The following is a 57671-nucleotide window of genomic DNA, read 5'->3' as shown; positions in this document are numbered from 1 at the left end:
TTGAATTTCCATATTTTCTATACCTCATCTTTACATGAATGTTTATTTTATTCTACCATGCTCCTCATAAAACTAACAATAAAAGAACTAATAATTCTTGATTATCTTTCGCCACTGGTTTTTTTAAAAATTATTATATGGTATTATAATTTTAACTTAAGGAGGATGCCCATCAATGAACAATGCACAACAACTTCCCATTAGTATAAAAAAAGCTTGGCTATTAGATCGATGTTTTAATATCCTGATTACCTTACTATTAATGCTTATTAGTTCCCTTCTCGTTAGTAAATTTATCCCTACTTATTTATGGCTTACTTGGCTTGTTTTTGGGCTAGGTTTCCTTTATGAGAGCCTAACCATTCTTTTAATTCCCTATCATTACAAATTTTGGCGCTATCAGATTACTGCTAACTATGTATATTTACAATCTGGTTTCTTTTTTCGTAAACATACGACAATTCCAATTAATCGTGTGCAAAATGTTAATTTAAATCAAGGACCTATTTTACGTATTTTTAAATTACAAGCAGTCGCAATCGTGACAGCCGCCACTGATTTTACCATTGATGGCATTACCGAAGTAGAAGCTAATGCATTGAGTCAACAAATTATTACAACTGCTAGAAAGGCTAGGGAAGAAAATGTATATTCGTCAACATCCACTTAACATTTTTAAACAAACAATATCAACCATCTTTTCAACGGCCCTTTTTTTAATTGTTTTACCTAGTTTTTTATTTAAAATAAACTGGCTATCTAACCTAGTTATCATCGCTAGTATTTGCATATTAATTTTTAGCTTTTATTGCTTACAGTACTATTTTGAATATTTCATAATTGAAGATGAACAATTAGTTTTTTATAGTGGTATTATTTCTAAAAAAATTACTAAGATTCCCTTTAAAAATATTCAAGCAATCCAAAAATCACAGGCTTGGTATTTGAAACCATTCCAACTCGTAACGCTATCAATTGAAAATAATACCCAACATGCCAATAACGTTATCTTACCTCTTATTAAACAAAAATATGCCTTGCAAATTGATGCTGCTCGACACCAAGAGTTGTCCAATCAAGTCCTAAAACCCATTGTTTTATATCCTAATACCATTCATCATGATTCAACTCCTTTTAGATTTCATTATCAAATTTCAAATAATGAATTATTAATTTATGGCTTGACCTCATTAGGGATTTTCCCATTATTAGGAGTAGTTGGCTCCTTTTATAATCATATTAGTTCCTTTTTACCAAACCAACTGTTTAAAACGCCCTCAGCGAAACTATCTCTTTTAGGGATAATTGCTACGCTTTTATTCATTCTTTTCTTTGCTAGTGGTTTATTTCTTTTCAAAACCTTTAGCCGTTATTATCACTTTACAATCAAGCGACAAAAGCACGTAATTACAATTGAACAAGGGTTATTTAATCGTAATATTACCCATTTTAATTTGAAAAATGTTCAAGCCATTAACCTCGAACAATCTCTATTACGCCGTTTTTTTCATTTATACACCATCAATATTCTCTTAGCAACTAATACTAATGATGATGTTAATAACGCTGATAATTTAGTCCTAATGCCAATAATTAGTGAGTATAAACTAGCAAAATTTTTTGCTGATGTTTTGCCAGAATTTGATTATCAAGCACTAAAGCACCAAAAAAATCAAGTTTATTGGCGCTACTTAACGTTATCTTTATGGTTTTTAGTATGGTTACCAAGTTTATTATTGTTATGGCAGTTTGGTTTGCATAAACTAACTATTTTCATTATCTTACTTGATGTTATTTTTATTTTAATTCATGCTTATCTTTCAAATAAAGATCTTGCTGTTGCAATTAAGCCGCAGCAATTGCATATTCGCACAACCAAACTGCTCACTAAGCATATTTATTTAATTCCCTATCGCCATATTCAAGAATTAGGTCAATCTGAGTCGATTTTCCTATTAAATAGTTTATATGGTAATCTTTGGCTTGATGTGCGTAACCAAGCTAATTTTACCCGCATTAATTTACGCTATCTTCAGCGATCAACTGTAGCCAAAATTTATCAACAATTTAAAGCAACCACACAAACTGAATAACCACTGTTGGATCCCTCCTTAATACCAATCGTTATTTTTAACATGATGATTGGTATTTTTTATTGCTAAAAAAATGCTAGCCTTACCTGTAACAGCAAGAACTAGCTTTATTGAATATTTTTTAAGTTAACAACTTTGTTTAGTATATAACTAATGTTCTACCCCTGAACTATTATCAGTCACATAGACTTCACGTGGCTTAGAACCATTGTTTGGTCCAATAAATCCTTGTTCTTCTAACTGATCAATAATTCGTGCAGCTCGATTATAACCAAATCCAAATCGTCTTTGTAATAATGAGGTGGATGCTTTTTGTTCTCTAATGATAAATTGAATCACCTCATCCCACTGTGCATCATGACTTTGATTATTTACCTCTTCTACATTTTCATCAACTTCAGTTTCAATTTCTTCTGTCAGTTGCGCATCATATTCTGCGGTAGCTTGTTTTTTAATAAAATCAACTAAACTAGTGACATCTTGATCGGAAATAAACGCTCCTTGTACCCGTTCTGATGGTTTACCACTTGGCTCAAACAGCATATCACCATGCCCCAGAAGCTGTTCAGCACCATTTTTATCCAAAATAGTTCTTGAATCCATCCCTGAAGCAACCGCAAAAGCAATTCGTGAAGGGACATTCGCTTTAATTAAGCCAGTAATAACGTCAACTGTTGGTCGTTGCGTTGCTAAAATCATATGAATACCAGCTGCTCGTCCTAGTTGCGCAATTCTAATAATTGGCTGTTCTACTTCATTTTTAACTTGAATCATTAAATCAGCCATTTCGTCAACAATTACCACAATAAATGGCATTTTAACGTAATTAGTACCATTCTGCTGATTGTAGCCATCAATCATTTTATTATATTCTGCAATTTTTCGAACGCCAACTGTTGCTAATAGTTTATACCGATCATCCATGATTTTAGCAACTTTTTGTAAAGCCCGCGCTGCTTTTTTAGGTTCAGATACCACCGGTGTTAATAAATGCGGAATATCGTTATATACTGATAGTTCAACTTGTTTGGGATCAACCATCACCATTTTTAATTCACTAGGTTTATTTTTCATTAATAACCCGGCGATAATACCATTGATTGACACAGATTTACCCGAACCCGTTTGACCGGCAATTAATAGATGTGGCATTTTACCAATGTCAGCTACCACCACTTGGCCCGTAATACCACGACCAATTGGTACTGCTAAATTATTTGTAGCTTCTTGTGGCATGTTTTCCATAATATCACGAAAGCCAACGACGGCCTGTTGTTGATTTGGTACCTCAATTCCTACAAGAGATTTCCCTGGAATTGGCGCTTCAATACGCACACTTGTTGCTGCTAATGCTAATGCTAAATCGGGAGCTAACCCTGTAATTTTAGATAGGCGTGTCCCAATTGCCGGTTTAATTTCATATTGTGTAACGGTCGGTCCAAGCGCAACTGATTCAACAGTCACATCGATATTAAATGATTTCAAGGTCTGTTGTAAAATTACCGATTTTTCTTTAATCATTTCATAGTCTTTTGATTGATCTGTTTTATCAACCTGATTAAGTAAATCAGTAGTTGGTATTTGATAATTTTGATCATCAAATTTAACTGTGTCAGTCATGGTTGGAATATTATCACTCACGCTAACTTCAGGCACTATTTTAGTGTCATCTTGCGACACTTTTACTACTGGGGTTATCCGCTTCTCTGCGCTTGTCGTTTTGTTTTTTTCAGTATTTGCTGTAACTGTTTCTTTACCAGACCACATAATTTTAGGTGTCACTGGCACACTACTAGCTTGTTCTGATGCTTGGCTAGTCATTGCTTTCGTTTGTGGTTGTAAATCAGTTATTTTTTGTAATTCATCAATTTCAACTTCTGGAATTTCTTTTGCCTGGTCAACTGTAGGTTGAACATCTTGCTTAAAGGGATCGCTGTTTAAGACATTATTCATACGAGCTTGACGTTCTGCTTCACGTGCTTGTGCTAATTCACTTCGCATTTTTTCAGACTTCTCTTGCATAACTTCAGTTACCTTTTGAGCAGATTGGGCCGTTTTATGTCCAAAAATTCCTAAACTATTAAAAATAATGCCCATCACATTTTGAAATGGTAAATTAAATAAAATAATAATTCCACATATAATTGTGATTACCGCAATGATAACGGTCCCCCAATTAGCGAATAAGGCATATGACGCAGCATATATACCACTTCCAATAATACCGCCACCTAATTGGGTTGTTGTTGCTTGGTTGATAAAATCAGAGCGGCTTAAATTCTTAAACGTCGTTATTATATTAGTATGGTTTCCTAAATGATTAAATAAATTCATTGTCGTCCATAAAAGGCACCCCATATAGGTTAATCCTAATCCCAAATATACCCGCTTTTTTAACCTTGGCAATTTACTATAGACAGCTCCATATAACGTAATTACTACGATAAAACTTGCAGCGATTTGATATAAATCACCAAAAAAGTAACGTAAGCCATTTGCCAAAAAAACCCCTACAAAACCAGCTTTAAAAATAGCTAACAATAAAGCAAATACCAAGACTAATGCCGCAATATTGCCTGTATAATCTTTATTCTTTTTACTATTTTGGGGTCTTCTAGTTGTTTTCCTTTTTGTTGGCCGTGCAGTTGTCGAGCGGCGTGCCGTTTTTTGCTTTGTTCCTGCCATTAATCATTCCTTTATTTATATTTTATTTCACTAATTAAAAACGTCCGCAAGTACTTTACGGACGCTCCTGGTAATTAGATTGGTCCTAATCCTTTAATTTATCATCTGCATATAAATGAGTTGTTTCGAGATTAGGGAAACTTTGTTGGCGCAATGCCTCATAAATAACAATTGCTGCTGAATTAGCCAAATTTAAACTCCGAATATGTTGATCATCTTGGGGAATCCGAATTGCTTTTTCCTGATTGGCACGCATAAATGGTTCCGGTAATCCTGTTGTTTCCTTACCAAATAAGAAATAGTAGTCTAAATCTTGATCTGTATAATCGAGTTCATGGTAACTTTTTTCAGCAAATTTTGAGACTAAATATAATCGATCTGTTGCACCTAATGTCTCCATAAAGGCAACAAGATTTGGGTGATAAACAATTTCAACTTTATCCCAATAATCTAAGCCAGCTCTTTTCATCATTTTATCATCAGTTGAAAAACCTAGTGGTTCAATTAAATGTAAAACGGTATCCGTTCCAGCTGCGGTCCGTGCGATATTACCAGTATTTGCTGGCATTAGCGGTTCAAATAACACAATATGATTTTTCATTAATTCAATTCCTCAATCATTTAAGCTTAATCAATACTTATAGCATATCATACTTATCCTAGCTTTTTTAGTCCTAACCCTGAACAATTAGTAGTTCAACGGCGACAGTGATTGTTTGGAACGACTGTTTAATTGCGGCTGCTTGTGCTTCTGGGCGTGCCCCCCAATGTAGTGGCGTCATATGTAATAAATCTTGATAATTTTCTTGGGGAATTTTCCATTCATATTTTACTGGTACCCTTTTAGCATTTGGATAATGTTCCATAAACAAATCAACAACTTTTTCATTACTATATGTGCGTTTTGGTGAATCTACTGGATAAAGGATTTCTCTTAACTCTTTAAGATATTCACTAGCAGGCACAACTTTAATTAAAATTCCATTTGGTTTTAACACACGATTAAATTCTTCATAAGCGCTTGGTGAGAAAAATTCAATTATACTGGAAAAACTCTTATCGGCAAAGGGTAATTCAGCTAAATCAGCTACTGCAAAAAACACATCACTTTCTAATTGCGTTGCTAGATTGATACCTGCTTTACTTATGTCAAAACCTACCGCAATGTCTTTTGCTGATCGATTAGCCAACAATTTCACTAACGGGGTCCCTTCACCAGTTCCAACATCGAGAATTGTTTGTGCCGTGTCTGGTAATTGAGCACCTACTGCATCAATAATGCCATCAAAAAGACCTGCTTGTAAAATACGCCGACGTGCTGATAGCATTTGATCATCATATTCTGTGTTTACTCCATGCTTGATAAAATACAAGGTTCCTTTTTTCGATAAATCTAAACTATGCCCATTTTCACAAACCAAGCTATTATTATGCAATACCAAATTTTGGTTTTGACAAATATTACAGCTGAATAAATTATTATTTTTCGTTAAAAAAATACGACTTTTATCAATTTTTTTCATTTTCTTTCCTACTTTTTAAATATCAGCACTTCATTAAGTATACCTAATTATTCCGCTGACTCGTCACTATTTTTTTCTGGCTCAATTACCCCATTATTTTGAGCAAATTCACTTGATGCAGTATCAATTTTAGCTAATTGCTTTAATCTTACTGCTTGGCGTTCTTCTTTTGAAAATAACATGGAATTGCTTTTCCAATAATCATATATATGCACAATTAATACTTTTAGCACTGCGTAACCCGGAATCCCAAAAATAACCCCGGCTAAGCCAAAAATATTGCCAGCTGATAGTAATACAACAATAACTGTTAATGGATGAATTTTTAGACTATCGCCTAAAACTTTCGGCGAAATCACCTTGCCTTCTAATGTTTGTTCAATCATAAAGACAATTAATACTTTTAATAGCATAATTGGCGAAATAAATATTGCGACCACAACAGCTGGTACCATAGCTAAAAATGAACCTAAAAATGGAATTAAGTTCAAAAAGCCAGCGGCAACTCCAATTCCAATTCCGTAAGGCATGCCAATAATCATGTATCCAACAGAAAACATTACTGCAACCGCAAATGCCACAATCAATTGACCACGCACATAATTTGAGACTTGGCCATTAATTTCACGCAAAACAAACACAAATGGTTTCTTTTTGCTATTAGGAACAAATTGGGCCAGATAGTGAGGTAATTTTTCACCGTCTTTTAGTAGATAAAACAAAACAAATGGAAATGTAATTAAGGTAATAAAAAATGAACTAATATGACTAAATACACCTGAAACCGAACCAACAGCTCCACTTAGATGATTTTTTGAAAAATCTTTCAAGTTATTAGCTAAAGCTTGGCTTTGATCATCAATCCAACTTTGAACTGGTCGAATATTAGGATCATTTAAAATTTTGTCAACAATTTGATTAATATTGTGCCAATATGTAGGCCAATTATCTATTAATTCTGATAATTGTTTTGTTAAAATTGGAATTAATATTGCTAAGCCACCAGCTACAATGCTTAATAAAAGAACAAATAAAACTGTAATCATAATCCATCGTGGCCAATGCCATCTTTTTTGAGCACGATCAACAAGCGGATTTAATAAGTAATAAAAAATTCCACCAACAATAATTGGTGCCCCTACGGCACTAAATAATTTAACTACCGGATCAAAAATAAATTGAACTTTATTTACCATGTAAATAACAATTAATATCAATAGTAATCCTAATAGAAAATTGATAAAGCGGTTGTCGATTAACCAATGATATAACCAAGTTTTTCTTTTAGTTGTTTGCTCTTCCATTAAATCCCCTCCTTTAAAAATCCTATTAATTTATTTTAGCATGTTATTACATTTATTGTTTGAGCTTTACTTGATATAATTTTTTATTTATTTAATACAACGATACTTAATTCTGCTATACTGAAAGCGGTAACAAATTATTATGCGGAGGCGTGTTATATCATGCAAGAAAAGATTCTTTTTGGAACTTATACTAAACGTGTATCTGAAGGTGTATATGAAGCTATTTTAGATACTACACAAGAAAAATTAGTTGATGCTCAATTGATTGCTACAGTAGGCAATCCAACTTATTTAACAACTTCAAAGGCTAACCGCCTTTATGCCGTTGATAAACATGATGGTCAAGGCGGCCTTTTCGTTTTTGATAATACGCAACGACCAGCTAAAAAAGTTGCTGAACATCTAATCGATTCATCCCCAGCTTATGTTGCCGTGGATGAACAACGGCAGTTAGTTTACGCTGGCTACTACCATGCCGGTTTAACTGAAGTTCTTAAAATTGATGGTGTTAACTTAGTATTAACTGATCAAGTTAAAAATGAAGGTAGTGGTCCACGCCCTGAACAAGGTAGCGCACATGTTCACTTTACCGGTTTAACTCCTGATCAACGACTAGTTGTCGTTGATTTAGGGACAGATAAAGTTGATATTTATGATGTTAGTGCGGCTGGCAAACTATCATTAGTTTCAACTTATCAAGCTGAAGCTGGTTTTGGTCCTCGGCATATTCGCTTTAGTCCCGATGGCCAATACGCATATCTTCTCGGTGAACTTTCTTCACAACTTTCAGTTCTTAAATACGATGCAACTACTGGAAGCTTAACACATCTTCAAACTACTACTACTATTCCAAATAATTGGACTGAACACAATGGAGCAGCTGCTATCCGCGTTACTAATGATGGTCAATATATCTATACTTCTAATCGTGGTAATAACTCAATTGCTGTTTTTAAAACTAGTGATGCCGGTGCCCATATTGAATTAATTCAATTAATTGCTTCAGAAGGTGATTTCCCACGGGATTTTGCTTTAAATAGTGATGAAACATTTGTTGTGGTTGCTAATCAAAATACTGATAATGTTTCATTATTTAAGCGTGATGCTCAAGCTGGAACCCTAAGCTTAATTCAAAAAGATTTCCTAATTCCTGAAGGTGTGCGCGTTCACTTTGAATAGTTTAAACCTTAATTTAATTCATTTAGGCTTTTATTTTGCATCAGTCTTATTTTTTGTTACAATTAAATGCATCGAATAAAGAATAGGAGCACACTTATGCAAATCATTCGCGAGGTGGCTGTTACTGATTATCAACATTTAGTAACGCTTGAAAAAGAACATACACAACGCATTGCTATTGGTACAAATTTTGAGAACGGCGGTTTGACCCCTTCGCGCGGTTTTATGGCCGAAGCAAAAAAATATTTAGCCGATCAACCAGTAAGTTTATCAACGATTATTCGGCCCCATCTTCAAGACCATACTTATAATGATGCTGAAATAAAAATCATGGAAGCTGATATCTTTGATGCCCAGCAATTAGGTCTTGACGGCATCATTATTGATGCTTTAACTGATGATGCTCAGCAATTAGATTTTGAAGCTCTTGAAAATCTAATTGCGGCTGCAGGTGGCATGATGGTTACTTTTGGTACCGCTTTTGATCTACTTCCTCAAGCAAAGCAACAGGCAGCTCTTGACTGGTTAATTGAGCATAACGTTGATCGAGTTTTAGTTCATGGTTCAGCAGATGCTACACAATCTGTCCTTACTAACGTTGATTGGCTTTTAGAACTAATTAAGCATGCTAAGCAACAAATTGATATCATTCCAGCTAATGTTTTACCTAATGAAGTTGATGAAGTACTTACTAAGTTATCAATTAAGCAAGTGCATGTTGCTACCCATTAATCAAATACAGTCCTATTAAATTGATTAATAAACAGATATTAGGTTGAATTATATAAAGACGTAATAGTCAAATTATTCTGTTAATCCACTAAAAAACGCATGCTAATTGTCAATTAGCATGCGTTTTTGTGTAGTTAATCAATTGCCATTAAAAATATGCCCCCTAACTGGAACTTATTTTCAATCATGTTTTACACTAGTCAATAAAAATTTATTTAAGCCAACTTGTTCAATTACTTCTTCTAAGAGTTGCCAATCAGTTGCCGCAAACCTTAGTTGCTTAGCTTGATTGTTTTCAATAAATATTCTTATTTCGTTACTCAAACCCATTAATTGGCGCACATCTGCTGTCCAAGTAGCACTAAATGATTCTGTTTTTAATACCTCCACAAACATAGCTAAATCCCAATTGCTAGTGGTTTTGTCCACAAATGGTAATAATGCCAACAGTATTTGTTGCCCTTGTACTGAATTAACTGCCTTAATTTTCCTAGTAGTTTCGTCCGTTAGTATCTTTGGCGTAATATCTTTTAGTCCTTTAATTTGGCCAAGCACTTCAATTCCCCGGTATAGTTCATTAACTAATTGCCAATTAATGTGCTTTTCTGTCCATATTAAATCATAGTATTGCTGACCTAGAGCACCAGATTTCCCTTGTGCTGTACTTAAATTATTAGCCACTCCGTGTGCAATTAATTTGTTATGCTCATCAAGTGTTGGTAACTGAGTCACTATAAATTGTTTATTAGCTTGCAACTCTTTAGCTAGAAATTTTTGGAGTTGCGGTAATATTTTTAATAAGCATTGGTAATACTGCCAAGTTAACTGACCATTTATTGGCATAGCTGCAGTGAAAATATCGATCAGCTTAATTGGTGTTTGAGCTGTTTGTTGCTTTTTTAATAGAACTTGGATTACATGCATTAAGTAATGCTCACCGACTGCCCATGCTATCCCTGATAATTTTGCTTGTTGTGTTAAATACCACCTAACTCGCATAAAATCACTAAATTCACTAGGTATAAATTTACTCTTGCTAGTATGTTGCTTAACTTTACCTAACCGTTGTTTTTGTTTAATTGTTTGTTTTACGCTACCAACACTGCCAACTCGCATAACGCCACCTTCTTTTTATTTAAAATAAAAGAGCCATAGCAAAAGCTATGGCTCAGTTTGGCATGCTTGAATTGACCGGCTCAAGCTCCGGGGAATTATTTCTAATTCCGTCACGGTAGTATTTCATTAATACCATAGCATTAATGTTAGTCATAAATAGTTAAGTAAAATTCCACAATTCACTTAACAAGCACCCACATCCGGTGGTAATGTGCCCCTACCTTCGAAAACCACTAGGCAATTACTTGCACCATATAAATATGGTTGGTCGTTCTCGACTCATCGCATAAGATAATATTACCAAATTATTAACAACTATGCAAGATTTTTTATAGTAATTCAGCAAAAACCGCTTCTTCAGGGTTCATATAATCTTCCCCTGGGCGAATTGTACTAATTTCAACAGCAGCCAAAGCACGCTCAATTAAGCCATCAACATCAATTAATTTTTCAAATTGACGGGTTTTTTCTAAATTAGGCCGCGTTTTTGGTGATGGTGGTGCAAAAATTGTACAACAATCTTCAAAGGGCATGATTGATAAATCAAAAGTCCCAATTTCTTCAGCAACTTTGATAATTTCAGTTTTATCCATTGAAACCACCGGTCGAATAATTGGCATGGTTGTCACATCATTAATTGCCATCATCGATTCCATAGTCTGCGAGGCCACTTGACCAAGCGCTTCACCATTAAAAATTGCTAAGCCATTTCGTTTTTGTGCCATTAAAACACTTAGCCGTAACATCATCCGGCGTTGAATAGTCATTAAATAGCCTTCAGGGACTTTTTCTTTAATCGTTTCTTGGATTTCTGTAAATGGAATTTGGATGAACTTAATTGCTCCAACTGATTGGGCTAATACAGCAGTTAATTGTTTAGCTTTCGCTAAAGCCTGTTGCGTTGTGTATGGTGGACTGAAGAAATGAATCATCTCCATATCTACCCCACGCTTCATTCCAAGATAGGCTGCAACTGGTGAGTCAATCCCACCCGACAACATCATTATTCCTTTACCAGCTGTTCCAACTGGAAAGCCACCTGCGCCTTTAATCGTTAGTGATGATAAGAAAATTCCATTATTACGAACATCAACTAATAATTCAATATCTGGATTTTTAACATCAACTTTAATATCAGGTAAAGCCGTAATAACAGCTCCCCCAACTTCACGATTTATCGCATTAGTGTCCATTGGAAATTCTTTATCAGCCCGCTTAGTTTGAACTTTAAAAGTCATGCCCGCTTGATAAATTTCTTGCATCATTTCAACTGCAGCTGCATAAACCGCTTCGATATCTTTTGGTAATTGAACAACTGGTGAAAATGATTGAATTCCAAAAACTAATTTTAAACGTTCTAAAACTGGCTTTGGTTCTGTACCATTTAATGTAATATGCATCCGATCACGCTTAGGATGAACTCGAACATCTGGAAAATCATGTAAAGCTTTAGTTGTATTACCACCTAATTGGTTAATAAAATCTTTAATATTTTTTCCTTTTGTTGAAAGCTCACCATAGCGTACCATAATTTCTGTATATTGCATGGGTTACCTCTTTTTTAATTTTTTACAAATATTTTTTCAAAACCAACATAGAGTTTATCAAAAACTTGGTTAAACTGTTGGGCTTCAGCGATAGTATTCGTGGCATCTAAAGACACGCGCACGGCTGATGTTGCAATATGTTCAGGGACTTTCATTGCAACTAATGTTCCAGATACTTGCTCTTTTTTTGAAGAACAAGCTGAAGTCGTTGAAATATAAATTCCTTGCTCTTCGAACGCATGAACAATTGTTTCACCACGAACGCCTTCAATCGCAAAAGTTAAAATATGTGGTGCAAAATCACTGGTCGTTTCAGAAAAAACCGTAATGTTGGGCTGATTACTAATATGTTCAATAATCGTTTGGCGAACAACTTGTTCTTGTGCAATTTTAGCTTGTTCATCTTCATGAACTAATCGTAGCGCTTTTGCCATCGCTGCAATCGCAGGTAAGTTTTCTGTTCCTGATCGTAAGTTTTTTTCTTGTCCACCACCACTCATTAGTGGTGCAATCCGCCGACCCTCTTTCATATAGATAAAGCCGACCCCACGGGGAGCATGAAATTTATGTCCCGAGAAAGTTGCAAAGTCAACACGTGAATTAAATACTAATTCTTGTAAACCTTTGCCGACTGCTTGAACAGCATCAACATGAAAATGAATTTTGGGATAATCAGCTAAAACCTCCGCAATTTCTGCAATTGGTTGGATTGCACCGACTTCATTATTAACTACCATCACTGATACTAAGATTGTATCTGGTCGAATTGCTGCCGCAACATCATTAGCACTTACCCGGCCACGTTTATCTACCGGTAAGTAGGTCACTTCAAACCCTAGGCTTTCAAGTTGTTGCATCGTATTAATAACAGCTGGATGCTCAATTTGGGTTGTAATTAAATGTTTACCAAAGGCACGTTTTTCAATTGCGGTTCCTTTAATAATCCAGTTATCACCTTCTGTCCCACCTGATGTAAAAAAAACTTCATGTGGTTTTATCTCAAAAATATCAGCGATTTGCTTCCGTGATTGATTTAAAAGACTAAATGCTTGTTCACCAAAGTTGTGTAATGAACTGGGATTGCCCCAAATATTATTTGAGACTTTACTATATGTGTCAACAACGGTCGGATCTGCTTGCGTTGTTGCTGAATTATCAAAATAAATCATGATCATTTTCACTTTCTTTTATTTTTCACTAACTAATAATAAGCCTTTTTCGCTCACTTGTGAAGAGCTATAACTAAATAACAATAGCAAAAGCACACATCGATTGCAAGTTTTGCAACTAAGTCAATTAATATTTTAGATAGTAAATTAAAGATTATTGCTAACTAATTTCTTGAATTAGTCTTGAATCTAATAAGTATGCAATTTGATATTTAATTGTGAGCTGCTTTAAATACGGTCCTAGTTCATCATTATCTTCAGTTAAATTAGCTAGTAATGTTAAATAATGTTGTTTTTCTGCTGGTGTGCACTTTTTTTTAAAATAACCCCAGACATGTTGATAAGCTGTAGTTAAAGTTTTTACGGTCGGCACTTTATTTTGGGTATCTGCTAAAATTCGTGCTAATTCTTGTTCCTTAGCTAAAGACCAAGTATTATTTTTGAATAATTGTCTAATTTCATTATAGCTTTGTTGGGAATGAGCCATTACCCAATATTTTTGATAAGCCCATCTTAATTGCTGTTCTTTAAGCATATTTACTCATCTCCTTTAGCGAACTATTCAGTATTGATGATATATAAAAAAGATTATCACTAATTTAAATCAATGATAACCTTATTCAAACCGTATACGTTCATCGCCCTCGCACTCCTTTCGTTAAAAGATAGAAGATTTTTCTTCTTCAACTTCCTAAGGGGATTTGTGATGGCGAATTCCGGGAGATTCTGAAAAAAAGAATAAAAAATAACAGTCACCTCTTTCGAAGTAACTGTTATGAGTCTTTTTTTAATACTAATCTGAACTATCTGCTTTTTTCTTCAGGTTCAGTATTTTCTCTTTGTAACGTTCATGTTCTTCCACCTTTTTATTATAAAGAACAATTCTTTCTTCCTTGCAGGATGGGCATAACGTACTAATCCATCTGAAAACCGGGGGCTCGTTGCATAATTCTGCATTATCAGCGCCACAGTGTTCACAAATGGTACGGGACTTTGCTTCATATTTTTTGACACATTCTGCTATCATGCTTTCTAACGAATCCTTCTCACCCTCAGGGAACATTCTAATGCTTCTTGAGCCCAAGAAATCAAAAGCATGAATTCCAAGCTCTTTTCCTGGAAGATCATAATACCACCTGAGCTTACCGAATTTTGATTTCACCTGATCCAGTTTCATTGTAACTGGCTGGTCATATTCCTTATATATTTCTTCAATCTCAGTGCAAAGCTCATAAATTAACTGGTACCAGCCATCACTGACTTCATCGAAACATAGTTTTCGTAATGGTTGTATCCCTCAACAAACTCATATGGCTTTTCCTTATGAAGCTCAGGTTGCTTCAACCAAGGAAAAGCATTCTGCAGCTTCTCGTCTAATTTCTTCTTCAAATATTCATCCTTTCATTAAGAAAATTCTAATAACATATCTCTTTTAATTAAATAAACGGCCTCATCAACAGTTATTTCCTTCATCAGTAAAAAGAAAAAGATAGGTGATAACTTTGACATGAGCTCCGGGATCGTGGCGGTACAGTAATCTTCTATTTCCAGTGGCGTCATATCATAGTGGTCGTAATCAATAACAGTAGTTGCTGTAATATCATAATTTTCATCTTCTGTTATATAGATACGTGGTGTCTGTAAATGGTGTGCCTTATATAATTCACCGCCAAGGCCATCTTGTGAAAAAGGCCAGACTCTTGCATTTATGAAATTTAACAATCTATAAATATCAGATAAATCACCGGCTCTCGCTTTGATCCAGCCAGATCCGTTCTCTGTATAATAGACGCGATTTTCCATGCATGTATCAAAAAATTTAATACTACATTCCAATACACTGTCTGGGCAAGTTGTATATCCTGTAAGAACCATTACTATACTGCTTTCTCCACTGTGCAAATGCTCAAAATAGTGAACATTTTTTTCCTTAAGATAATACAAAAATTTACGTTTTGCAGCATGCTTATTCATATAAACCTCCTATTTCATGGGTTGCTTATATCCGTTGTAATAGCTCAGCGTGTATTTAGTCTGCTTTACTAGATAAGATGCGATAGAGCGAAGCTCTATTCCCTAAAGATTTTTTCGGACGTCCGTTTTCAATAAAAACTTGTTCTACATTTGCAAATTTTCCTTCACCAATTTCTTTAGCAAATCTTCTGCCAATTCGTGCTTTAACAATACTGGGTTTACCTACATAGGTCATATCAATTTGAGAATACGTAGTTGACGCCGCATTAAGATCGAACTCGGTTCCAGTATTGAATGGGGCTGCAACATACGCTGCCACCTCATTTAATACTTCTGTTTCAAGCTGGGCCTCCGTTTTAGTATTAGGGCCAACCAATCCGTAGTACTTATTAAGTGCATCTACAACTAAAATACTAACATTGACTCCTTGCTTGGTGGCTTCAGCATTTAATTTTGCTTCAAGTTCTGTTCCTGGATAAAACTGAATCCTCATAATAAAATCCCCTTTCTTTATTGTGAGCGGTAACTACTTCGCTCACTCATGATTAATATATCATATATTAATCATGAGTGCAATACCCTCCGTTCACTTTTTTAGAACCGGAATTACACCTCTGCTTTTCCCTTAGGAAGTTAGGAAGGAACGAAGGGTTCAAAAGCAAAATAAAAAACTTTTTAGAAAACTCGGAGTTCACTTCTTGGAATCCCCTTAGGAAGTTAGAAAGACAAAAGCCAATCGGAAAGCGAGGTTGAGACTATGGTAACCACAAGAGAAAAAGCCAGTCCTGTTGATGCCACTGATGAAGAGCTTATTGATACGCTCATCGCCATCAGCGTCGTAGCAAAAAGACTGGCTGCCAATCTAAGACAAAATTCGACAAAAGAAAGTGAGGATGTGTCAAATGACAAAGAAGAATGAAGTAAGTGAAGCGTTAGATAACGTAATCACAAAGAGAGACGACTTCCTTGGTAAAGCAAAAGACTTTATTGCTGCTGTAGAAATTCTACTTGTTGCAGCTACCGGTCTTAAAGCCCTTCTTGATAAGAACGGAGGTGCTCAGCATGAGTAAGCTGTCAAACCTGGACCTGGTATTAGATGAAATGATCACTGCTGGTCAAAAAATGATTGAAGCTGTTACTGCTTTAAGAGAAATGTTCTCGGAAACCGCTACACCAGAAAAAGTGACAGAGGCCCCTACAAAAGAAGTAGCGCCAGAACCTGAAGTTAAAAAGTACACCTTCCAAGAGGTACGCGGCATTATGGCCAGCATCTCCGGTAAAGGCAAAAAGGCTGAAGCAAAAGCTCTCTTAACCAAATATGGTGCTTCACGTTTAAGTGAAGTAAAGGAAGCTGACTATGCTGCTTTGGTGACTGAGGCCGAGGTGATACTCAATGGCTAAGCATGCATTCCTTTCTGCATCTGCTTCGCACCGCTGGATTAACTGTCACCTTCCGCAAAGCTCTGCGAAAGTATCAGAGATGAATCTTCACCTTACGCGCATTACGCGCAGAAAGGCACCGACTGTCACGAGTTATGTGCTTACCTTGTAGAAAAGTCCTTAGGAAAAGAAGTCACTGATCCAACTGAAAACCTTACCTACTACAAAGGTGAAATGCAAAACTGTGCTGAAGAATACTGTAGCTTCGTACTTGAGCAATATGAAAAGGCTAAAGAATACTGCAGCGATCCAATGATATTCATTGAGCAGTATTTGGATTTCTCCCGCTGGGTAGAGAATGGCTTTGGAACCGGTGACTGCGTCATTATCGCTGATGAAGTACTTCACATTATCGATTACAAGCATTGCCTTGGTGTCCTGGTAGAAAGTGAAGGCAATACACAAATGATGTGTTATGCCCTCGGCGCCTTAGAAGCCTTCGAAGATTTATATGACATCAACGGTATTGAAATGACAATCTTTCAGCTGCATCGTGAGAACGTCTCCACTAGCACTATCAGTAAGGACGAGCTTCTCACCTGGGCTACAGAAGTTTTAATGCCAACTGCTGCACTTGCCTATGAAGGCAAAGGTGAATTCAAAGCCGGCGACCACTGCCAGTTCTGCAAGGTAAAAGCCACTTGTAGAAAACGCACTGAGACAAATCTTGAGCTTGCAAAGTACGATTTCGAGATGCCTGCTACCTTATCTCTAACACCAAACACCGGAACAGCAAGTATTAAATCAAACTACTCTGATGAAAACTCATATTCATAGATACTTGTCTGTTTTACATCGACCATATCATTGTCGCTGAACATTTCTGAAAGAACCTTATAATAAAACGGATCCATAGAAGTCTAGGTAAAATGAAAGTCGCTATGTGCATTCACCAGGCGTTCCAAACAAAACGAGAATTTTTCCGCTTCTGGAATAAGAACTTCCTGGAAGCCATCAATAAAATTCTTTTCCATTTCATCAACCAGCGCCTCTGGAACCCTGAACTTAGCTCGTCTATCACCATATTCAATAATGTCAGCCCAAGTAACAGTCTCAAATCCTCTAAGCGTTCTATAAACATCAAAAAATTTCTTTTCGTCAGGGAATGGGTTGATTACGCCAAAATCAGCTGCAACCCGTCTCATAATATGGTACAAATCATTTTCGCTAAGCTCATCGACGGATTGCTCATGTATATCTATTACTTTTTTTAAAACAGCTAATGTGCCTTCATATTCGTTTGGGGTATTGGCCCCTCTGATAGCGTTAAAAAAGGAATATAATCTATCAATTCTATCTTTGTCCCTCTTCATGCAATACACCTCCTTAAAAGATAGACTCATGTACTTTCTAACTATAGTAGATCACCGACTTTATTTCTTGTCAATACTTTTTGGTACGCTCATACCAGAATGATGTTTCAATCAAAATTATTGTGCTATAGTAGGGTTCAGAGGGTTCCTTTTTGCCGTTATCAAAACATTAGTGTCAACCTTAATCAGTGGACCTGTTCCCACCAAGACATTTTACAGCATAAAAATAAAGGCTTATCCAGAGCCAAAACTACCGTTTAACGATAGTCCCTGAATAAGCCTTATAATTCAATACTCTTTATTCTATTTAGGGTTCACCCTTGATATTAAACAAACCGTCTCCACATGTGGCGTCCGCCTTATCCTAATCACACATCACCTCAAACGTTGTGGTCGTGCAGTTTGTTGCAGTATTCTAGGGATTAATTTCTACAGCAATTTAACTAAGCTGAGTGCTTGCTTATCGTACCCAGTCTCACTATTTTAGTATTTCATTAACTAACAGGAACTCAATGAACGCTACTATGTTATAGCGTACTTAGTGCCTGTTGAGTGCGCTATAACAATGATTCAAAAAATCAATGTTATAATTTAGCTAGTAAATACTACAAGGAGTGAAATAGCAATGGGTAAGTACAATCCAATCAACCTCATCAGCAAATGAAACAGATCTTCCGAACTCTTTCGCACTGAATACTTTATTTCTAACTTTGCTAAAGAGGAAGATTTAGTCAAAATTGAGGAAGTCATCAAGAAGCGTCAAGAAGAGTTAGCTAAAAAGGCGCCCCAAAAGTAGCGGAAATGCCACCCTATTGTCCACATTCTGCACATACTAAAAGACCGTCCCGTTAACTTTGGCCAGTTGCGGACGATCTTTTAGTAGCCTAAGTAGCTAAGCAGCTATCTTTAAGGCTGCTTAGTTTTCTTTGAACATTGATATTCTAACCATCAGTGCCAAATACAAGTAACCTACCTTGATTTTTGCTACGTAATCTAAAAACAATCAGCAAAAATTACTACACACTCAATATGGCTCTTCTTTACCATCAGCTGCTAAATTAGCTTTTATAGTAGCATAGGTTTGTTTATTCTTTTCATTTACAGCTGTTGTATCCAAAATTAGCACTGCGTTAACAATATCATATATTTTTTCCGGATCATTATTGAAATCATTGGTGGTTATCAAAATGTTCTTTCTAGCCTTTGAGTTTGCCAATACTTTTCTAAATTTATCTCGTTCTGAAATATCACTTATCGCTGTTTGGACTGGATGAAAGATTGCAAAATCCTTATTGTCATTAAATCGAAAGTCCCTATTCTTTTCCCATTGTGTAAATTGAATATTCAATCCGTAAATTTTAAAAATATCTCTTAAATTAAAACGAGGTAATGTCTTACGAAGTCCACGTTCCAAAAAAATTTTTTCATCTTGAACTCGCGTATTGCCTATTACTAATGTTCCATTTTTATAATGTGGCAAATCATTTAAAATTCCGAAAGTTAATAATACTTTATCATCATCAAAGTATCCCCTCACCAAAATATTATGGACTCTTTGATCCATCATCAACTCACTAAATCTATCAGCAAATTTTTCTGGTGTCATTTTTTCAATAATCTCAGCCATATACCTAAGCACCTCACTTAATCGTATATGATACTTTATCGGCGATATCACAGATTTCAGCTATCTTAGAAATCAAAGCTAAAACCACATTAGCTGAGAAGTTGGTTTCAATACTGGTTCCATTATCCAATATTTCTGGCGACCGTTGACTAGCAAACAGCATCTTATTCAAAGAACTGTCACCTTTAATCTTCTCATAGTTACGACTATCTAATCGCCAAATATACTCCATGAAACTAATCAACATCTTACGCCAAGAGTCTAACGGAATATCTTCATCGTTAATGGTTAATCTAGTTGGCTTTTTACCAGTAATATCAATCGATTCCGTGATTGCATGTTCGCCAGTCATACTTTCAACTTGAAGTGTATCAACTGGTTTTGGGAAGATTGCAATCAATTCTTGGGTAAGCTGTTCCGTCCGTTTAACAATGCTATCCTTATTCCAAACTGAATAATCAGTGGCAATTTCTCTGGTTAGGCTGACATTGGATGTTTGATAAACCTCTCGTTTCTCACTGAATACCTTATTTCCCATTTCCTGATTATATTTAGTTAACGTTAGGTTCCCAATTACCCCACCTAATTCTTCATTAATCCGGTTAGCATTAGGGAGTTCAATTCGCCAGTCATTGTTTAGCCGTTGTGGCATAATGTGTTCAACCTGAGCATCATCAAAGTCGATGGTTTCCTTAGTCCGCGATTCTTCTAGAACCACTAATGCCAATTTAGCTAGATTATTTCGTAGACTGTACAAGTTAACATTCATCAAGCTGTCTGCAAATTTTTTATCATCCGGGAAGGAAGTATTCAGTAATGAAACTAACCTTGTCCGATAATCGCCAGCTGCCTTTGTCTTATCACATAAGGCAATTACCATGCGATTTAACCCATTAGTAGGGAGTTGACATGCCTTCAGTCGGAAAAGATAGCTTTCCATGATCCGAGCAACTTCAACCACATCATCCTGACTAACTTCACCCGTTGAAGCCATCTCCAGCATCATGAAAAAGTAAGGATAAACCACTCGACTGTCCATGGCATTAATATGACGCAAAATTGAATTTAACTCCTGAATTCCGGTCTCAGCATGGATCAATTGATCATAAAAAATGGCAAACCGATACAGATCAGCTAGGGCTTCTTCAGAGTCCAACCCCTGTCCATAGTAAAACTCTTTATAAAGCGGATAGATTTTAGCTTTATTAATCATCTTGTGCATCTTCATCGTTAAGTAAAATCTGATGAAATCTGCAAAGGTATTGGTTGTGAAAATTCTCTCCATTTTAACCCAGTATTCTTGGTATAGGCGAGATTGTTTATCTGAATCTAGCTTCATTAATAGAAAGTTACGCACCAAGTCGGATGCAGACAAGGATACACCTGTCGAGTTCAAACTTTCAAAAATCACCTGCGGATTCTCATCTTGCACATCATTGGTCAGCTCTATATAAACCATATTGAAATGGTTCAAGGCCTCATAGAGTTCCGTACTTGAGAATTCGGATTGTTGGATCCGCTTTTTGAAATATTGATAGTTTTTGACTACCTTAGAAGGATCATTATACTGATCGAGTCGGTCATTCATCACGGCCTCAAAGGCTTCCATATCATGAGCAACGGGTTTCAACTTGAGATGATTATTTTCTTCCAGATATTTGTTGGTCAAATACTGCTCTTGAATCTCTGCCCGCACTTGGTCATTTACATCAGCTAAGGACTTCAAAAGAAGCATTAAACTCATTAACCGTTGTTGACCATCAATGATTCGGTAAATATGACTCAGCTTCCGACCCGTTTCGGCAACATAGACAATTGCCCCAATAAAATGATCTTGATCATCCTCAGCGGCAATGGTCAGATCCTTAAACAGCTGGCTACATTGCTGCTCATCCCATTCGTAGTTTCGTTGAAAAACAGGAATTTCAAAGATGGTCTTTCCATTTTCAAGGAAGTCAAACAAATGAATACTGTCTGCTTTCACCCTATTTCTCACCTCCAAATTCTTTTTGAATTACCTCTTCTAGCGTTCCATTCTTCGCATATTCGGCAGCATCAATTTGCTTGAAATATTTACCAAGCACTGAATTCTTTAAGCTTTCGTCAAAACCAAAAATATAATTAGTTGCAATCAAGTAAATGATCCGAGTTGGAGCCAGACCATAAACTTGATGCTTCATAATATGCTCGATGCGTTCCTGGTCATCCGGGAATAATTCCTTCATCTTCTCGTTTTGGAAGAGGCGCTTGACGATTTCTGTAATGTAGAGCCCAGACTTCATGTAAAGGTCCGCAAAAGTCTTATTAGGATCAGCAAAAATTCCCGGGTTATTAGCTTCTAAATCATCGACCATGTGCTTAACTACCGCTTTTGGTGTATAAATCTGATTGGTCTTTTGCGGCGGAATATAATCAAAAATATCTTCATCGTTATCTTCATTAAAGTAGTCGCTTAGCTTTTCCTTTAATTCCAAGAATTGTTGAATGGAATCGTTGAAGACTACTTCATCAAAGAGGTGCCCATCAAAGTGCTTCTTCTCACCACTAGCTTCGTCAACATAGTCGCCACCATCACGAAGGAAACGAAATTGATCTTCACTAATCCCTGTTACTTCTTTAAAGACATCGTCTTCCGTGTAATCATCAAAGTTCTGCAAGGTTAAGTTTTCATCACCATAAGCCATAATGAAGCTTGGAATGGTCCGTGAAAAGCCACGTAAGTGAGCCCGCGTATCCTCTTCGACATTCTTCATCTTTTGCTCTTCTTGATGCTTTTCCACTCGTTCGATTACATTAGCAGGCGTATCAGCAACAGTCTTTTGAACTTGCTGGCGAGCTTTCTCAGTAAACTCTTGTAAGATAGCTTCCGACCTTGCTTCATATTCCTGATCTGCCTCATGCAGTTCATCTTCGCTCCGTGCAGCCGCTTGTTTCTGCTTGTAGTCAACTTCAGCTAACTTCTTCTTATCATTTAGTTCGTCAGCAAGTTGATGGAAGGCTTGCTCGGTATCCTTTTCTACTTGCTTTTGATAACGTTTAGCTTCAGACTTGCTCAAACCATAATCGTCACTAACCCGATTAACGACTTCTTTACCAACAGAATCATTCAACTGCTTAGCAATCTCCTTAGCTGCAGACTTAAAATCTGTTTGATCTGTATTAGTAACGGCATCAGCAACCTGCTGTCCCATATCACTATAAACCTTATCGCCAAAAAGATCCTTAGACTTGCCAATCACACGTTCCTTAGGAATCTCAACTTCGCCTTGATCATTAACAGCAACGTCTTCTGCACCTTCAATTGCTGACTGACTCTTTTTGCTTTTTTCTTCCTTAGCAGTCACTAAGCCATCCAGAATCTCACGCACTTCAGTTGGAGCACTAAAGATTCGGCTGATATTAGTAAAGAGGAAGTTACTCATGAAACCACGCTTAACAACTTCTTGAGACTTTAGATGGCGTGGAATTGACATAACTTGTTTGGCATCTAATTCCACCATCTTACCATCTTCATCTTCACCAATTACCGGGAAGAAATTCAATAATTGCCGAATGTTGGCCTCATGCTCTTCTGCAGTGCCCTTACCATTAGCCGTCTTTTCTAGTAAATTGTTGGCAAATTCATCAAAAATAGTCAAGGTTCTAGTTGGGTCAAAGTCGAAAACATAAGCATTTTGCTTTTGAACCAGCTCACCATCTCGATCGAAAATATAAGGATTTTGCGCCCGGAAAGCTGCCTGCATGTATTCCGAAGGACTCTTCATGCTGGAAAGCATTAGTACCCCTGACCAAGGCTTGATAGTCACCCCAGTTGTTAGTTGCCTCACACTGAGCGTAATCGTCTTGTCGTGAGTTGCAATCGCACGCTGGACCTTATCAAAGGACTTTTCATTAGCCTGTTCCAACTGATCTTCATTCAACTGATCATCATCGAGCTTGCCATCGCCGGCAGCTAAGACAATTTCATATTCACCAAAAACATCGTGATCCTTTAGCTTTTTAGCTAGGGCCTTGGCACTATCGACCCGATTTAACAGCCAGAAAGTATGCGCCAGCTCTTGTCGTAACTCTGGTGTTGAGAAGGGATACTTCTCTTGCTTGGTCAGAGCATCCAAGAAACGGTCGACGGCTTCATCGTAAACAAATTTACCATTTTCCTTTGTTTTGAAGAACTCGTTAAGATCAAAGGCTGGGTCGACCTGATCACCATCATCAAGTTTAACCTTGCCCTTTAACTCGTCAGCCATCATTGCTGATACCTGGTAGGTGTACATGTTCAATTGGGGCATCACTTCGTAAGGATTGCTACTACCTTCTTGATTTTCATCCCAGTCCAGTTTAGCTTGCTGTTCATCCGCATACGACCAGTTATAGATTTGATCTGAGGCAAACTTACCCTTTGCCAAAGCTTTAAATGGTGTCCCTGTTAAGTGTAAGGTATACTTCCGCTTAATTTTGTCGAAAGCCTTATCCGTCTTATAAGTATCAACCCCTTCATGGGCTTCGTCGATTACCAACAAATCCCACTCAAGGTCACTAATCCATTTCAACTTATCGTAATTACCGCCAAAGTAAACCGAGCCTTTTAGGCCTTGCAAACTCTCAAAGGAAATTTGTCCATATTCTTTGCCCTCAGAGATCGTGTCGATGAATTCATCTCTGGAAAGTACAGGTCGATTCTTGAGGGCATCAGTTTCACTCACAAACTTGAAGTTAGTCTGCCATGCAATAAACTTATCAAAGTCATCGAACCAAGAATTAGCAATGCTTGGTCGGTTAGTTACTACCAAGACATTTTGCATGTTCATCTGACGAACTAAATCATAAGTGGTTAAGGTCTTCCCAAAGCGGGGCTTGGCATTCCACAAGAACTCATTGCCGTGATTAAGGAAGTAATCGATGGTTTGATCTACCGCTCGTTGCTGTTCCTTACGCAATTCATACTGGGTGCCATCGGTGCCTTGAACATCACTAAAGTCCCGTTCCGTAAATTTATAAAAATACTGGTGGGAAGTATAGCCGTCGACGTGGAACCACTCCGTCTTTGGTTTGCGTTCAACATGGCGTTTACTGGTTAAGTAATAGTGAAAATCATGATCGGTAAAAGTCTCATCTGAGCCATCTTGATAGCGGGCGTTACCTTTCCAGAGAATTTCAGCTTTGACATCCGCAGTATGGGTTTGTTGCCTAATTCGGTCTTCGACAGATTGGTGGTCGGTATAGCCAATCTTCGTCCAACCCAGATGAGAAATATCATTAGGCGTGTTATAGGCATAAATCATGGGGATGATCTTTTTGAATGATTTAATTGTTGGTGCATTCATATTAGCCCATCTCCTTTACATGTGTTTCAATGAAGTCAATCTCCTCCGGAGAAAGGTTGTACTTCTTGTATAGTTGTTGATCGATTTCTGGGATGGATTTAGTCCAGTCAATATCGGAGTTTGCGGTGAAATCTTGGAGAGGGACATATTTCCATTTTCCTGGATTATTATCTTGCGTAACCTTTAGTACTCCTAACATAACTCTGGCAAACTTACTTTTTACATACTTCAGGGCGGCATTTGCCTCAAACTTGGTTTTAAAAGATCCAACACCTATAAATGTTCTTGTGTAGCCGATGAGCGGCGTGCCGATGAGCGGCGTGCTCACTGCTTCTCCCAAAGTCCCACTACCGTTTGACTTTGGGAGAAGCACTTTATAGTCGTATAGATTTGCTTTATCAATATCTATATATGATTTATCTACAAATTTGTAAACACGCTTATTTTTAATAACCCCCAATATTTTCAAGTCATCAGAACTCTTTTTCTCATTGGTGAAAATATCCAAATTAAAGATATTGCTCTCTAGCCTCTTATCTGTTCTTTTCAACTCAGGATAATGAGCATTCAACTTATCAAGATTGAATTTATTTTGAGAGAAAATTATGTCCGTTAATGAGCCATTTTTCTTAATACTAGGCATCGCCTTTTTTAGAATTGAATTCAACTCAGAAAATATAGTAAACGTTCCTATTTCTCCAAAATCTTGATTTCTATCAAAAATAGTTACTGCTACTCCACCCTTAATATCTGTGTTTTGAAAGACTTTACTGCTATCTGTTTCATAATATAGAACCTTAACATTTTTATTAGATAGCATTTTTCTATTCCAGGCTTTAGGTGTGGCACCCGCATTAAACAGAAAGCGTCCTGGAGTTATCAGTTCGACAGTATCCCCTATTTTATATGCTTCATCCATAAAATAATTATAAATAGGTTTGTCACTAGAACTCGTACCTCCCGCTTCTTCCTGATACGGCGGATTTCCAATCACCACATCAAACTTGAATTTCTTATCTTCTCCGCTCATTCTTCCGTTCCTCCTTGTAAACTTTCAACACATCACACATTTCGTATTCTTTTTTGATTTCTGTATCTAACTCACCAAACAAACTAAGTTGTCCTTCCGTAGCTCCCATATCATTAATATCACTATTGTTAAATAACGACTTGTAGGTAAAAACTTCACGTTGAACCTTTCCATCACTTGGCCACCAATGGCTAAACTCAATCAGCTGGCCCTCGTTTGTAGTGTACTCAAGCGTATTTCCTTGGACTATATTAGTTGCAATCACAAACTTAGCTGCCTTATAGAATTCCGTCTTGACGCTCAGGTGCTTTTGCAGCTTTGCTTGGTAGTGATTAATCACCACTTCTAGCATTGCATCCCTAGCTTTAAGAAGGTTGTCTTGCAAAAGTTCAATACCATAAATACTCATCAACGCCCAGATTGCCTGCTTTGGCCAGTTAGCCTTACTAACCTGCTGATCAAGATAAGTTAACCGCTGATGCAAAATCTCGACCAAGAACGCCCCTTCCCCCGCGCTGGGTTCCAGAAAGGTCGCGTGAATATCTTTAATTTTCTCTTGAATCGCCGGTTCGGATAGCATTTTTTGCACCATCCATTTGGGGGTAAAGACCTCACCATGATTTTGGACTCGTTCTTTTGATTTAATCAGTTCAGCCGATTCGATTGTTTCTTGTAATTCAAATGGTTTTGCTGCTACCGTGAATTCTTGCTCATCAAACAATGAGATTTCATTTTCTTCTGCTATGAGAATTCACCCCTTACTTTCTTTCTACTTCACAAATATCACTGATATCGCAATCAAGTGCGATACAGATTTTCAATAATACCTCAGTCGTAATATTGACATTGCGACCTAATTTAGCAATTGAAGCAGCACTAACACCACTGGCTTCTTGCAGTTTTTTTCTTCATGCCACGGTCAATTAATAGCTTCCATAACTTGTTATAGCTAATTTGCATTTGAACCTCCTAGATTTCCTTTAAAAATCCTTCTTCATTTTCGTAGCTAATCACATTGATATCTTCGTGTTTAAAATCTATATCACTTGGTAAATGATCCGGATTTTCAACAACAATCGTCTGGTAACTCTTGCATCTATCCATGAAAAGCTCAAAGATGCCATGTCTCATGCTTTCATCAGGATTATCAGTATACTTCTCTGATAGCCCTTCAAGTGGCGTATCGATAATTAAAAACTCCGGCTTATATAGAGCATTCTTATTTATATATTCGCTCAAGGCCATAACTGTAACAGAATTCAAATATGATCTGAAACCTTTACCATGACTAACCTTTTTCTTATTACCGTTAATCATAATATCAAATGAAGTTTGACCAAAAGTTGCGACATGATGTTCAGGGTAGTTTCCCTTCTCTAACAGACAATTTAAAATATCGCTCATATCACTCTGCCCCTTTAGTAATAAGTTGATAGGCAATTATACATCTAACTGTAGGAAACTGTCACTTCCTTTGTGGAAATTGATCAACTCAATCTGCGGGAACATATCAACACTAACTGCGGGAATTGGTCGCCCCGAAATTAAGCCAATTTTGCAGGTAGTCTGTGGAAACTGATCACCACTAAGGACAAAGCCTATTAAATCAACGTTTCTGATTGAGCAACAAAAAAGTGTATCTATCTGTGGGAACTGGTCACAAAAAGATACACATTTTTTGATTTTATAAATGCCTTAACAGCGCTGTTTCTGGCACCCTACTTTTGGCGCTCAAGGACCGTTACGCTCTCAACATGCGTTGTTTGTGGGAATTGATCAACCGGTTGGATAGCTCCATCAATTTGGTAGCCAGTGTTAATAAATTCATCTAAATCGCGAACTAAAGTTGCTGGGTTACAACTTACGTACACAATTTTCTTTGGTTTCATAATCCCTACTGCTTCAATTAATTCAGGTGTTAGGCCCTTACGTGGTGGATCAAGGAAGATTACATCTGGCTTTAAGCCTTCTGCTGCCCATTTGATCATTTGTTCTTCAGCCTTACCTAAAACAAATTTAGCATTCTTAATACCATTGATGTCAGCATTACGCTTAGCATCATCAACTGCCCCAGGGACGATTTCAACCCCATATACTTGGGCCACATGCTTAGCGATTGTAAGTGAAATTGTTCCGATACCTGAATAAGCATCAATAACCGTTTCAGTACCTGTCAATTCAGCCTTTTCTGCCGCCAATGTGTACAACTTTTCAGTTGTTTGTGGATTAACTTGGTAGAAAGAATTTGGGCCAATTGCAAACTTCAAACCCAGTAAATTATCAAAGATAACTTTGTTACCCCACAATAAATTATTCTTTTCACCCATAATAACATTGGTTTTATCAGGATTTACATTTTGCATAATTGAAGTTACTTCTGGCAAGGCTTGGCGAATTTCATCAACAAGCACTTCTTGCATTGGTAACTTCTTAGACTTAGTTACAATAACAATCATCATTTCATGTGAGTAGTAACCACGACGTACCATTACAGTTCTAACCACACCACGGTGATTTACTTCATCATAAGCTGATAAGTGATATTTACGTAATAAATCACGCACAATTAATACAGCTTCATCAATTTTTGGATCTTGAATAAAGTAATCTTCAATTGGCACTAAGTTATGTGAATTGCGCCGATAAAAACCTGTTTCAATTTGACCTTTAATTTCACGGACTGGAATTTGGGCTTTATTTCGGTAGCCAAATGGATTTTCCATACCAAGCGTTGCTGCAACTTCAGCTTCAATGTGTTGCTTTTTAAGTAACTCTTGAATTTGCTTTTGCTTAAACGTTAATTGCGCTGGATATTTCAAATTAGCTAATGGGGCAATTCCTGTAGTTACAAGCGCGTTATCAATATCGTGGTTACGATCTTCTGATTCTTGTAATACCTTCACTACTCGTCCAAAAGCATATGAACTAGCAACTTTAGTAATACCAACTACTACGCGTTCACCTGGAATTGAATTAGCAACAAACACTGGAAAATCGCCTAATTTAGCAACGCCCATTCCTTGATAAGTTAAATCAATAATATCCGCTTCGAACTGATCATTCTTTTTTACTGGTGCAATTTTTTTACTCATTAAAATTTCCTTTATATCTATGACAACTATTTATCAATATTTTCTGACTCGGCAATAAATTTTTCTTCATATTCCCGAATTTTCTTTTCTTGATGGCTTGTTAGGGCATCATCTGGAATATCATCAACATTAGCAACAACTTCAATATGTTGCTTTAAATTAATAAATTCCATTGGTGCATCCCCACCATACTCACCATCCAGATTAATCATGAGACGTCCATCAGTTAATGGTTTAGCAATAACCTTTTTAGTCTTCTTGTAAATAACCCGTGGATCATCAACATGCTTACCACCATTTAAAATTTCAGCACCAATTTGTAACAAGTCAGCAATGCCAGCTGCTTTTACAATTAATAAGGTAAATTTTCCATCATCTAGCCGTGCATCAGGGACAATTTGTTCAAAGCCCCCAACTGAATTAGTTAATGCTAGAAAAAACATCGACGCCTTTCCTTCATATTTACCACCATCATACTCAATGCTCATATCAATTGGGCGAATTTGCGGAATTAATTCCGCCCCCTTTGCCAAATAGGCAAAGTACCCATACAGTGTTTTTAGTTTTGATGGTACTGAATAAGTTAATTCTGTAAGCAAGCCCCCCGCAGCAATATTAGCAAAATAAGTATTTCCTGCTTTACCAATATCCATTTTGATAGTCTTGTGCTTTAAAATAACTTCAGCAGCTTCGAGTGGATCTTCTCGTGGAATACGAAGAGCTCGCGCGTAATCATTTGTAGTCCCCGCCGGAATAATTGCTAATTTAGGGCGCCTTTTTAAGGGCGCTAAACCATTCACAACCTCGTTAATTGTCCCATCACCACCTGCGGCAACAATTAAATCAAAGCCAGCTAACGCGGCTCGTTTAGCTTCATTTTGTGCCGAATTTAACTCTGGTGTTGTGGCAAATGCACTTGTTTCATAGCCCGCTTTTTCATAAACTTGTAAAATATCAACTAATTCTCTTTTAACTAGTTCACGGCCTGCTGTTGGATTATAAATAATTCGCGCCCGTTTCATTTCAGTATACCTCGATTGTCCAATATTATTTCTAATTATGTATCAAAAGGCTAGGAGATACCCTAGCCCTTTGAAGCGTACTTAGTATTAAGCATGCTAGCGACTCAATTACTGTAATATTAGTCTTTTCTACCAAGCAACAGTGACAAGAGCTAGCTTTAAAAGCCTAACATCTTTGTACTATATCTACTATGTTTAAAGTCCAAGTAATATCATATCAATTATCGTGCATTTAAGCTAGTCATCAATAGCTGATTTACAACTATTGGGTTTGCTTGGCCTTTGGTTTGTTTCATAATTGCACCTATTAAGAAGCCTACTGCTCGATCTTTACCATTTTTAAAATCTTCAATCGATTGTGGATTATTATCCAAAATTTCATTAATAATTGGTTGCAAGACAGCAGGATCAGATAATTGTTTTAAGCCATTGGCTTCAACATAAGCAACAGGTTCTTGACCTTCCATAATTGCTTTAAATACTTTTTTAGCTTGTTTAGTTGAAATAGTACCATCTTCAATTAATTTAATCATCCCAGCTAAGTGGGCTGGTGTTAATTTTGTTTCCAATAACTCAAGCTTTTTATCATTCATGTATGCATTAACATCACCCATTAAATAGTTAGCGGTCCGCTTAGCATCCGCCCCTTCTTTAACAGTTGCATCAAAGAAGTCCGACATTTCTAACGTTTGGGTAATAACTTTCGCATCATATTCTTCGATTCCTAGTTCATTAACATATCGCTTACGACGTGCGGGCGCACCTTCGGGTAACGTTGCTTGAACTTCCTTAACCCATTCATCTGAAATGACTAATGGTGCTAAATCAGGTTCTGGGAAATAGCGATAATCCTCCGCGCCTTCTTTTACACGCATTAAAATGGTCGTCCCCGTTGCTTCATCATAACGCCGCGTTTCTTGTTGAATTGCACCACCTGCCATTAATACTTGAACCTGTCGTTTTGCTTCAAACTCAAGTCCTTTACGCACATAATTAAATGAGTTTAAGTTTTTTAATTCAGTTTTGACACCAAATTCTTTTTGACCAATTGGGCGTACTGATAAGTTAGCATCTACCCGCATTGAACCTTCTTCCATTTTCACATCTGAAATACCTGTAAATTGAATTGTTTGGCGTAAGGCTTCCAAATAAGCATACGCTTCATCAGGCGATGTAATATCTGCTTCGGAAACAATTTCAATCAATGGGGTTCCTTGCCGATTTAAATCAACATACGAATAGCCATTAGGATTATGCGTGTTTTTACCAGCATCTTCTTCCACGTGTAATTCGCGAATTCCAATCCGTTTGGTTTGTCCATCAACCTCGATTTCTAGATAACCATTTTGACCAATTGGTTGTTGATTTTCAGTAATTTGATATGCTTTAGGATTATCTGGATAAAAGTAGTTTTTCCGATCCCAATGTGTACTTGGTGCCACTGTTGCATGTAAAGCTAACGCTGCGCGCATCCCAAATTCAATGGCTCCTTTATTAGCTTGTGGTAAAACCCCAGGATACCCCCAATCAATTACATTCGTATTTGCATTTGGTGCAGCCCCATACTCGACTGGAGATGGTGAAAAGGCTTTAGAATTTGTCTTCATTTCTACGTGAACTTCAAGTCCAATCGTTGTTTCAAAATTCATTATTTTTGGCCTCCCACTTGTGGTATTTGTTTAAATAATTGTGTTGCTTGCTCAAAGGCATAAGCTGCTTTATAAATAGATGCTTCATCAAAATGTTTAGCAATCAAATGCATCCCGACTGGTAAGCCTTCTGAGAAACCAGCATTAATTGACATTCCTGGTAAACCAGCAAAGTTTACGGGAATAGTTAAGACATCATTCATATACATTTCAGCTGGATCTTCAACTTTGGCACCTAGGTTAAAGGCAACTGTTGGTGTAGTAGGTCCCATAATTAAATCATATTTTTCAAACACACGTTGAAAATCTTGAACAATCAGCGTTCTTACTTGGGCAGCTTTTTTGAAAAAGGCATCGTACGAACCAGCTGATAAAGAAAAAGTTCCTAACATAATCCGTCGTTTAACTTCATCACCAAAACCTTCTGTTCGTGATTTAACGTATAAATCGTTTAAATTTTTAGCATCTTTAGCTCGATAGCCATAACGAATACCATCAAATCTTTGTAAGTTTGATGATGCTTCAGAAGAAGCAATAATATAATATGCAGCAACCCCATATTTTGAGTGCGGTAAACTTACTTCTTCAACCGTAGCTCCCATTGCCTCGAATTGCTTAGCAGCATTCAAAATGGTTTCTTTAACTTCTTTTGAAATCCCTTCACCAAGATATTCTTTTGGTAGCGCAATCTTCATCCCTTTAATATCACCGGTTAAATTTGCTGTATAATCGGGAACTTCACGCTGTGATGAAGTTTGATCACGTTGATCATGGCCCGCAATGATATTTAAAACAGCTGCGTTATCGCGAACAGTCCGTGTAAATTGACCAATTTGATCCAATGATGAGCCAAACGCAATTAACCCCCATCGTGATACACGCCCATAGGTTGGCTTTAAGCCGACAATTCCATTAAAAGCAGCTGGCTGCCGAATTGAGCCACCTGTATCAGTTCCCAAAGCAGCTAGAACCTCTCCTGAAGCGACAGCTGATGCTGATCCCCCTGAAGACCCCCCTGGAACCTTCGTGTAGTCCCAAGCATTTTTAGTTGCATTAAAGTAAGATGTTTCAGTCGTTGAACCCATGGCAAATTCATCCATGTTAGTTTTACCAATCATGATGGCATCTTGACCATAAAGTTTTTCGGTAGCAGTGGCATCAAAGACTGGTTTAAAATTACTCAACATCTTTGAACCAGCAGTTGTTAAAATATCTTTAGTGAGAATATTATCCTTTATTGCAATGGGAATACCACTAAATAAATTAGTAGCATCAATACCTTTGTCATCAACCGCTTTTGCTTGTGCCAATGCTGCATCATCATTTACAGTAATAAAAGCGTTAACATTTGTTTCTGTTTTTTTGATATTAGCTAGCGTTGCTTGGGTAAGTTCAACAGAACTAATCTCTTTATTAACTAACTGGTCATGTAACTGGGTTAAATCAGTTTCAAAGTAATTCATAAATTTACGCTTCCTCACTTTCATCAATAATTGCTGGAACTTTAATCAAACCATTCTCTGCTTCTGGTGCATTAGCTAATAATTCACTACCTTGATGAGTATTATTAGCTGTATCCGTTCTTAAAACATTTACATTTTCAGTAACCGTAAAAGTTGCTGGTACATCAGTCGTATCAACTTCATTAAGTGTTTCAACTAAGTTCAAAATATCGTCTAACTGCGTTGTGAAATGTTCCAATTTCTGTTCTTCAAACGTCAGCATTGCAAGTTGTGCAACGTGTTTGACATCATCTTGTGTCAATTCTGTTTCTGCCATAATGCCCCACCTATTCTTAATTATTTTACATTGCTTAATTTTATCACAGTTATTTGAAAGATAGGCAGCTATCAGAATAAATAACCAATTTTTACCAGCTTTTTTACTTATTTAGACAAAAAAGACTAATTCTTATCGAATCAGTCTTTTTTAGCTTATCCTTTATTGAGGTTACTTAACAGCGTCCTTCAATGCTTTACCAGGTTTAAATGCTGGCACAACAGATGCTGGAATTTCAATTTCGGCACCAGTTTGTGGATTACGACCCTTACGAGCAGCACGTTCACGTACTTCAAAGTTACCAAAGCCAATTAATTGTACTTTTTCACCCTTTGCCAATAAGTCTTGAATTGAACTGAAAACAGCTTCAACAGCTGCTGAAGAATCCTTTTTCGTCAAACCAGTTGATAATGCGACTTGGTCAATTAAATCTTGTTTGTTAGCCATGTAAAGACTCCTTAATAAAATTGATTTATTTATACTGAACTATCAGTATATAAAATGTTAGCACAAACGTTGATATTATGCCACTTTTACCCCACATTATTCTAATTTTTTTTAAATTAGCCCCTTAAATGTGAAAATACCAATCGTTAACATTCTTTTTTATTTAAATTCAAATATCGTTTTTGGTAATTTTATGAATTTATTAATAATTATTATTTATTGAAAACATACTTAACAGTTACTTCATAAGTTTCATCTGCTAATTTTCTTTGTCGAATTGCCCCTTGTCCGTACAAAGATGCATGGTTTAGTTCCAACCATTCATCCATTTCAACAACCAATTCTTCCAAATATTTACCATTAAAAATTTTAACACCTGTATCAACCATTTTTTGCCCCCCTATTTACAATACATTTAACCATTTACAATTTCCTCAACTCATTAATTAGTATAAAAAATATTTAAGTAAGCTATAAGTCATCATACTAATTGAAAGTTAAGCGAATATAAAAATTAAATTACAACTTTTTTTGGATTCAACTCTTAAAGTTTCGTTATATACAATCAACGCATACCATAATTTTACCGCAATTTCACTTTTTTTAAAATATAAATGACTTATACTATAATTATTTTTCCTCAACAACAAAAAACTTGTGGCAAAAGTTCTATTTCACCACAAGTTCTTAAAAATAAATATACTTCAACACAGCATTAAACAATATCCTTTTATACTAATTGCGCATACTGGATTCGAACCAGTGCATTATGGATTCAGAGTCCACTGCCTTACCACCTTGGCGAATGCGCAATAACAACACTAATTATTCTAGCGCGCTCTCTAGCAAGTTGCAAGCCTTATTATCATTTTTTTTCACGAAAAATTAATACTTTACTAAGGACATAATTAATTAGCACTACAATTATATTGTCAATAATTTTCCAACCAATTGCATTTCCATGTAAAAGTCCTACACCAACTTGCATGATTCCCAAATCTAAGATGAATGTAAGCCCTCTAAAAAAGAAAAAAGAACAGGTTTCTAAAAATATCGCTTTAAACCCACGAGCTTTAGATCCAAAAACCCATACTCGGTTAGTTAGATAAGCAAATAAAACAGATAGTACCCAGGCAATAGCTGTAGCAAGGCTTAGGTTCACCAGCCACATATCATACATGATGGCAAAGGAACCCACATTAATAACTGTTGTTAATCCACCAAAAATCAGATATAAAAGTTGTGATTGATATTGATTAACGTATAATTTTACTTTTTGCATTGCTATTTCCTCTCACTATATATTAATGGCCCTACCCAGACTCGAACTGGGAGCATCCGCTTAGGAGGCAGGTGTTTTATCCAGTTAAACTATAAGGCCCTAAATAGCTTAGTCATAACTAACCTATTTATTTTACCATAAACTATTTTTAAAAAACATCTAAGTTTCGTTAAACTTTGTCTTTTGAACGGCGCATTCCCTTATTTTTAACGTTTCCCTTCCGTTTACGTGCTTTTTTTTGATTAGCTATTTTTTGCTTTCGGGTCAATGGTTGTGCTGTTTTAGCATCAACCGTAGCTACTTGTTTTTTGCTATTATTTTCACTAATTTTTGCTTTTTGTTCCAAGTTAGTATGTGCTGCGTGATCAGTGTGTGCTCCGCGTTGCGTATTTTTGTTGGTAATTGTTGTAGCAGTTGTTTTAACTGGTGTATTAACAATTTTATTGTTTGCAAAAAACACTTTCTCTAACTGATATGCTGTTCCTAAGTGTTTTTTTAAATTTCTAAAATCATGCTCATTCCCAAAATTAATAACTAAGCCATCTTTTCCCATTCGGCCAGTTCGCCCAACCCGATGCGTATATACTAACTTTTCACTTGGCAATTCAAAATTTATAACTGCTGGTAAATCAGGAATATCCAATCCGCGAGCAGCAACATCAGTTGTTAAAAGAAATTGAATTTCCCCTTTTCTAAACATTCTTAATGCTTTCGCCCGATCTAAACCACGTTGTTTACCACCTAGAGCGGCAGCTGGAACATGTGCATGGCGCAAACTACTGTTTAAAAAATTCAAAGTGTCGGTTTGGTTTACAAAAACCAATGCTTTAAAATCCTTTATATGACTAAAATTTTGCAGCATTTTCACCTTTTGCTTATTTGCTAGTTGCATATTACCATGTAAAACATGCCCTTGAGTGGTATCAATCGCCCTTACATCAATTGTTTTAATGGATTGGCCAAATAATTCGTCCAAATTTTCCAAGGTGGCAGTAGTAGTTGCTGAAAAAAGTGCCAATTGGACATCATTACTGGTTTGAAATTCAATATCTTTAATATCTTTTAACGTTTCATCGGTTAATAATTCATCAGCTTCATCAATCACTAAACTTTGGATTAAATGTAATTTTAACTTACGTTCATTAACTAAATTTAAAACTCTTCCCGGCGTACCAATTATAATTTCTGGATTAGTTTTTAATTTTTCAATTTGGCGTTTAACATTCGCCCCTCCAGTAATTGCCGTAACCGTTAATTGCAACAGTTGTGCCCATTCCCGGACAACTTCAGTAGTCTGCATCGCCAATTCTTGTGAAGGTGAAAGAATTAGTAACTGCGTCCCTTCGCCAGGCATTATTTTACTAAGTAATGGCAAAGTAAACGCAATGGTTTTCCCCGAGCCCGTTGGTGCTAACCCTACAACTGATTCACCTTGTGTTAAGGGCTGCCAAACCGCTTCTTGAATCGGTGTTAATGTTTGATAACCAATTTTTTCAAAATGCTCACGCAACTTTGGTAACATAATTTTTCTCTCTTTTTCTTTATTTGTCTGCTAATTCATTGGGGAACACTAAATTGGCTGATTTACGCAAAGCATCCAAGACACTATTAACTTGCTTACTAAGTGTTAATAATGCTTCATAACGACTAGCCTGTTTATTTGGATTATTTAAAATACTAGCAAATTCAGCCACCTCAGCACTCATTGGATTACTAGGTGCTTTACTACTAATCATATACGCATGTTTAGGATCAGTATGGTAAATTGCACTGGTTAATTCAGCAATATTGTCAATAACAATACTATCCTTCAAACCATAAATTTCAGATGCTAAATAAGAATTTGAATTTTTTCCAAAAATTAAAGTAACATCAAAATTTTGGTATCTTAAAATTGCCGTTCCACGTCCATCAGCACCATTCGCTAACTTAGAGGCAAAATACATGACATCTTGTGGCATTCCAAACCATGTAATTGCCGAGTACACTGGATAAACCCCTAGGTCTTCCAAGGCCCCACCAGCAAATTCTGGATTTAAAACATTTGGATTCTCACCAGCCAAGTATGCATCAAAGCGTGACGAATACTTATTATACACGAAAGTTGCCCCTTGAATCACTTTCATTTTTTCTATTTGTGCTTGAATCGCTTTAAAATTAACCTGATGGATGTGTCTAGCAGCTTCAAATAATTTTACATGAGGATGTTTAGCCAATGTTTCCTCAATTATTTTGAATTCATACGGGGTAATTACCGCTGGTTTTTCCACAATAACATTTTTTTCATTCTCAATTGCCATAATAATTTGTTTAAAGTGCAAACCATTTGGTGATGCTATATAAACTAAATCAATATTACTAGTCATGAGTTCTTCTAAGTTATCAAAAACTTGGGCCTTTTGCTGGTTTTTTACATTAAAATGCTGAGCCTTCTGTAAATCTCTTGAGTAAATAGCTGCCAACTGATAGTTTTTATCAGCTATAATCGCTTCGATAAATTGTTGCGTAATCCAACTCGTACCAATGGTACCAACTTGTATTGTCATCTTAATTCTCCTTTATTAAATCAATCTTTAACACGTAAAACCTTCATCATTAATTGTACCAAAATATCATCTAGACCTACCTATTATGGTGATAATTCTTAAATTTTAGTATGATATCCTAGTTGGCCTCGCTTATCATCCATCCTTAATGGATATTACCATATTTACGTTGTTAGTTGATTATATTAACCACCAATCCATTAAATCAATTATAAAAAAATGAACGCAGTAACTACTAAAAAGAGGTTAGGAATATGTATCCCAACCTCTACATGCCTATTTTAATAACACTAAATCAAATCAATAAAGCGCGCTCTAAATTTCATGTGTAAATGACTTCCTAATAAAGCAATAAACATCACAAAAAGCCAAAACATGATGGTATATTGTAACCGATCACTTGACCAGAACCAAGCCTGTGATAAGAATGAATCTCGCATACCATCAACGATATAATAAAATGGATTTAGCTTAATAATACCTGCAATTACTTGTTGCATATGGTTACCATTTAAACGATCAACATTCCAAATCGCTCCAGATGTCCAAAATAATAATCGCATAACTGATGACATTAACATCTTATAATCCGGAATTAATACATTAACTGTTGAATTTAAAATACCAAAAGAAAACATTAACGCTGTCATTGCAATAAAATAATAAAAAAATTGCAAAATGTGTAAAGTAATTGGTACTCCTGATACTAACATTGCTACGATTGAAATCCCCAACATAGCCCAAAAAGAAGTTAGGTCACTAACGTAGCGAACTGTTGGTAAAATACTAATTGGGAATTTCATTTTGGATACCATGGCCACTTTACTTGTAATACTTGAGACGCCCGCCATAAACGTCCCGTTCATGAAAAACCAGGTTGATAACCCAAATAACATCCAAACAATATAAGGAACATGTGCTTCTGGATTGCCTTGACTTCGTAGCCCAAGACCAAAAACCAAATAATATGTTCCCACTTGAAACGCTGGGTTCAAAAATTGCCACGCCATACCCAAGTAATTTCCTTGGTTAGTTGCCTTATCCTCATAACGCGCTAATCGCATAATTATGCCAAAGTGCGATAAGTGCTCTTTAATTATTAATAATAATTCCTTCACAACTAATATTCCTTTCACACTTTAATGTAATGATATGTACGCTAAAACTAGCCAAGCTATCCCTAAGCTAATCATCAACGTTTTTGATAAAAGTGGCATTTTTTCACCTGAGAGAGCACTTGCCGTTAAAACTTTAGCATCTGTTGGTGAATACTTAGTTTGCGGATCCGTAAGGACATTCTCACGTAGCATATCAACAGTGAAAGCTTTTTGCTTTTGCTTTTGCTCTTCTTGATACTCACGTTTTTCTTTTTTACCTAATTTTTTAAACCACTTATTCCAAGTCCGATAATGCTCTAATACTTCATTAGTTGGTCCAAATTCTTTTAATTCACCATACTGAATCCACATTACGCGATCAGTAAACATTTCAACTTGCGAAAGCGCATGGGAAACAAAGAAAATCGTCTTCCCTGCTTGTTTAAATTCCATCATTTTATCAAGTGCTTTTTGATAAAATGTTTCATCACCCACAGATAAAGCCTCATCAATAATTAAAATATCAGGATTATCATGTACCGCAATTGCAAAGCCTAAGCGTGACTTCATCCCTGATGAATAACTTTTTACCGGTTGATCAATAAAATCACCCAAATCAGCAAAATTAATAATCGCTGTAATTTGTTGATCAATTTGAGCATTCGTCATCCCCATCATTAGTGACTTCAAACGGATATTCTCGCGACCGGTCAATTGACCCCGTAAACCTGCTCCAATCGCAATAATCGAGGTTTCACCATTAACTTCCAATTCACCAGAAGTTGGTGGGATAATTCCACTTATGATATTTGATAACGTTGACTTCCCAGAGCCATTTACACCAATTAGGCCAATTGTTTCGCCAGCATAAACATCAAAACTGATCCCTTTTAACGACCAAAAGTTCGGTAATCCGGTTTTAAATGGATTAAAAATAGCCTTAACTTTATCAGACTTTTTTACTAATAGATCATATTTTTTCGTGACGTATCGTGCACGAACCTTTACAACACGTTCTTTCGCCAAAATTCTATCTCAACTTTCAAATTTTATCTACTTTCAAACGAAATATACTATACCACCAGAACTTTGATAAGTTAACTTTTTTTTAAGTCTTTAGGTTTTCTTAAAAAGCACCATCACTTTTTATAATAGAAATAAGCGTCATGAACATAATTTTACAGTCAAACCAAAACGAAGCATCTTGAACATAACTTAACTCTAAATCAGCCCGTTCCGGATATTCAATATTACTGCGCCCAGTGGCTTGCCATAATCCCATAGCACCTGGTTTAACTGATAAGAAAACATTAACATTGTTCCCATATTCGACCAATTCGTCTTCAACAATTGGTCGTGGTCCCACAATACTCATTTCTCCCTTTAAGACGTTGATAAACTGCGGTATTTCATCAACAGATGATTTACGTAACCATGCACCAAATTTTGTGATCCGGGGATCTTCTGCCGTTGGTAATTTATAACCATTAGCTACAAACTTAGCATACAATGCTTTATCAGCATGTAAAACTGCATCAGCATTAGGAATCATTGTTCTAAATTTATAAATATAAAACATTTTATGGTGTTTTCCCACCCGACGTTGCTTATAAAAAACCGACTGATGAGGATCGGCAAACTTATAAAGGCCGATAATTATTATAAAAATTGGGCTTAAAAGAAATAGCGCAATTAGCGACAAAATAATGTCTACAATTCGCTTGAAAAATAAGTATGTAATTGATTGAACTTGCATTGCGTCAATTGCACTATCCTTTCATTAAATTTAATAGAGACGCTAATTTTTCTTAAAGATACTTAGCATCAAAGACTGCGTCTTGTGAGGTTAATATTTTAGGTCCATCCTTTGTAATTGCAATGGTATGTTCATATTGTGCTGATAGTGAACCGTCTGCTGTTTTAGCTGCACTCCAGTCAGGCTCTTCTTCAACAATTTTGGTTTCCCATCCACCAATATTAATCATTGGTTCAATTGTAATGGTCATACCTTCTTTTAAACGTAGCCCCCGGCCAGCTACCCCGTAATGAGGCACTGCTGGATCTTCATGCATCGTTGGGCCAATTCCATGACCAATGTATTCACGGACATCACCATAACCTTCTTTTGTAACATATTCTTCAATAGCATTTCCAATATCACCAATTCGATTACCAATTACTGCTTGATCAATTCCTAAATATAGCGCTTTTTTGGTAATTTCCATTAATTTGGCAACCGCTGGTGTCGGTTCACCTACCGCATAACTCCAACAAGAATCAGAAAATGCGCCTTCTAATTCGACAACAGTATCAACCTTGACAATATCACCTTGCTTTAAAAAGACCCCTTTTCTCGGAATAGCATGACAAACATAGTCATTAATTGAGACACATGTCGCATATTTATAAGTTTCAAAACCAATTTGAGCTGCGACACCACCGTGTTCTTCAATGTATTTATGGCAAAAAGTCTCAATATCCCAACTTTCGATACCTGGTTTAATAAGCTTTTTCAATTCCTTATGCATTCCTGCAATAATAGCTCCTGATGCCTTCATTGCTTCGATTTCACGTGGTGATTTTAAACTAATCATAATTGTCCCTTCATACTCTTTATATTTTTTAGATATAGTCAATCTAGTTTATTATATCATGCAACTTTATTTTTGTATGGATATCTTTTAATATCATAATTGGGTAGGCTTATTATTATTACCTAAAATAATAATTTTAATCCTTTGCAAAAAATCATTTAAAAATACTTATAAAAATCTCATCTTTTTCTCTCTTTTTTCTCATGGTATACTTATTTAGTATACTATTTATGAGGAGAAATATATGACTATTACTAATTTTGATGCAAAACTTGATAAATATGCCCATCTAATTGTTAAAACGGGGGTTAATGTTCAACCAGGGCAAACAATTATTTTATATGCTAATATTGAAAACGCCTCCTTGGCCCGAAAAATCACCAACGAAGCGTATAAATTTGGTGCAACTGAGGTAATTGTTAAATGGCAAGATATTGCTATTGCAAAAGCCTTTTTGCAAAACACAACTGAGGAGCGCTTAGTCACTATTCCAAATTACCTAACCGTTGAAGCAGAAGAATTAATGGGGAAGCATGCTACACGAATTTCTTTGATTTCTGAAGATCCCGATGCTTTTGGGGATGTTGATCAAACTCGGCTAGCTAATAATACTGCAGCCACTGGTAAAGCGCTACAAGTGATTCGTAAGGCAACCATGAATAACGATATTTCATGGCTTGTTGTAGCTGCAGCTGGTAAAAAATGGGCTGAAAAAGTCTTTCCAAAACTCAATTCCGACGAAGCCGTTGAGCAACTTTGGGAGCAAATTTTTAAAATTGTCCATATCAATGAAAATAATGATCCAGTTGCCACTTGGGAGCAACACATTAAACTCTTAAAGCAAAAAGCCATTTGGCTTAATAGTTTAAACTTTAAAGAACTTAAGTATCACAGTGCTGTAACTGATTTAACGGTTGGTTTAGCAACTAATCATATTTGGGAAGCTGCCGATTCACTTGATCGTCAAGGAAATCTCTTTGTTGCTAATATGCCTACTGAGGAAGTCTTTACTGCACCTGATTATCGTAATATTCACGGTACTGTCACCTCAACAAAACCCCTTTCATATTCTGGCGTCTTAATTGATGGTATTAAGCTAACTTTTGCAAATGGAAAGGTGATTAAAGCATCAGCTAAACACGGTGAAGCTGCCCTACTTAAATTACTTGATATTGATGATGGTGCAAAGTCATTAGGCGAAGTCTCACTAGTTCCTTTCCATTCCCCAATCTCACAATCAGGTATTATTTTTTATAACACACTGATAGATGAGAATGCTTCAGATCATTTAGCACTGGGGGCTGCCTATCCATTTAATGTCAAAGATGGTACTAATCTGAATAGTGCTGAATTAGAAGCTCTTGGCCAGAATCAATCACAAACCCATGTTGATTTTATGATTGGCTCAAGTGATATGGATATTGATGGGATAACCTATGATAATCAAATAATTCCCGTTTTTCGTAATGGTGATTGGGCATAATTGCTAAACTACTAATTAACCTAATTGTTTTAAATTGCTTAATTTTGGCGTTTTTTCACCATAGTTTACCTTAAGATTACACCTAAAAAGGTTCGGGGCATATGTCCCGAACCTTTTTAGGTGTAATTACATTTAGTTTACCTTTACATTTATACTTTTACCTATTTTGGTAAATTACTAATTAAAATGCCACCAGCAACAATCATAATTGAACCAATTACAATAAACTTCATTTGAGTTGAAGTTTTGCGTTCATGTAAAATAAAAATACCACCAAAAGTACCGACGATTATTCCCATTTGCGACATAGTTACTGCAACAGCTTGACCAATTGTCGCTGCTGAAATGAACATTGCTAGATTACCAACACCCCAAGCAGCCCCAGTTAGCATATTACGCCAAGTTGGTGCTTGAAACATTACACTAGCTTCACGCATAAAGAAAATTACAATTAAGAATGCACCAATAACCATCCCAATTGACTGTGGGAAAATTGTCGCTGTCATGTAATCAACTCCATGATTACGATTAGCAATCGTACTTGAAATATAGCCCACTTTTCGCATTAAATTTGGGATAATGAAATATCCTGCATACCCCGCCGTCGAAATTAAAATAGCAATTAAACCACGTGTTGCTTCAGTTTTCCCAGCCATATCATCTTCATTAGCTGCTTTATCACGCTTAGCGGTTAACATTGCTCCAACCACAACTAAGAAAATCGCAATGGTCCCAAAAATCCACATCTTAGCAGTTGACCATTCACCTAACACGGTTGCTGCTAGCGCCGCATTTCCAACAATCTGACCAGCTGTTGACCAAGGAATTGCATTTGAAACACCCATTGCTTTAATTGCTGTAAACTGACCAGCTTGCCCGACAGCCCAAAGCAAACCTGATAATAGACCAACGATCCAAATGTTCATGCCTGCATTAATCTGGTTAGGAACAACAAACCCAATAAATGTTAGTAAGCCAAAAGCCATTGCTCCGACTGTCATTCCTAATGTTTGTTGTCCGGCTGAACCGCCTAATTTAGTTGAAAATAAACCTGTTGAACCCCATGCCAATGCTGGAATCAACGCAATTAAATATTGTAACATCATATCTTCTTAATTCCTCTTCTATTATCTCTCTTGTATTATTTATCAATTAATATTTAACTCTCTCTATCAAATATCAACTTTATTATTCTATATCATTGAAACCGGTTACACAAGTCTTTTTTTTATTTTCTCCAATAAAGGTTTGTCATTAATTTACGCTCAAATCAGTTTACCTCTTAGATCAATATCCTTTTATGTATTTAATTAAAAAAGGAACGGCACGATTACCATTCCTTTACTTGCGTTTATTTCATTTAAACTATTGTAAGCTATCATCAAATTTATAGCCTACGCCCCATACCGTTTGAATTGCATTTTTACCAAATGGCTGTATCTTTTTTCTCAATTTTTTAATATGTGCATCAACGGTTCGTTCGTCACCATAATATTCATAATTCCAAACAATTTGTAATAACTGATCACGTGAAAAAACGCGTTTGGGATTTTGAGCTAAAGTTGATAACAAATCAAATTCTTTTGGTGTTAAATCATATAGAGCCTGATTATTAATCCTAACTTCTCTAGTTGCTGAGTTTAATTTAAAAAAATTAGTTTGAATGTCAAACTCAGCTTCTTGTACTTGCCGTTGACTCTGCAAATATTCTACACTATTAGCCCGCCGATAAATGGCTTTCATACGATTAATTAGCGTTAGTGGACTAAAAGGCTTAACAATAATATCACTTGCACCCATTTCAAGACCAAAAACATGATCATCATCGGAAAATCTTGAAGAAATTAATATGACCGGTATCTGTTGTGAAATCTGCCTAAGTTGCATACCAACCTCCATCCCACTAATTCTTGGTAAGTCTAAATCTAAAATAATTATATTAAACGTATGTGGATTGTTAGCAAATAACTCAAGCGCAACTTTTCCATCATTAATAATATCAGCATCCCACTTTTCTTTTTTAAAAAACGCTTTCATCATTTCGGCGATTGCCGATCGTTCCTCTATCATCAACAATTTCATGCTATGACTCCCCAATAAACTATGTACTATTCTTATATTATATTATTTAACTAAAAATTACCATAAAATATATCTCTAGCTAAAAACTATTAACTACTACCTAATTTATAAATATATGGTATACTGTGTATTATAGTTATTGGGGTCGTTTTTGGATTCGACGGGTATTGGTCGTGCTATGATTGCGTTTAGGGGTTGTGACCCTATAATCCACTCAGTCAGAATAACTGCAAACAATTCAAAAAACACTTACGCTTTAGCTGCCTAAAAAACAGTTAACGTAGTCTAATACAATGTTGCTCATGCATTTTGTTAGACAACCATTAATGAGCTTGATTAAGGAGCTTTTATTCAGAGTTTCTTAATGACATTAACTGAATTAGCTAGTCTGATTTGCGAAGCCAATTCCGCGTACAGACTAGTGAAATTTAAATAGAATTGCTATGAACGTAGATATTGTAGTAACGAAATATTCGGACGCGGGTTCGAACCCCGCCGGCTCCATAAGTAAATGTGCTATTAAAAAAGAACTAACCATAGTAGTTAGTTCTTTTTTAATAGCACATTTACTCGAAAGGAATGCGATCACTATGAAAAAAATATTAATTACTTTACTTATTGTACTATTACTAATACCGCTATCAATCTCCGCCAATGCTAAAACTACCAAATTACCTAGCTACTATTCTAATTATGGTATTCAATACGTAAAATGCATTTAAAAAAAGCAATTACTGCATATCAAGTAAATCCAAAGTCTTGGAAAGTTATAAAAAAAATTAAATTAAAAGCTAATACTAGAGTTACTGTAGCTAATACAGCCAATTTAAGTTGGATTATTTCAGCAAACAAGTTAGCTAAACGCCATGGCTACCAATGGATTATCAAAAAACACTATAACACTTCTTGGCTCAAATACTAATGATTACATTTAATATCATATTCCCTAGCTATTAATAGTTAGATACTTCTGAATAAATTTTATTTTTAATGGTTTAGACTATTTAGGTAATATCTCACTGATATTGGGCCAAAATCAACTATCGAGAACTTTTAATTTGAATCCTTTTAATTTAAGTATGGTCGTTTTTTAATTGCATAGTTCAATCCTACTACCAATAAGAAAGTTATAAATATCAAAAACATACTACCTAATGGTATATTCCTAATTCCATAGTTACTTACAATTACACCACCTATCCCGGATCCTAAAAAGATGCCCAAATTAAAAAATATTGAATTTAAAGATGAAGCTAGCACAATTGATGATGGATACTCTAATTCTGCAATTTTTAAAAAATGAATCATAATTGGTGAATTAATTAGATACATAAATAAACCAATCACAAACACAATTAATGTTGCTAAAAATTGAATTTGCATAAACCATGCTAAACTTAAAAACACCATTAATTCAGCTAAATATATTTTCTGCATTGCTTTTATTCCGTTACGATTAGCAATTACTCCCGATAATTGATTACTAAATAGTGACATCACCCCATAAATAAATAGCAAACCGCTTAAATAACGACTCTCAAAGCCCAATACTTTTGTTAGAAATGGTTGTAAATAAGTATAAAAAACATAAATACCACCTGCACTAAACATAATTACAAACGAACCTAATAAAACACGTTTATCCTTCATAATTTTGAATTGGTTTTCGCGAATGCGGCCACTTTCTGGCTGCCATTTGGGTAAAATCTTCCCGATCAATAAAATTAGTATACAAGCTATCACTGCAATAGCATAAAATACATAACGCCAACCAACAACTTGACTAATGATCGTACCTAATGGCACCCCAAAAACCGCGGCGATACTAAATCCCGAAAAAATCCATGAAACAACAAATGATCTCTTCGCCATAGGGGCAATAACAGTTGAATAGGCTAGTGCAAGTGACACAATTGGCCCTGACACAACAGCCGCGATAATTCTTGCCACTAATAAAATTGTAAAATCAGTAGCTAGCCCTGTTAAAATATTACTAAAAATAAAAATAATGACTAATATAATTAAACAAGTATATTTATTAAAGTGACTTGTGAGAGCTGTTATAATTGGAGTACAAATCGCATAAATTAAGGCAAATATTGTTACTAAAAAACCCACTTGTGTCATATTAACATTAAAATCACTGGCAATATTTGACAAAATCCCGACAATCATAAATTCATTACATCCCAAAACAAACGATAGAGCTACTAACAGAACTGTCTGTTGATGCAACTTTCGATAGGCCGTATCCATTGGATAAATGTTCCTCCATTTTCTTATTTATTGCTTTTAACTATAGAATATTTTTATAGATTATTCCATAATTAATTACTAAAAAGTTTTAAATATCTTAACTTTAACCTTTGTGCATTTAAATACTGTGATTAAAAGGTTTTGGAACAACTATTATCTAACACAGTCAAAAAGATGCGGTAAGAAAATTCATTAAATTACCTTATCGCATCTTTTTAATTATTATTAGTTAATTATTTATACTTATTCTTGTGTCCAGACCACTTCGTACGTAAATTTTTCGTTATCTAATACGTATTCCGGTGCCACACTTGGTGACCAGGAATCATCCCCCCCGATGCCCATATGATAACCATCAATATCAACTGTCCAACCATCTTCTGGCACTAAAAGATGACGATGATCAACCTTTCTTAATTGTTCTTGACTAAATTCACTCACATTAAAGGCAAAATCATTTGCTAAGGTTGCAGTAAATAAATGTTCACCAATTTGCACATTTTTATTATGCATTCTTAAACCACTATCACTTGGAAAAATATAAGGAGTATAAAAATCTGCAAGTGGTTGGTGCCACTGATTAAATTCAACTGCCACTTTACGATCAGGATAATTTTCTATTGGTCCGAGGCCATCGTAAGCAATAATTTCCGTAGTTGGTTTCACAATTTTAAATGTCAAACCGACTCTAGCTGGCGCTGGTTTTGTTGTATCCCGCATTACATTAACTTGAATTGTCAATTGCCCTGTCTTGTCCAAGCTATAATTTTTTTTACTAATAAATAGTACATTTTTACTATCATTGTTCTGATAAGCATGCACCGTCGTTAGTTTAAAACTATCATCATTAGCAAGATAAGTAAAATCTGATAATACTGGTACTAAATCAAACATTCCTGCATTTTCCCACCGGGCGACCCAAGCATTAGGATCTTGATTAGCTACTTCACTAACCCCAATATCATTATCCAATGGGGCCCGGGTAAACTGATCCATTACTGGTTTTAAGAGTGTTTCTTGACCTTTTTTTTGCCAACTCACTAAAAAGCCAGATTTTTTATCAAAGACTAACTGATTTTCATTTTGTTTAATAATCAACTGTTCAGTGTTATCGATTAACTTAATTTTACCAATAATACCTGTTCTTAAATCGTTTTCCATCCGATTTTTTAAGCTAAACTGTTGCTTTGCTAAAACGGTATCATCTCTAATTAAACCGCTATTACCAGTTTGGACTACTTGTAAATTTATATATACCATACCACTAAATTGCGTTATATCTGGTATTTCAACCGTTATAGTTTCTTGTGGTGCAAGTAGCAAATTAATTTTTTGGTTATCGACAACTTGACCATTTTCAACAATTTGGTAGTTTAAAACAGCATCGTTAACAGTTTTAAATACATAATCACTAGTTACTTTTATTTGCTTAGGGTTACCATTAGGTTCTTTTATTAATTCAAATAAATAATACTGTTGACAGTATTTGGCTTCAATTAGGGCTGGTTTAGCACTACGGTCAGGTAATAATAAGCCATCTAAACTAAACTGTCGATCGTTTGGTTGGTCACCAAAATCACCACCATAGGCATAAAAAGTTTGCCCTGTCGCCGTCTTTTTTAATAAACCTTGATCAACCCAATCCCAAATGAACCCACCTTGTAGCTGTGGATATTCATGGAATGCTGTCCAATATTTTTCAAACCCTCCTAAGCTATTACCCATACTATGCGCATATTCACATAATATTAAGGGACGATTTTCATTAGGCAATCCTATCCATTTTTTAATTGCTAATTTCGGATTAACCTCAAATTTTTGATCTTGATCGACACGGGCATACATTGGGGCAATGATATCCGTAACTGGGGTATCTGCGCCACCACCCTCATATTGCACAGGCCTTGAAGGATCAACTTTTTTAACCCAATTATACATGGCATCATGATTATGCCCATAGCCTGACTCATTCCCCAAGGACCAAATAATTATTGAAGCATGATTACGATCGCGTTGTACCATCCGTGATACACGTTCCATCATAAGTGGTAGATACGTTGGGTTATCAGTTAGCGCATTCATCGGTGTCATGCCATGCGTTTCGAGATTAGTTTCATCAACTAAATATAACCCATAACGGTCACATAAATCATACCATCTTGTATTATTTGGATAATGGGATAACCGCACAGCATTAAAATTATGTTCCTTCATCGTCTGAATATCTTTTAACATTGTTAATTCATCAACTACATAACCCGTATCTGCTTTAAATTCATGCTTATTAACTCCACGAATTAAAATTGCTTTACCATTTATCTTTAACAAGCCATCCTGAATTTCAACTTTTCTAAATCCAACTTGCTTCATTTCCACTTGATAAATGTTATTTTGATCATGTAGCGTTAGTTCTAATTGATATAAATTTGGAACCTCATCTGACCATAACTTAGGTTTCTCAATTGGTAATGCTAAGCTAAATTCATCGTTATTAGCACCTCGCTCATCCTGAATACGGGTCCCAACTAATTTGGTTGTTTGGTCAATACTTTGACCTTGCCATAATAATTTTGCCGTCACTTGCAAGCCTTGCTGATTATCATTTACCATCCCCACAATTTTAACAACAGCAGCATCAAAATCAGCATCAAGCTCTGGGGTTATACTAAAGTCAGTGAACCGAGTTTTGGGTACCAAGTTAAGCTTAACATCTCTAAAAATACCAGAAAGGCGCCACATATCCTGATCTTCAAAATAACTAGCTTTACTCCATTTTAAAACACAAACACTTAATCGGTTTTTACCAGTTTTTAAACTAGCTGTTAAATCAAACTCAGCTGGTAAACGACTATCCTCAGAATAACCAATCCAAGTACCGTTTAGCCAAACATAAAAGGCCGAACTTACACCATCAAATGTTATATGAACTTCGTGCTTTGTTTCATCCCAATCGCTAGGTAACTCAAATTCTTTAGCATAAGTAGCAACTGGGCTATCTGTGGGTACAAATGGTGGCTTTACAGGAAATGGATAAGTTACATTTGTATAAACTGGTACATCATAGTCCCCTTCTAATTGCCAATTACTAGGTACATTAATGTTGTTATCCCCAATCTTTTTTTCAATCCAACTACTATCAACTAATTCGAGCTTTGGGTACCAATTGAATTCCCAGACACCATTCAATAAAATTTCATTTTCATCCGTAAGTTCTGTTTTGTACTGCATTGGTGTATGCATTGGTAGTCGATGCCAATTTGTCACAACGGGATTTTCCCAGTCACGGCGAGCCATAATTTCTGAAAATGTATTATGTTGCAATTTTTTAACCTTCCATATTCATAAATTTTAAATCGTAGTAATTGTTAAGATTCTTTGCCCATTAGTTACTTGTTGGGCAGTAATTTGTTGGTTGATTTTATGATGCTTTTGATCTGGAATTATGACTAAAACAACATCGTCAAACCCATTTTTTCTAATTAGTTCGCGATCAAATTCAATTAATAAGTCTCCCTTATTAACAATTTGTTGATCCATATAATACGTAACAAAACCTGCACCACGCAATTTAACTGTTTCTAAGCCAATGTGGATGATTGCGGCAGTGCCATTATCATCAACTATACCAATGGTGTGTTTTGTCGAAAAAGTAAATTCAATTTTTCCAGTAAATGGCGCATAAATTTTTCCATCGCTTGGTTTTATTGCAAATCCTTGTAGTTCACTTAATTTACCCATTTGTGGGTTAGTAATCGCTGCTAAGGGAACTAATTCACCGTCTACTGGAGCCATAATTTCAACTGTTTTCGACGATATGGGTGTATCAGTGACCGTGATTTCATTATGGATTAGTTTAGCCTCTAATTCATTTACAATTGCTTCATGTTTCTTTTCAGAAATTGTAACTTTAAACGTAAAAACCAATAATGATAAAACAATTAATACAAGTGGTGTGTAAAACGCAAATATTTTAAATGTATGAATATTGGCACTCGTAATGCTGCTTGCAGTAGCGGTACCAGTCATCCCAGCAGCAACAGCAATAAATCCAACAATTCCATTTGAAAAGGCCCCTGCCATCTTATCAAGCATTGGCCGAATTGATAACGTTACCGCCTCATTTCTAACACCATTTTTCAATTGACCATATTCAATTGAATCCGTTAATGATAAAATAACCGTCATTTGGATAAATGTTCCTGGTAGGTAAAATAAAATCAAGGCAATGATTACCGCAATTAGACTATCACTTGAAATAATGAAAAGACTATAGCCTAAAATCATTGAGATCATCCCACCGATAAATAAATAGCGTCGTGGTATAAACTTATTTAAAATTGGATAAGCAGGTGCAGCTAATAATCCTAGTATAGTTGGCACTAATCCAGCAATCCAAAATTCATTTGGTGCATCTAAAACATACTTAAATAAGTAAAATAACACCCCACCAGTTGCCACATTAGCAACTGCGTATAACAAGTATGCTAAGCCTGTCCACAATACTTGATCATTGTGCGCAATTCCTTGAAAAACTTGCTTAATCGTTGTATGTTCTTCGTTTGCGCGAATCACACTGTTCACCTCATTAGTCCCAAAAGCAACTGCTGATGAGGTGGCAATTCCTAAAATAGCAACAAAAACAGCAAAAGCTAACCACCCACTTGCTCCTTGTTCATGTTTCCCGGTGGCTAAGTAAGTACCCATTGTTACTACGGGAACCACAATCATCGTTAGCCCATTATAACCAATTGAACCAGTAAAACTTCCCAAAGCAGTGTAAACACCACGTTCCTTACTATCCTCACTTAGTGCAGGAATCATTCCCCAATAAGAGATATCTCTAAATGAATAAAAGACATCTAAGATAACAAAAATTATGATGAATGCAATGGCAAAGCCAACTGTACTAACATGAGATAGTCCAAAAACACCGGTAAAAATAATGATTAATAATAAACTACTAATTGTCCCACCAATAATTTGCCATGGTTTAAATTTACCCCATTTAGTTTTTGTATTGTCAATAATATTTCCAATAATAGGATCAAAAAATATTTCTGCTAACCGAATAATTACAACTAATGACGTAATCATTCCGATTGTTTTAGTAGCACTACTTTTATCAAGTCCATCCACCATGACACTTGTAACATAAACCATAAAAAAAGTACTCATGGCATTGTAAAATGCTGATTGCCCGAGATTTCCGAAAGCATAGGCAATTTTAGATTTTAAACCAAAATTATTTTGATTACTCATGGTATTCTCCTTAGTCTTAAACATAAAAATGAATCTTCTTTATGTTTGTCATTAATTATTTAATCTTTTTAAAATGTTTAATTGTAACTGTGAAATCTTGCTTAGCTACTGGGGCATCATATAAGCCCACATTCATCAATTCATCTCCATAATATTGGTGATGTGTCGTTGTTTCTTGATATAAATAATTATCCTTCAAACCAGTTAATTTTGTAATTGAAAAACTGGGTTGTGCCTCTGATAAAATTCGATAATTAAATAACATAACCTCTTCTTGATTTGCTGAGACAAATTCCCATGCAACTTCATTTTCCTCAAAGGGACTCTTAATTCGCTTAAAATCACCATATTGAAGTAATTGCCAATGCTTTTGATAAAAGGCAATTTGCATTGCAATTGTTTTTAACTCATCATCTGTTAGCTTTGATAAATCTAATTCATATCCTAAAACCCCAGCAAATGCTACTCCCGCCCGCATAGCCAAACTTGTTTGTCGGCCCGTTTGATGATTAGGCGATGCTGAGACATGCGCTGTCATACTTGATAATGGATATGCTAATGATGTACCATATTGAATTTTTAATCGTGCAATTGGATCTGTATTATCTGATGTCCATGATTGTGGGAAATAGTAAAGCATACCGGCATCAAACCGTCCACCACCACCAGAACAACCTTCAAACAAAATATCAGGATATTTTGTTACTAGGCGTTCGGCTAAATCATAAACTCCTAACATATAGCGATGATAAACTTCACCCTGCTTAGTATTATTCAAAGCATGTGAATAAACTTCTGTTAAATGTCGATTCATATCCCATTTTATATAATCAATTTTTACCGTATCTAAAATCTGGCAAATTTGATTAAAAATATTATCAACAACTTCATCTCTTGAAAAATCTAAGACATATTGATCACGAGATGGTGTCATTTCCCGATTGTCAATCGTTAATGCATAATCAGGATGTTGCCGATATAACTTAGAGTCGGCCGAAATCATTTCTGGCTCAAACCAAAGTCCAAATTGCATATTCTTTTTATGTACCATTTCAGCTAAATTGGCTAATCCACCACCATCACTTAGTTTATCAACATATTCGTACCAATCCCCTAGTGAGGATTTGTCATCATCACGCTTACCAAACCATCCATCATCTAGAACAAACATTTCAATGCCAAGCGGTGCTGCTTTATCAATGATTGCTTTAATTTTTGTCGCATTAAAATCAAAGTATGTCGCCTCCCAATTATTAATAACAATTGGTCGCTTAGCATATTTGAATTTACCACGAGCAACTCGCTCTCTTAATAATTTATGATAGGTCAACGATAAATCATTTAACCCCTTATCTGTGTATGCAAAAATTACTTCAGGTGTTTGAAATTCAGCAGTTGGTGCTAATTGCCAGTTAAAACCATATTCATTAATCCCCGTAATTATCCGCAATTGTTGAATATAGTCCTTTTCAATCGTAAATTGATGATTTCCTGAATAAACTAATTGCACGCCAATTGCTTCACCACTCGTTTCAGATATATGCTTATCAACTAAAGCAATAAATGGATTGAAATGATGTGAGCTGCTTCCTCGACGACTACTAATTTCAGTGATACCAAATGGTAGTTCATTTTTTTGAATTTGCCGTTCATTGACATGTGCGCCATATAGACTAATTAAATCAAAATTATTTTTTGGTAAATCTAGTTGAGCCGATGCTATTTTATCGATCCTAATTATACGATCGCTATTATTTACTAACTTAGCAGATTTAATTATCACTGCTCGTTGATCATAAATCGTATATGATAAATATAAGCTAGTCCTAAGCGTCGCATCAATTAAATGAATAATTAGTGTCTGTGCTTCATCCCTTTTTTCAATATACGTTTGTGGTAATCCCTTTAAATGTGGTTTGCCACTAACGATTTTAAAATCAGCATACCGGAAATCTGCAGCACTTGCGCCATTTACATCATCAGTTAAATTAATTGCGGTTTGACGATAATCACCTGTCTGATTACCACTATATTCTTGTGGCAACACATCCTTAGAAAATCCTCGATCTATTTCTGCAGGTTGTCCAGCCAAATTGGGTGAGAAGCCTCGATCTAGTCTTGGATATCTACGGCTATTATGATAGCTTGTTATTTTTTTACCAAAATATAGTTGTGCTAATAACTGGCCTTCTTCTATTCCTAAAATATAGGATATCTTTTGGTTAGTAAGATGGAAAATTTGGTGTTGTTCATCAAAATTAATTTTGACTGTCATATAATATCCTCCCGTTGATGACATATTAGCTATATGCATGGCTATATCTTAGCATTTTATTAGCGTTTTTGAAAGCGCTTTCTAAAAAAGATATACGTATAAAAAAACGATAAACAATCCTTTTCTCACTATATTAACAATATTGGTATATATATAGATTACTAATATTATTAATATGGTTTGGTCAGTTGCCATTATTATAAACTTAAAAACTAGTCTATTTAAGTAATATAAAAAGCCTTACATCGGTTTTAAATCCCGATGCAAGGCTCAAGGTTATAGGCCAGCTAACTAATCATTATCTTTTTGAATCTCAACTAACCAATTATCCGCATGCTTAGCTTTATTTAAATTAGCTGGTTGGTCTATTAATTGTGCATTTATTTTCGTAATTATTCCATTAAACGGACTATCAAAATCTAAAACTGCTTTAGTCGCTTCTATGCTAACTAAGAATTCACCTGCCGCAATTTTAGTGTCTACCTTGGGTAATTCAACATATGCAACATCGCCTAATTCTTCTTGCGTTGCTGTCGTTATCCCCAAGCGAACGCTATCTGCCTTTTCTTCTTGCCAATACCAATCTTCAGCCATAAATTTTCTCCTATTTTTCGCTAAATGAACTACGATTTGTAAACATGTAACTCTTATAATGATAACGCATTGACATAATTAACCCGACACCGATTAAATTACCTAGTAGTGCAGAGCCACCTTGTGATATAAATGGTAAAGGAATTCCCGTTAGTGGTAAAAGACCAATGCTCATACCAATATTTTCAAAAACGTGGAATAAAATCATCATCACAACACCCGTCGCAATATACGCATAAAATTCATTCATTGTATCAAAAGTAACTCTAATCATTTGATAAATTAATAAAAAGTACAATAGAATAAGTAATAGCCCACCTACAAAGCCAAAATTAGAACCAATTACTGAAAAAATCATATCTGATTCTTGAACTGGAACATGGACATGCATCACATTAAAGCCATTACCACTTAGCTGACCAGACCCAATTGCTTTCATTGACTGCCATAATTGATACCCAGAGTTACTAGTATCTTGTGAGGGATTCAACCAGTTATCGACACGATCAAATTGATAAGCTTTAAAGCCAATATGCATTAAGATATTTCGGCCCCAAGTAGTCGTAACAAAAGTTAAAGCAGTTGCCCCAACAGTTATGCCAATCCCAATAATTGGGCCTAAAATTTTCCATGATATACCAGAAACTAGCACAATTCCACCAAAAATAGCAATGAAAACTAACATTGTTCCAAAATCATTTTGTAATTTTAATAGTACTAAAACCGGTAATAGCCAACCTGTCATAATCGCCAATAACCGCCAATCCGATTTTAAATTACGATTAGGATGATTAGAATTATACAAAGTAACTACTCGGGCCATCATTAAAATAAAAGCCGGCTTCATTACCTCTGATGGTTGAAACGTTAAGGAACCAATAGCAAACCAACTTTTAGCACCGGTATTTTGTGCATAGGCTCTTGAGTACAAGAATAAAACAGCAATTAATAAAAATACGCCAATGCCATACACAAGCGGCGCAATTTTCCATAATTGTTCGGCATCAAACTGCATTAAGACAATTACAATCACTGTACCAATAATGTACCAAAGTAGCTGTGGCAACATAACCCGAAACACACTTGTAACACTTGAATCATGAGATGCAGCGACATATATTGATGCTAGACCAATCAGCGCAAGCATCAGTACTACAAAAATAATCCCCCAATCGATTCTTGAATCATCAGCAGTTGGCTGGTGCTTGTTTGATCGTATATTATTCAATTTTATTCATCTCCATTCCATGTAATCTTGGTGCAACTTCCTAGCCGTGTAAATTATATTCAGCAATCATTTGATTTAAAACAATCTTAATTGATAATCCATCAAATTTTTTATCGCCCATTTTACCAAGATAGCCGTTATCTTTAGGAATAATATTACCAACTTCATGCTTACTAATCACAACAGCTAATTCATTATTTGGTTTTTCTTCCAGTTGTACTGCAATTGTTTTATCCTTTTTTGCCATGTAATTTTCCTAACTTATTTTTTCTTTAAGCGCTCAATATCGTCTGGATTAGTATTTCGTCGTAAACTAAACTTACTTGGAACTGGATCAAAACCACCTTTTACCAATGGATGACATCTTAAAATTCGCGCCATTCCCATCAAGCCCCCTTTTAGTGCTCCGTGCCTTTTTAAGGCTTCAATAGTATAGGCCGAACATGTTGGATAATAACGACATGTTGGTGGAAAAAGTGGTGAGATAAGCCGTTGGTATTGGCGTACTACCCAGATCAAAATGCTACTCATTACTTACTAAACCGTGATTTTTTACTATTCATATGCTCAAGTAATTCGCCAGCCCCTTGGGCCACATTATCAAGTGGTGATTCTGAAATCACAACTGGCACTTGCAAGGCAGCAGCGATTAATTCATCGATTCCAGTTAGTAATGAACCACCACCAGTTAGCATAATACCACGATCAACAATATCAGACGCTAATTCTGGTGGTAATTTTGCTAAAACACCATGCGCAGCGTTTACAATTTGTGCTAATGTGTCATGCAATGCCTTTTCAATTTCATTGGCATCAATTTCAATTGAACGTGGCATACCATCATAGGCATCACGGCCCCGGACATCCATTTTTTTAGGTTCGGCCTGTTGAATTGCCGTCCCAATTTCAATTTTAATCGTTTCAGCC

Annotated in this window: 52 protein-coding genes, 2 tRNA genes, 1 other RNA gene and 2 pseudogenes (2 of these 57 cut by a window edge); 10 read left to right on the top strand and 47 right to left on the bottom strand. The window is 35.8% G+C overall.

Going from position 1 to position 57671, the window contains the following annotated elements:
* Positions 1–12, bottom strand: the 5' end (the start) of a protein-coding gene (locus tag JOC59_RS02130; RefSeq protein WP_205143146.1) for a peroxiredoxin. 489 nt of this gene lie to the left of the window's left edge; only the first 12 of its 501 coding nucleotides appear in the window; the start codon lies at positions 10–12; the stop codon falls past the left edge of the window.
* Between the two features lie 163 nt (positions 13–175).
* Here JOC59_RS02130 and JOC59_RS02125 point away from each other — a divergent pair, with 163 nt between their 5' ends.
* Both JOC59_RS02125 and JOC59_RS02120 read left to right on the top strand, forming a co-directional pair.
* A complete protein-coding gene (locus JOC59_RS02125; RefSeq protein ID WP_205143145.1) occupies positions 176–670 on the top strand; it encodes a PH domain-containing protein in 495 nt (164 codons plus the stop codon).
* Positions 645–2093 carry a PH domain-containing protein gene (locus JOC59_RS02120; protein WP_205143144.1) on the top strand — a complete coding sequence of 483 codons (1449 nt, stop codon included), beginning with the start codon at positions 645–647 and terminating at the stop codon, positions 2091–2093. Before JOC59_RS02125 ends, JOC59_RS02120 begins: the two co-directional genes overlap by 26 nt.
* A 150-nt stretch (positions 2094–2243) precedes the next feature.
* Here JOC59_RS02120 and JOC59_RS02115 read toward each other — a convergent pair whose 3' ends face one another.
* The 4 genes from JOC59_RS02115 to JOC59_RS02100 all read right to left on the bottom strand — a co-directional run bounded on the left by JOC59_RS02115 (position 2244) and on the right by JOC59_RS02100 (position 7605).
* Positions 2244–4778, bottom strand: a complete 2535-nt coding sequence (locus tag JOC59_RS02115; protein WP_239516987.1) for a DNA translocase FtsK — start codon at positions 4776–4778, stop codon at positions 2244–2246.
* An 85-nt stretch (positions 4779–4863) separates the two neighbouring features.
* Entirely contained in the window at positions 4864–5379 is a 516-nt protein-coding gene (locus JOC59_RS02110; RefSeq protein WP_205143143.1) for a tRNA (cytidine(34)-2'-O)-methyltransferase, read from the bottom strand.
* 73 nt (positions 5380–5452) lie between these two features.
* Complete coding sequence (locus JOC59_RS02105; RefSeq protein ID WP_205143142.1) at positions 5453–6301, bottom strand: methyltransferase domain-containing protein; 849 nt, start codon at positions 6299–6301, stop codon at positions 5453–5455.
* Between the two features lie 47 nt (positions 6302–6348).
* Positions 6349–7605, bottom strand: coding sequence for an AI-2E family transporter (locus JOC59_RS02100; RefSeq protein ID WP_205143141.1), 1257 nt, complete (start codon positions 7603–7605; stop codon positions 6349–6351).
* Between the two features lie 162 nt (positions 7606–7767).
* On the opposite strand from JOC59_RS02100, the gene JOC59_RS02095 reads away from it, so the two are divergent.
* Positions 7768–8787, top strand: coding sequence for a lactonase family protein (locus tag JOC59_RS02095; protein ID WP_239516986.1), 1020 nt, complete (start codon positions 7768–7770; stop codon positions 8785–8787).
* 96 nt (positions 8788–8883) lie between these two features.
* Positions 8884–9519 carry a copper homeostasis protein CutC gene (locus JOC59_RS02090; RefSeq protein WP_205143140.1) on the top strand — a complete coding sequence of 212 codons (636 nt, stop codon included), beginning with the start codon at positions 8884–8886 and terminating at the stop codon, positions 9517–9519.
* Positions 9520–9699: 180 nt separating this feature from the next.
* On the opposite strand, the gene JOC59_RS02085 is transcribed toward JOC59_RS02090, so the two are convergent.
* The 7 genes from JOC59_RS02085 to JOC59_RS02055 form a co-directional block, all read right to left on the bottom strand.
* Positions 9700–10635, bottom strand: coding sequence for a hypothetical protein (locus JOC59_RS02085; RefSeq protein ID WP_205143139.1), 936 nt, complete (start codon positions 10633–10635; stop codon positions 9700–9702).
* A 329-nt stretch (positions 10636–10964) separates the two neighbouring features.
* Positions 10965–12182: a tRNA uracil 4-sulfurtransferase ThiI gene (gene thiI / locus JOC59_RS02080; protein WP_205143138.1), complete on the bottom strand. Its 1218-nt coding sequence runs from the start codon at positions 12180–12182 to the stop codon at positions 10965–10967.
* Between the two features lie 14 nt (positions 12183–12196).
* Positions 12197–13351: a cysteine desulfurase family protein gene (locus JOC59_RS02075; protein WP_205143175.1), complete on the bottom strand. Its 1155-nt coding sequence runs from the start codon at positions 13349–13351 to the stop codon at positions 12197–12199.
* Between the two features lie 160 nt (positions 13352–13511).
* Entirely contained in the window at positions 13512–13886 is a 375-nt protein-coding gene (locus JOC59_RS02070; RefSeq protein WP_205143137.1) for a YbgA family protein, read from the bottom strand.
* A 258-nt stretch (positions 13887–14144) separates the two neighbouring features.
* Complete coding sequence (locus tag JOC59_RS02065) at positions 14145–14528, bottom strand: hypothetical protein (RefSeq protein ID WP_205143136.1); 384 nt, start codon at positions 14526–14528, stop codon at positions 14145–14147.
* Positions 14529–14755: 227 nt separating this feature from the next.
* Entirely contained in the window at positions 14756–15325 is a 570-nt protein-coding gene (locus tag JOC59_RS02060; RefSeq protein ID WP_205143135.1) for a hypothetical protein, read from the bottom strand.
* Between the two features lie 55 nt (positions 15326–15380).
* The gene (locus JOC59_RS02055; RefSeq protein WP_205143134.1) at positions 15381–15818 is read right to left on the bottom strand and encodes a hypothetical protein; all 438 of its coding nucleotides are present in this window, start codon (positions 15816–15818) and stop codon (positions 15381–15383) included.
* A gap of 264 nt (positions 15819–16082) precedes the next feature.
* On the opposite strand from JOC59_RS02055, the gene JOC59_RS02050 reads away from it, so the two are divergent.
* The 4 genes and pseudogenes from JOC59_RS02050 to JOC59_RS02035 form a co-directional block, all read left to right on the top strand.
* Positions 16083–16244 (top strand): hypothetical protein, encoded by a 162-nt coding sequence (locus tag JOC59_RS02050; RefSeq protein ID WP_205143133.1) that lies wholly within the window; start codon positions 16083–16085, stop codon positions 16242–16244.
* Complete coding sequence (locus JOC59_RS02045; protein ID WP_205143132.1) at positions 16228–16395, top strand: hypothetical protein; 168 nt, start codon at positions 16228–16230, stop codon at positions 16393–16395. Before JOC59_RS02050 ends, JOC59_RS02045 begins: the two co-directional genes overlap by 17 nt.
* Complete coding sequence (locus JOC59_RS02040) at positions 16388–16726, top strand: rRNA biogenesis protein rrp5 (RefSeq protein ID WP_205143131.1); 339 nt, start codon at positions 16388–16390, stop codon at positions 16724–16726. Before JOC59_RS02045 ends, JOC59_RS02040 begins: the two co-directional genes overlap by 8 nt.
* Positions 16719–17473 (top strand): annotated as a pseudogene (locus JOC59_RS02035) (DUF2800 domain-containing protein); the annotation flags it as partial. The gene JOC59_RS02040 and the pseudogene JOC59_RS02035, both read left to right, overlap by 8 nt.
* A gap of 152 nt (positions 17474–17625) precedes the next feature.
* On the opposite strand, the gene JOC59_RS02030 reads toward JOC59_RS02035, so the two are convergent.
* From JOC59_RS02030 to map, 24 genes and pseudogenes are all read right to left on the bottom strand, one after another.
* Positions 17626–18078 carry a hypothetical protein gene (locus JOC59_RS02030; RefSeq protein WP_205143130.1) on the bottom strand — a complete coding sequence of 151 codons (453 nt, stop codon included), beginning with the start codon at positions 18076–18078 and terminating at the stop codon, positions 17626–17628.
* 1024 nt (positions 18079–19102) lie between these two features.
* Positions 19103–19705 (bottom strand): hypothetical protein, encoded by a 603-nt coding sequence (locus JOC59_RS02025; RefSeq protein WP_205143129.1) that lies wholly within the window; start codon positions 19703–19705, stop codon positions 19103–19105.
* Between the two features lie 13 nt (positions 19706–19718).
* Complete coding sequence (locus tag JOC59_RS02020) at positions 19719–21689, bottom strand: GmrSD restriction endonuclease domain-containing protein (protein ID WP_205143128.1); 1971 nt, start codon at positions 21687–21689, stop codon at positions 19719–19721.
* A 1-nt stretch (position 21690) separates the two neighbouring features.
* A complete protein-coding gene (locus JOC59_RS02015; RefSeq protein ID WP_205143127.1) occupies positions 21691–25029 on the bottom strand; it encodes a DEAD/DEAH box helicase family protein in 3339 nt (1112 codons plus the stop codon).
* A gap of 1 nt (position 25030) precedes the next feature.
* Positions 25031–26059, bottom strand: coding sequence for an Eco57I restriction-modification methylase domain-containing protein (locus JOC59_RS02010; protein ID WP_205143126.1), 1029 nt, complete (start codon positions 26057–26059; stop codon positions 25031–25033).
* A complete protein-coding gene (locus JOC59_RS02005; protein ID WP_239516985.1) occupies positions 26043–26780 on the bottom strand; it encodes a methylase in 738 nt (245 codons plus the stop codon). Before JOC59_RS02005 ends, JOC59_RS02010 begins: the two co-directional genes overlap by 17 nt.
* Before the next feature lie 37 nt (positions 26781–26817).
* A pseudogene (locus tag JOC59_RS02000) lies at positions 26818–27019 on the bottom strand (helix-turn-helix domain-containing protein).
* A 9-nt stretch (positions 27020–27028) separates the two neighbouring features.
* Positions 27029–27463 carry a P-loop NTPase family protein gene (locus JOC59_RS01995; protein WP_205143125.1) on the bottom strand — a complete coding sequence of 145 codons (435 nt, stop codon included), beginning with the start codon at positions 27461–27463 and terminating at the stop codon, positions 27029–27031.
* 314 nt (positions 27464–27777) lie between these two features.
* Positions 27778–29151 carry a 23S rRNA (uracil(1939)-C(5))-methyltransferase RlmD gene (gene rlmD, locus JOC59_RS01990; protein WP_205143124.1) on the bottom strand — a complete coding sequence of 458 codons (1374 nt, stop codon included), beginning with the start codon at positions 29149–29151 and terminating at the stop codon, positions 27778–27780.
* Between the two features lie 26 nt (positions 29152–29177).
* Complete coding sequence (locus JOC59_RS01985) at positions 29178–30173, bottom strand: diacylglycerol kinase (RefSeq protein WP_205143123.1); 996 nt, start codon at positions 30171–30173, stop codon at positions 29178–29180.
* Between the two features lie 221 nt (positions 30174–30394).
* Positions 30395–31822, bottom strand: coding sequence for an Asp-tRNA(Asn)/Glu-tRNA(Gln) amidotransferase subunit GatB (gene gatB, locus JOC59_RS01980; protein ID WP_205143122.1), 1428 nt, complete (start codon positions 31820–31822; stop codon positions 30395–30397).
* Complete coding sequence (gene gatA, locus JOC59_RS01975) at positions 31822–33285, bottom strand: Asp-tRNA(Asn)/Glu-tRNA(Gln) amidotransferase subunit GatA (protein WP_205143121.1); 1464 nt, start codon at positions 33283–33285, stop codon at positions 31822–31824. The genes gatB and gatA overlap by 1 nt, the downstream gene beginning before the upstream one ends.
* Positions 33286–33289: 4 nt before the next feature.
* Complete coding sequence (gene gatC, locus JOC59_RS01970; RefSeq protein WP_205143120.1) at positions 33290–33601, bottom strand: Asp-tRNA(Asn)/Glu-tRNA(Gln) amidotransferase subunit GatC; 312 nt, start codon at positions 33599–33601, stop codon at positions 33290–33292.
* Between the two features lie 171 nt (positions 33602–33772).
* Positions 33773–34048 carry an HU family DNA-binding protein gene (locus tag JOC59_RS01965; protein ID WP_205143119.1) on the bottom strand — a complete coding sequence of 92 codons (276 nt, stop codon included), beginning with the start codon at positions 34046–34048 and terminating at the stop codon, positions 33773–33775.
* A gap of 212 nt (positions 34049–34260) precedes the next feature.
* Entirely contained in the window at positions 34261–34437 is a 177-nt protein-coding gene (locus JOC59_RS01960; protein ID WP_205143118.1) for a hypothetical protein, read from the bottom strand.
* 350 nt (positions 34438–34787) lie between these two features.
* Positions 34788–34860: transfer RNA gene (locus JOC59_RS01955), tRNA-Gln, on the bottom strand.
* A 53-nt stretch (positions 34861–34913) separates the two neighbouring features.
* Complete coding sequence (locus JOC59_RS01950; protein ID WP_205143117.1) at positions 34914–35330, bottom strand: GtrA family protein; 417 nt, start codon at positions 35328–35330, stop codon at positions 34914–34916.
* A gap of 26 nt (positions 35331–35356) precedes the next feature.
* Positions 35357–35429: transfer RNA gene (locus JOC59_RS01945), tRNA-Arg, on the bottom strand.
* Positions 35430–35499: 70 nt separating this feature from the next.
* Positions 35500–36852 (bottom strand): DEAD/DEAH box helicase, encoded by a 1353-nt coding sequence (locus tag JOC59_RS01940; RefSeq protein WP_205143116.1) that lies wholly within the window; start codon positions 36850–36852, stop codon positions 35500–35502.
* Positions 36853–36871: 19 nt separating this feature from the next.
* A complete protein-coding gene (locus JOC59_RS01935) occupies positions 36872–37876 on the bottom strand; it encodes a Gfo/Idh/MocA family protein (RefSeq protein ID WP_205143115.1) in 1005 nt (334 codons plus the stop codon).
* 290 nt (positions 37877–38166) lie between these two features.
* Complete coding sequence (locus tag JOC59_RS01930; RefSeq protein WP_205143114.1) at positions 38167–38994, bottom strand: ABC transporter permease; 828 nt, start codon at positions 38992–38994, stop codon at positions 38167–38169.
* 21 nt (positions 38995–39015) lie between these two features.
* A complete protein-coding gene (locus tag JOC59_RS01925; protein WP_205143173.1) occupies positions 39016–40002 on the bottom strand; it encodes an ABC transporter ATP-binding protein in 987 nt (328 codons plus the stop codon).
* Positions 40003–40099: 97 nt separating this feature from the next.
* The gene (locus tag JOC59_RS01920) at positions 40100–40729 is read right to left on the bottom strand and encodes a sugar transferase (protein WP_205143113.1); all 630 of its coding nucleotides are present in this window, start codon (positions 40727–40729) and stop codon (positions 40100–40102) included.
* 52 nt (positions 40730–40781) lie between these two features.
* Positions 40782–41567 carry a type I methionyl aminopeptidase gene (gene map / locus JOC59_RS01915; RefSeq protein WP_205143112.1) on the bottom strand — a complete coding sequence of 262 codons (786 nt, stop codon included), beginning with the start codon at positions 41565–41567 and terminating at the stop codon, positions 40782–40784.
* Positions 41568–41811: 244 nt separating this feature from the next.
* Between map and JOC59_RS01910 the strand changes: the two genes are divergently transcribed.
* Positions 41812–43050 carry an aminopeptidase gene (locus JOC59_RS01910; protein WP_205143111.1) on the top strand — a complete coding sequence of 413 codons (1239 nt, stop codon included), beginning with the start codon at positions 41812–41814 and terminating at the stop codon, positions 43048–43050.
* Positions 43051–43211: 161 nt separating this feature from the next.
* Here the strand turns inward: JOC59_RS01910 and JOC59_RS01905 are convergent, their stop codons facing one another.
* Positions 43212–44156, bottom strand: coding sequence for a GRP family sugar transporter (locus JOC59_RS01905; RefSeq protein ID WP_205143110.1), 945 nt, complete (start codon positions 44154–44156; stop codon positions 43212–43214).
* A 259-nt stretch (positions 44157–44415) separates the two neighbouring features.
* The gene (locus tag JOC59_RS01900) at positions 44416–45132 is read right to left on the bottom strand and encodes a response regulator transcription factor (RefSeq protein ID WP_205143109.1); all 717 of its coding nucleotides are present in this window, start codon (positions 45130–45132) and stop codon (positions 44416–44418) included.
* A gap of 141 nt (positions 45133–45273) precedes the next feature.
* On the opposite strand from JOC59_RS01900, the gene ssrA reads away from it, so the two are divergent.
* Positions 45274–45639, top strand: a transfer-messenger RNA (tmRNA) gene (gene ssrA / locus JOC59_RS01895).
* A gap of 561 nt (positions 45640–46200) precedes the next feature.
* On the opposite strand, the gene JOC59_RS01890 is transcribed toward ssrA, so the two are convergent.
* From JOC59_RS01890 to mreB, 9 genes are all read right to left on the bottom strand, one after another.
* On the bottom strand, positions 46201–47388 hold the full coding sequence (locus tag JOC59_RS01890) for an MFS transporter (protein ID WP_205143108.1): 1188 nt from the start codon (positions 47386–47388) through the stop codon (positions 46201–46203).
* A 243-nt stretch (positions 47389–47631) separates the two neighbouring features.
* Positions 47632–50709: a beta-galactosidase gene (locus JOC59_RS01885; protein WP_275588286.1), complete on the bottom strand. Its 3078-nt coding sequence runs from the start codon at positions 50707–50709 to the stop codon at positions 47632–47634.
* A gap of 27 nt (positions 50710–50736) precedes the next feature.
* The gene (locus JOC59_RS01880) at positions 50737–52647 is read right to left on the bottom strand and encodes a sugar MFS transporter (RefSeq protein WP_205143107.1); all 1911 of its coding nucleotides are present in this window, start codon (positions 52645–52647) and stop codon (positions 50737–50739) included.
* A 55-nt stretch (positions 52648–52702) separates the two neighbouring features.
* Positions 52703–54922: an alpha-galactosidase gene (locus JOC59_RS01875; RefSeq protein ID WP_205143106.1), complete on the bottom strand. Its 2220-nt coding sequence runs from the start codon at positions 54920–54922 to the stop codon at positions 52703–52705.
* Between the two features lie 291 nt (positions 54923–55213).
* Positions 55214–55516 (bottom strand): glycine cleavage system H family protein, encoded by a 303-nt coding sequence (locus tag JOC59_RS01870; protein ID WP_205143105.1) that lies wholly within the window; start codon positions 55514–55516, stop codon positions 55214–55216.
* 10 nt (positions 55517–55526) lie between these two features.
* Positions 55527–56735 (bottom strand): FtsW/RodA/SpoVE family cell cycle protein, encoded by a 1209-nt coding sequence (locus JOC59_RS01865; protein WP_375792753.1) that lies wholly within the window; start codon positions 56733–56735, stop codon positions 55527–55529.
* A gap of 49 nt (positions 56736–56784) precedes the next feature.
* Entirely contained in the window at positions 56785–56991 is a 207-nt protein-coding gene (locus JOC59_RS01860; RefSeq protein ID WP_205143104.1) for a DUF2969 family protein, read from the bottom strand.
* Between the two features lie 14 nt (positions 56992–57005).
* Positions 57006–57275 carry a membrane protein insertion efficiency factor YidD gene (yidD, locus tag JOC59_RS01855; protein WP_205143103.1) on the bottom strand — a complete coding sequence of 90 codons (270 nt, stop codon included), beginning with the start codon at positions 57273–57275 and terminating at the stop codon, positions 57006–57008.
* Positions 57275–57671, bottom strand: partial view of a rod shape-determining protein gene (mreB, locus tag JOC59_RS01850; RefSeq protein ID WP_205143102.1) — the end only. Its footprint extends 602 nt past the window's final position; 397 of the gene's 999 nt are visible here — the last part of the coding sequence; its start codon lies off the right edge, out of view — the gene reads right to left on this strand; it ends in the stop codon at positions 57275–57277. Before mreB ends, yidD begins: the two co-directional genes overlap by 1 nt.

It is taken from the genome of Periweissella beninensis (assembly GCF_016908275.1).
In the GTDB taxonomy this organism is placed as follows: domain Bacteria; phylum Bacillota; class Bacilli; order Lactobacillales; family Lactobacillaceae; genus Periweissella; species Periweissella beninensis.
This window is presented reverse-complemented; position numbering and strand designations above follow the sequence as displayed.

Coding starts and splice junctions, on each gene's coding strand:
- JOC59_RS01965 (WP_205143119.1), bottom strand. CDS start 34,048: ATGGCTAACAAACAAGATTTAATTGACCAAGTCGCATTATCAACTGGT.
- JOC59_RS02120 (WP_205143144.1), top strand. CDS start 645: ATGTATATTCGTCAACATCCACTTAACATTTTTAAACAAACAATATCA.
- JOC59_RS02055 (WP_205143134.1), bottom strand. CDS start 15,818: ATGAGGATTCAGTTTTATCCAGGAACAGAACTTGAAGCAAAATTAAAT.
- JOC59_RS02030 (WP_205143130.1), bottom strand. CDS start 18,078: ATGAAGAGGGACAAAGATAGAATTGATAGATTATATTCCTTTTTTAAC.
- JOC59_RS02015 (WP_205143127.1), bottom strand. CDS start 25,029: ATGAATGCACCAACAATTAAATCATTCAAAAAGATCATCCCCATGATT.
- JOC59_RS02105 (WP_205143142.1), bottom strand. CDS start 6,301: ATGAAAAAAATTGATAAAAGTCGTATTTTTTTAACGAAAAATAATAAT.
- gatA (WP_205143121.1), bottom strand. CDS start 33,285: ATGAATTACTTTGAAACTGATTTAACCCAGTTACATGACCAGTTAGTT.
- JOC59_RS02100 (WP_205143141.1), bottom strand. CDS start 7,605: ATGGAAGAGCAAACAACTAAAAGAAAAACTTGGTTATATCATTGGTTA.
- JOC59_RS01940 (WP_205143116.1), bottom strand. CDS start 36,852: ATGTTACCAAAGTTGCGTGAGCATTTTGAAAAAATTGGTTATCAAACA.
- JOC59_RS01860 (WP_205143104.1), bottom strand. CDS start 56,991: ATGGCAAAAAAGGATAAAACAATTGCAGTACAACTGGAAGAAAAACCA.
- JOC59_RS01900 (WP_205143109.1), bottom strand. CDS start 45,132: ATGAAATTGTTGATGATAGAGGAACGATCGGCAATCGCCGAAATGATG.
- rlmD (WP_205143124.1), bottom strand. CDS start 29,151: ATGAGTAAAAAAATTGCACCAGTAAAAAAGAATGATCAGTTCGAAGCG.
- JOC59_RS02115 (WP_239516987.1), bottom strand. CDS start 4,778: ATGGCAGGAACAAAGCAAAAAACGGCACGCCGCTCGACAACTGCACGG.
- JOC59_RS01875 (WP_205143106.1), bottom strand. CDS start 54,922: ATGACAGTCAAAATTAATTTTGATGAACAACACCAAATTTTCCATCTT.
- gatC (WP_205143120.1), bottom strand. CDS start 33,601: ATGGCAGAAACAGAATTGACACAAGATGATGTCAAACACGTTGCACAA.
- JOC59_RS02025 (WP_205143129.1), bottom strand. CDS start 19,705: ATGGCTGAGATTATTGAAAAAATGACACCAGAAAAATTTGCTGATAGA.
- JOC59_RS02070 (WP_205143137.1), bottom strand. CDS start 13,886: ATGCTTAAAGAACAGCAATTAAGATGGGCTTATCAAAAATATTGGGTA.
- JOC59_RS02050 (WP_205143133.1), top strand. CDS start 16,083: ATGGTAACCACAAGAGAAAAAGCCAGTCCTGTTGATGCCACTGATGAA.
- gatB (WP_205143122.1), bottom strand. CDS start 31,822: ATGAATTTTGAAACAACGATTGGACTTGAAGTTCACGTAGAAATGAAG.
- JOC59_RS01870 (WP_205143105.1), bottom strand. CDS start 55,516: ATGGCTGAAGATTGGTATTGGCAAGAAGAAAAGGCAGATAGCGTTCGC.
- JOC59_RS01960 (WP_205143118.1), bottom strand. CDS start 34,437: ATGGTTGATACAGGTGTTAAAATTTTTAATGGTAAATATTTGGAAGAA.
- JOC59_RS01950 (WP_205143117.1), bottom strand. CDS start 35,330: ATGCAAAAAGTAAAATTATACGTTAATCAATATCAATCACAACTTTTA.
- JOC59_RS02045 (WP_205143132.1), top strand. CDS start 16,228: ATGACAAAGAAGAATGAAGTAAGTGAAGCGTTAGATAACGTAATCACA.
- JOC59_RS02040 (WP_205143131.1), top strand. CDS start 16,388: ATGAGTAAGCTGTCAAACCTGGACCTGGTATTAGATGAAATGATCACT.
- JOC59_RS02125 (WP_205143145.1), top strand. CDS start 176: ATGAACAATGCACAACAACTTCCCATTAGTATAAAAAAAGCTTGGCTA.
- JOC59_RS01920 (WP_205143113.1), bottom strand. CDS start 40,729: ATGCAAGTTCAATCAATTACATACTTATTTTTCAAGCGAATTGTAGAC.
- JOC59_RS01995 (WP_205143125.1), bottom strand. CDS start 27,463: ATGAGCGATATTTTAAATTGTCTGTTAGAGAAGGGAAACTACCCTGAA.
- JOC59_RS02085 (WP_205143139.1), bottom strand. CDS start 10,635: ATGCGAGTTGGCAGTGTTGGTAGCGTAAAACAAACAATTAAACAAAAA.
- JOC59_RS02090 (WP_205143140.1), top strand. CDS start 8,884: ATGCAAATCATTCGCGAGGTGGCTGTTACTGATTATCAACATTTAGTA.
- JOC59_RS02065 (WP_205143136.1), bottom strand. CDS start 14,528: ATGAAACTGGATCAGGTGAAATCAAAATTCGGTAAGCTCAGGTGGTAT.
- JOC59_RS02095 (WP_239516986.1), top strand. CDS start 7,768: ATGCAAGAAAAGATTCTTTTTGGAACTTATACTAAACGTGTATCTGAA.
- JOC59_RS02110 (WP_205143143.1), bottom strand. CDS start 5,379: ATGAAAAATCATATTGTGTTATTTGAACCGCTAATGCCAGCAAATACT.
- JOC59_RS02060 (WP_205143135.1), bottom strand. CDS start 15,325: ATGAATAAGCATGCTGCAAAACGTAAATTTTTGTATTATCTTAAGGAA.
- JOC59_RS01985 (WP_205143123.1), bottom strand. CDS start 30,173: ATGAAACGGGCGCGAATTATTTATAATCCAACAGCAGGCCGTGAACTA.
- JOC59_RS01890 (WP_205143108.1), bottom strand. CDS start 47,388: ATGGATACGGCCTATCGAAAGTTGCATCAACAGACAGTTCTGTTAGTA.
- yidD (WP_205143103.1), bottom strand. CDS start 57,275: ATGAGTAGCATTTTGATCTGGGTAGTACGCCAATACCAACGGCTTATC.
- JOC59_RS01880 (WP_205143107.1), bottom strand. CDS start 52,647: ATGAGTAATCAAAATAATTTTGGTTTAAAATCTAAAATTGCCTATGCT.
- JOC59_RS01910 (WP_205143111.1), top strand. CDS start 41,812: ATGACTATTACTAATTTTGATGCAAAACTTGATAAATATGCCCATCTA.
- thiI (WP_205143138.1), bottom strand. CDS start 12,182: ATGCAATATACAGAAATTATGGTACGCTATGGTGAGCTTTCAACAAAA.
- JOC59_RS01905 (WP_205143110.1), bottom strand. CDS start 44,156: ATGATGTTACAATATTTAATTGCGTTGATTCCAGCATTGGCATGGGGT.
- map (WP_205143112.1), bottom strand. CDS start 41,567: ATGATTAGTTTAAAATCACCACGTGAAATCGAAGCAATGAAGGCATCA.
- JOC59_RS02075 (WP_205143175.1), bottom strand. CDS start 13,351: ATGATTTATTTTGATAATTCAGCAACAACGCAAGCAGATCCGACCGTT.
- JOC59_RS01935 (WP_205143115.1), bottom strand. CDS start 37,876: ATGACAATACAAGTTGGTACCATTGGTACGAGTTGGATTACGCAACAA.
- JOC59_RS02010 (WP_205143126.1), bottom strand. CDS start 26,059: ATGAGCGGAGAAGATAAGAAATTCAAGTTTGATGTGGTGATTGGAAAT.